58 protein-coding genes (2 of these 58 running past the window's edge) are annotated in these 54444 nt (G+C 66.5%); 34 read left to right on the top strand and 24 right to left on the bottom strand.

Annotated elements, in window-relative coordinates; all coding sequences use genetic code 11:
• The 3 genes in view from C8D95_RS09405 to C8D95_RS09415 are tightly spaced (each overlapping or abutting the next) and all read left to right on the top strand, a layout consistent with a single transcriptional unit that may run on beyond the window.
• Nucleotides 1–205, top strand: partial view of a hypothetical protein gene (locus C8D95_RS09405; protein ID WP_109758911.1) — the 3' portion only. It extends 200 nt beyond the left edge of the window; 205 of the gene's 405 nt are visible here — the last part of the coding sequence; its start codon lies beyond the left edge, outside the window; its stop codon occupies nucleotides 203–205.
• Entirely contained in the window at nucleotides 202–771 is a 570-nt protein-coding gene (locus C8D95_RS09410; protein ID WP_109758912.1) for a cytochrome c oxidase assembly protein, read from the top strand. The genes C8D95_RS09405 and C8D95_RS09410 overlap by 4 nt, the downstream gene beginning before the upstream one ends.
• The gene (locus C8D95_RS09415; RefSeq protein WP_109758913.1) at nucleotides 768–1787 is read left to right on the top strand and encodes a c-type cytochrome; all 1020 of its coding nucleotides are present in this window, start codon (nucleotides 768–770) and stop codon (nucleotides 1785–1787) included. The genes C8D95_RS09410 and C8D95_RS09415 overlap by 4 nt, the downstream gene beginning before the upstream one ends.
• Nucleotides 1788–1798: 11 nt before the next feature.
• Here C8D95_RS09415 and C8D95_RS09420 read toward each other — a convergent pair whose 3' ends face one another.
• Together C8D95_RS09420 and C8D95_RS09425 are read right to left on the bottom strand one after the other, a co-directional pair.
• On the bottom strand, nucleotides 1799–2650 hold the full coding sequence (locus C8D95_RS09420) for an SDR family oxidoreductase (protein ID WP_206508486.1): 852 nt from the start codon (nucleotides 2648–2650) through the stop codon (nucleotides 1799–1801).
• Nucleotides 2647–3054, bottom strand: coding sequence for a glucose dehydrogenase (locus tag C8D95_RS09425; RefSeq protein ID WP_241239865.1), 408 nt, complete (start codon nucleotides 3052–3054; stop codon nucleotides 2647–2649). The genes C8D95_RS09420 and C8D95_RS09425 overlap by 4 nt, the downstream gene beginning before the upstream one ends.
• A 175-nt stretch (nucleotides 3055–3229) precedes the next feature.
• Between C8D95_RS09425 and C8D95_RS09430 the strand changes: the two genes are divergently transcribed.
• Nucleotides 3230–3877, top strand: coding sequence for a redoxin domain-containing protein (locus C8D95_RS09430; protein WP_109758914.1), 648 nt, complete (start codon nucleotides 3230–3232; stop codon nucleotides 3875–3877).
• Here the strand turns inward: C8D95_RS09430 and C8D95_RS09435 are convergent.
• Nucleotides 3874–4482, bottom strand: a complete 609-nt coding sequence (locus C8D95_RS09435; protein ID WP_109758915.1) for a hypothetical protein — start codon at nucleotides 4480–4482, stop codon at nucleotides 3874–3876. The genes C8D95_RS09430 and C8D95_RS09435 overlap by 4 nt on opposite strands.
• A 153-nt stretch (nucleotides 4483–4635) precedes the next feature.
• Here C8D95_RS09435 and C8D95_RS09440 point away from each other — a divergent pair, with 153 nt between their 5' ends.
• Complete coding sequence (locus C8D95_RS09440; protein WP_241239866.1) at nucleotides 4636–5532, top strand: BON domain-containing protein; 897 nt, start codon at nucleotides 4636–4638, stop codon at nucleotides 5530–5532.
• Nucleotides 5533–5697: 165 nt separating this feature from the next.
• On the opposite strand, the gene C8D95_RS09445 is transcribed toward C8D95_RS09440, so the two are convergent.
• A complete protein-coding gene (locus C8D95_RS09445) occupies nucleotides 5698–6237 on the bottom strand; it encodes an EF-hand domain-containing protein (protein WP_109758916.1) in 540 nt (179 codons plus the stop codon).
• A 394-nt stretch (nucleotides 6238–6631) separates the two neighbouring features.
• Here C8D95_RS09445 and C8D95_RS22010 point away from each other — a divergent pair, with 394 nt between their 5' ends.
• The 4 genes from C8D95_RS22010 to C8D95_RS09470 all read left to right on the top strand — a co-directional run bounded on the left by C8D95_RS22010 (nucleotide 6632) and on the right by C8D95_RS09470 (nucleotide 11677).
• Entirely contained in the window at nucleotides 6632–8383 is a 1752-nt protein-coding gene (locus C8D95_RS22010) for a CheR family methyltransferase (protein WP_164721642.1), read from the top strand.
• Between the two features lie 47 nt (nucleotides 8384–8430).
• Entirely contained in the window at nucleotides 8431–10125 is a 1695-nt protein-coding gene (locus C8D95_RS09460) for an HWE histidine kinase domain-containing protein (protein ID WP_126918551.1), read from the top strand.
• Complete coding sequence (locus C8D95_RS09465) at nucleotides 10118–10501, top strand: response regulator (protein ID WP_109758919.1); 384 nt, start codon at nucleotides 10118–10120, stop codon at nucleotides 10499–10501. The genes C8D95_RS09460 and C8D95_RS09465 overlap by 8 nt, the downstream gene beginning before the upstream one ends.
• Before the next feature lie 228 nt (nucleotides 10502–10729).
• A complete protein-coding gene (locus C8D95_RS09470) occupies nucleotides 10730–11677 on the top strand; it encodes a hypothetical protein (RefSeq protein ID WP_170121479.1) in 948 nt (315 codons plus the stop codon).
• Nucleotides 11678–11750: 73 nt separating this feature from the next.
• Here the strand turns inward: C8D95_RS09470 and C8D95_RS09475 are convergent, their stop codons facing one another.
• The gene (locus C8D95_RS09475) at nucleotides 11751–12062 is read right to left on the bottom strand and encodes a MocE family 2Fe-2S type ferredoxin (protein ID WP_109758921.1); all 312 of its coding nucleotides are present in this window, start codon (nucleotides 12060–12062) and stop codon (nucleotides 11751–11753) included.
• Nucleotides 12063–12232: 170 nt separating this feature from the next.
• On the opposite strand from C8D95_RS09475, the gene C8D95_RS09480 reads away from it, so the two are divergent.
• The 5 genes from C8D95_RS09480 to C8D95_RS09500 all read left to right on the top strand — a co-directional run bounded on the left by C8D95_RS09480 (nucleotide 12233) and on the right by C8D95_RS09500 (nucleotide 16841).
• Nucleotides 12233–13045, top strand: a complete 813-nt coding sequence (locus C8D95_RS09480; protein ID WP_109758922.1) for a TIM barrel protein — start codon at nucleotides 12233–12235, stop codon at nucleotides 13043–13045.
• Between the two features lie 226 nt (nucleotides 13046–13271).
• The gene (modA, locus tag C8D95_RS09485) at nucleotides 13272–13994 is read left to right on the top strand and encodes a molybdate ABC transporter substrate-binding protein (RefSeq protein WP_109758923.1); all 723 of its coding nucleotides are present in this window, start codon (nucleotides 13272–13274) and stop codon (nucleotides 13992–13994) included.
• Nucleotides 13991–14662 carry a molybdate ABC transporter permease subunit gene (gene modB, locus C8D95_RS09490; protein ID WP_109758924.1) on the top strand — a complete coding sequence of 224 codons (672 nt, stop codon included), beginning with the start codon at nucleotides 13991–13993 and terminating at the stop codon, nucleotides 14660–14662. Before modA ends, modB begins: the two co-directional genes overlap by 4 nt.
• On the top strand, nucleotides 14655–15644 hold the full coding sequence (locus tag C8D95_RS09495) for an ATP-binding cassette domain-containing protein (RefSeq protein ID WP_164721643.1): 990 nt from the start codon (nucleotides 14655–14657) through the stop codon (nucleotides 15642–15644). The genes modB and C8D95_RS09495 overlap by 8 nt, the downstream gene beginning before the upstream one ends.
• Nucleotides 15645–16253: 609 nt before the next feature.
• Nucleotides 16254–16841: a Hint domain-containing protein gene (locus C8D95_RS09500; RefSeq protein ID WP_109758926.1), complete on the top strand. Its 588-nt coding sequence runs from the start codon at nucleotides 16254–16256 to the stop codon at nucleotides 16839–16841.
• Nucleotides 16842–16861: 20 nt separating this feature from the next.
• Here the strand turns inward: C8D95_RS09500 and C8D95_RS09505 are convergent, their stop codons facing one another.
• The gene (locus C8D95_RS09505; protein ID WP_109758927.1) at nucleotides 16862–17479 is read right to left on the bottom strand and encodes a TetR/AcrR family transcriptional regulator; all 618 of its coding nucleotides are present in this window, start codon (nucleotides 17477–17479) and stop codon (nucleotides 16862–16864) included.
• Nucleotides 17480–17740: 261 nt separating this feature from the next.
• Between C8D95_RS09505 and C8D95_RS09510 the strand changes: the two genes are divergently transcribed.
• The 4 genes from C8D95_RS09510 to tsf all read left to right on the top strand — a co-directional run bounded on the left by C8D95_RS09510 (nucleotide 17741) and on the right by tsf (nucleotide 21324).
• Nucleotides 17741–18709: a homocysteine S-methyltransferase family protein gene (locus C8D95_RS09510; RefSeq protein WP_109758928.1), complete on the top strand. Its 969-nt coding sequence runs from the start codon at nucleotides 17741–17743 to the stop codon at nucleotides 18707–18709.
• Between the two features lie 44 nt (nucleotides 18710–18753).
• Entirely contained in the window at nucleotides 18754–19338 is a 585-nt protein-coding gene (locus C8D95_RS09515; RefSeq protein WP_164721644.1) for a GNAT family N-acetyltransferase, read from the top strand.
• 165 nt (nucleotides 19339–19503) lie between these two features.
• Nucleotides 19504–20367 (top strand): 30S ribosomal protein S2, encoded by an 864-nt coding sequence (rpsB, locus tag C8D95_RS09520; protein WP_109758930.1) that lies wholly within the window; start codon nucleotides 19504–19506, stop codon nucleotides 20365–20367.
• Between the two features lie 78 nt (nucleotides 20368–20445).
• A complete protein-coding gene (gene tsf, locus C8D95_RS09525) occupies nucleotides 20446–21324 on the top strand; it encodes a translation elongation factor Ts (RefSeq protein WP_109758931.1) in 879 nt (292 codons plus the stop codon).
• 439 nt (nucleotides 21325–21763) lie between these two features.
• Here tsf and phoB read toward each other — a convergent pair whose 3' ends face one another.
• The 7 genes from phoB to C8D95_RS09560 all read right to left on the bottom strand — a co-directional run bounded on the left by phoB (nucleotide 21764) and on the right by C8D95_RS09560 (nucleotide 29125).
• Nucleotides 21764–22453: a phosphate regulon transcriptional regulator PhoB gene (gene phoB, locus C8D95_RS09530; protein ID WP_109758932.1), complete on the bottom strand. Its 690-nt coding sequence runs from the start codon at nucleotides 22451–22453 to the stop codon at nucleotides 21764–21766.
• 4 nt (nucleotides 22454–22457) lie between these two features.
• Nucleotides 22458–23165: a phosphate signaling complex protein PhoU gene (phoU, locus tag C8D95_RS09535; RefSeq protein ID WP_109758933.1), complete on the bottom strand. Its 708-nt coding sequence runs from the start codon at nucleotides 23163–23165 to the stop codon at nucleotides 22458–22460.
• A gap of 11 nt (nucleotides 23166–23176) precedes the next feature.
• Nucleotides 23177–23974, bottom strand: a complete 798-nt coding sequence (gene pstB, locus C8D95_RS09540; protein WP_109758934.1) for a phosphate ABC transporter ATP-binding protein PstB — start codon at nucleotides 23972–23974, stop codon at nucleotides 23177–23179.
• A gap of 13 nt (nucleotides 23975–23987) precedes the next feature.
• Entirely contained in the window at nucleotides 23988–25322 is a 1335-nt protein-coding gene (pstA, locus tag C8D95_RS09545; RefSeq protein ID WP_109758935.1) for a phosphate ABC transporter permease PstA, read from the bottom strand.
• Nucleotides 25319–26791, bottom strand: a complete 1473-nt coding sequence (gene pstC / locus C8D95_RS09550; protein WP_109758936.1) for a phosphate ABC transporter permease subunit PstC — start codon at nucleotides 26789–26791, stop codon at nucleotides 25319–25321. The genes pstA and pstC overlap by 4 nt, the downstream gene beginning before the upstream one ends.
• A 73-nt stretch (nucleotides 26792–26864) precedes the next feature.
• Nucleotides 26865–27905, bottom strand: coding sequence for a substrate-binding domain-containing protein (locus tag C8D95_RS09555; RefSeq protein ID WP_109758937.1), 1041 nt, complete (start codon nucleotides 27903–27905; stop codon nucleotides 26865–26867).
• Between the two features lie 188 nt (nucleotides 27906–28093).
• Nucleotides 28094–29125, bottom strand: coding sequence for an ATP-binding protein (locus tag C8D95_RS09560; RefSeq protein WP_109758938.1), 1032 nt, complete (start codon nucleotides 29123–29125; stop codon nucleotides 28094–28096).
• Between the two features lie 202 nt (nucleotides 29126–29327).
• On the opposite strand from C8D95_RS09560, the gene C8D95_RS09565 reads away from it, so the two are divergent.
• Entirely contained in the window at nucleotides 29328–29684 is a 357-nt protein-coding gene (locus tag C8D95_RS09565) for a hypothetical protein (protein WP_109758939.1), read from the top strand.
• On the opposite strand, the gene C8D95_RS09570 is transcribed toward C8D95_RS09565, so the two are convergent.
• From C8D95_RS09570 to C8D95_RS09585, 4 genes are read right to left on the bottom strand one after another with little or no spacing between them, the layout of a single operon-like run.
• Complete coding sequence (locus tag C8D95_RS09570) at nucleotides 29681–30847, bottom strand: trans-sulfuration enzyme family protein (protein ID WP_109758940.1); 1167 nt, start codon at nucleotides 30845–30847, stop codon at nucleotides 29681–29683. The genes C8D95_RS09565 and C8D95_RS09570 overlap by 4 nt on opposite strands.
• Nucleotides 30844–31386 (bottom strand): gamma carbonic anhydrase family protein, encoded by a 543-nt coding sequence (locus C8D95_RS09575; RefSeq protein WP_109758941.1) that lies wholly within the window; start codon nucleotides 31384–31386, stop codon nucleotides 30844–30846. The genes C8D95_RS09570 and C8D95_RS09575 overlap by 4 nt, the downstream gene beginning before the upstream one ends.
• Nucleotides 31383–32021 (bottom strand): guanylate kinase, encoded by a 639-nt coding sequence (gene gmk, locus C8D95_RS09580; protein ID WP_109758942.1) that lies wholly within the window; start codon nucleotides 32019–32021, stop codon nucleotides 31383–31385. Before gmk ends, C8D95_RS09575 begins: the two co-directional genes overlap by 4 nt.
• The gene (locus tag C8D95_RS09585) at nucleotides 32018–32944 is read right to left on the bottom strand and encodes a YicC/YloC family endoribonuclease (protein WP_241239867.1); all 927 of its coding nucleotides are present in this window, start codon (nucleotides 32942–32944) and stop codon (nucleotides 32018–32020) included. The genes gmk and C8D95_RS09585 overlap by 4 nt, the downstream gene beginning before the upstream one ends.
• 126 nt (nucleotides 32945–33070) lie before the next feature.
• Between C8D95_RS09585 and C8D95_RS09590 the strand changes: the two genes are divergently transcribed.
• Both C8D95_RS09590 and C8D95_RS09595 read left to right on the top strand, forming a co-directional pair.
• Entirely contained in the window at nucleotides 33071–33814 is a 744-nt protein-coding gene (locus C8D95_RS09590) for a PAS domain-containing protein (protein ID WP_164721645.1), read from the top strand.
• 84 nt (nucleotides 33815–33898) lie between these two features.
• Complete coding sequence (locus tag C8D95_RS09595) at nucleotides 33899–35002, top strand: sensor histidine kinase (RefSeq protein ID WP_109758944.1); 1104 nt, start codon at nucleotides 33899–33901, stop codon at nucleotides 35000–35002.
• Between the two features lie 51 nt (nucleotides 35003–35053).
• Here C8D95_RS09595 and C8D95_RS09600 read toward each other — a convergent pair whose 3' ends face one another.
• Nucleotides 35054–36424, bottom strand: a complete 1371-nt coding sequence (locus C8D95_RS09600; RefSeq protein ID WP_109758945.1) for a class II 3-deoxy-7-phosphoheptulonate synthase — start codon at nucleotides 36422–36424, stop codon at nucleotides 35054–35056.
• Between the two features lie 179 nt (nucleotides 36425–36603).
• On the opposite strand from C8D95_RS09600, the gene C8D95_RS09605 reads away from it, so the two are divergent.
• The 3 genes from C8D95_RS09605 to C8D95_RS09615 are packed head-to-tail and all read left to right on the top strand — an operon-like array spanning nucleotide 36604 to nucleotide 39504.
• Nucleotides 36604–37608, top strand: coding sequence for a GlxA family transcriptional regulator (locus tag C8D95_RS09605; protein ID WP_109758946.1), 1005 nt, complete (start codon nucleotides 36604–36606; stop codon nucleotides 37606–37608).
• A 50-nt stretch (nucleotides 37609–37658) separates the two neighbouring features.
• The gene (locus tag C8D95_RS09610; protein ID WP_164721646.1) at nucleotides 37659–38279 is read left to right on the top strand and encodes a class I SAM-dependent methyltransferase; all 621 of its coding nucleotides are present in this window, start codon (nucleotides 37659–37661) and stop codon (nucleotides 38277–38279) included.
• Between the two features lie 10 nt (nucleotides 38280–38289).
• Entirely contained in the window at nucleotides 38290–39504 is a 1215-nt protein-coding gene (locus tag C8D95_RS09615) for an MFS transporter (protein WP_109758948.1), read from the top strand.
• An 84-nt stretch (nucleotides 39505–39588) separates the two neighbouring features.
• Here C8D95_RS09615 and ypfJ read toward each other — a convergent pair whose 3' ends face one another.
• Entirely contained in the window at nucleotides 39589–40443 is an 855-nt protein-coding gene (gene ypfJ, locus C8D95_RS09620) for a KPN_02809 family neutral zinc metallopeptidase (RefSeq protein ID WP_109758949.1), read from the bottom strand.
• A 101-nt stretch (nucleotides 40444–40544) separates the two neighbouring features.
• Between ypfJ and C8D95_RS09625 the strand changes: the two genes are divergently transcribed.
• Together C8D95_RS09625 and C8D95_RS09630 are read left to right on the top strand one after the other, a co-directional pair.
• On the top strand, nucleotides 40545–41123 hold the full coding sequence (locus tag C8D95_RS09625) for a YqaA family protein (protein WP_109758950.1): 579 nt from the start codon (nucleotides 40545–40547) through the stop codon (nucleotides 41121–41123).
• A complete protein-coding gene (locus C8D95_RS09630) occupies nucleotides 41120–41587 on the top strand; it encodes a disulfide bond formation protein B (protein ID WP_109758951.1) in 468 nt (155 codons plus the stop codon). Before C8D95_RS09625 ends, C8D95_RS09630 begins: the two co-directional genes overlap by 4 nt.
• Before the next feature lie 63 nt (nucleotides 41588–41650).
• Here the strand turns inward: C8D95_RS09630 and C8D95_RS09635 are convergent, their stop codons facing one another.
• Nucleotides 41651–41920, bottom strand: a complete 270-nt coding sequence (locus tag C8D95_RS09635) for an usg protein (protein ID WP_109758952.1) — start codon at nucleotides 41918–41920, stop codon at nucleotides 41651–41653.
• 192 nt (nucleotides 41921–42112) lie between these two features.
• On the opposite strand from C8D95_RS09635, the gene gyrA reads away from it, so the two are divergent.
• The 7 genes from gyrA to gluQRS all read left to right on the top strand — a co-directional run bounded on the left by gyrA (nucleotide 42113) and on the right by gluQRS (nucleotide 49648).
• Nucleotides 42113–44851, top strand: coding sequence for a DNA gyrase subunit A (gene gyrA, locus C8D95_RS09640; protein ID WP_109758953.1), 2739 nt, complete (start codon nucleotides 42113–42115; stop codon nucleotides 44849–44851).
• Between the two features lie 43 nt (nucleotides 44852–44894).
• A complete protein-coding gene (locus tag C8D95_RS09645) occupies nucleotides 44895–45248 on the top strand; it encodes a DUF6614 family protein (protein WP_109758954.1) in 354 nt (117 codons plus the stop codon).
• A gap of 109 nt (nucleotides 45249–45357) precedes the next feature.
• On the top strand, nucleotides 45358–46110 hold the full coding sequence (locus C8D95_RS09650) for a hypothetical protein (protein ID WP_126918553.1): 753 nt from the start codon (nucleotides 45358–45360) through the stop codon (nucleotides 46108–46110).
• Nucleotides 46111–46337: 227 nt separating this feature from the next.
• Nucleotides 46338–46823: a hypothetical protein gene (locus tag C8D95_RS09655; protein WP_109758956.1), complete on the top strand. Its 486-nt coding sequence runs from the start codon at nucleotides 46338–46340 to the stop codon at nucleotides 46821–46823.
• Between the two features lie 40 nt (nucleotides 46824–46863).
• On the top strand, nucleotides 46864–48219 hold the full coding sequence (gene trmFO, locus C8D95_RS09660; RefSeq protein ID WP_109758957.1) for a methylenetetrahydrofolate--tRNA-(uracil(54)-C(5))-methyltransferase (FADH(2)-oxidizing) TrmFO: 1356 nt from the start codon (nucleotides 46864–46866) through the stop codon (nucleotides 48217–48219).
• On the top strand, nucleotides 48216–48791 hold the full coding sequence (locus C8D95_RS09665) for a class I SAM-dependent DNA methyltransferase (RefSeq protein ID WP_109758958.1): 576 nt from the start codon (nucleotides 48216–48218) through the stop codon (nucleotides 48789–48791). The genes trmFO and C8D95_RS09665 overlap by 4 nt, the downstream gene beginning before the upstream one ends.
• Nucleotides 48788–49648, top strand: a complete 861-nt coding sequence (gene gluQRS, locus C8D95_RS09670; RefSeq protein ID WP_109758959.1) for a tRNA glutamyl-Q(34) synthetase GluQRS — start codon at nucleotides 48788–48790, stop codon at nucleotides 49646–49648. Before C8D95_RS09665 ends, gluQRS begins: the two co-directional genes overlap by 4 nt.
• Nucleotides 49649–49709: 61 nt before the next feature.
• On the opposite strand, the gene hisI is transcribed toward gluQRS, so the two are convergent.
• Nucleotides 49710–50069 carry a phosphoribosyl-AMP cyclohydrolase gene (hisI, locus tag C8D95_RS09675; protein WP_109758960.1) on the bottom strand — a complete coding sequence of 120 codons (360 nt, stop codon included), beginning with the start codon at nucleotides 50067–50069 and terminating at the stop codon, nucleotides 49710–49712.
• A gap of 66 nt (nucleotides 50070–50135) precedes the next feature.
• Between hisI and C8D95_RS09680 the strand changes: the two genes are divergently transcribed.
• Nucleotides 50136–50588 carry an iron-sulfur cluster assembly scaffold protein gene (locus C8D95_RS09680; RefSeq protein ID WP_109758961.1) on the top strand — a complete coding sequence of 151 codons (453 nt, stop codon included), beginning with the start codon at nucleotides 50136–50138 and terminating at the stop codon, nucleotides 50586–50588.
• A gap of 175 nt (nucleotides 50589–50763) precedes the next feature.
• Here the strand turns inward: C8D95_RS09680 and C8D95_RS22750 are convergent, their stop codons facing one another.
• The 3 genes from C8D95_RS22750 to ligA all read right to left on the bottom strand — a co-directional run.
• Complete coding sequence (locus C8D95_RS22750) at nucleotides 50764–50892, bottom strand: hypothetical protein (RefSeq protein WP_277601041.1); 129 nt, start codon at nucleotides 50890–50892, stop codon at nucleotides 50764–50766.
• A 122-nt stretch (nucleotides 50893–51014) separates the two neighbouring features.
• Complete coding sequence (gene recG, locus C8D95_RS09685; protein ID WP_109758962.1) at nucleotides 51015–53105, bottom strand: ATP-dependent DNA helicase RecG; 2091 nt, start codon at nucleotides 53103–53105, stop codon at nucleotides 51015–51017.
• On the bottom strand, nucleotides 53102–54444 hold the 3' portion of the coding sequence (ligA, locus tag C8D95_RS09690; RefSeq protein ID WP_109758963.1) for an NAD-dependent DNA ligase LigA. Its footprint extends 793 nt past the window's final position; 1343 of the gene's 2136 nt are visible here — the last part of the coding sequence; its start codon lies beyond the right edge, outside the window; its stop codon occupies nucleotides 53102–53104. The genes recG and ligA overlap by 4 nt, the downstream gene beginning before the upstream one ends.

Consider the following 54444-nt stretch of genomic DNA (forward strand, 5'->3'; position numbering starts at 1 on the left):
CGTCCTTGTCGTCTTCGTATGGCAGGGCTGGCGGGCCTGGAGACAGTGGGCGCCCGAACGGGGGCACCCCTCCGCGCTGTCGGAAGGGAAGGCCGAGGACCGTCACCGTTTTCTCGGCCACGCCACATTCCTGCTCACGCTCATCTCGGGCATCGCCACCGTCTACACGACCTTGCCGCTCCTCCTGCTCGAGGGTTGCAGATGAGACGGTTGGCCCTTCTCTCTGGTCTCGCCCTGCTCGGGGTCCTCTGGCTCCTGCCGCTCGACGACTGGTGGCCGGCCTTTCCCGTCCACATGCTGCGGCACATGGGCCTTGTCGCGGTCGCCGCCCCCTTGCTGGTGGTCGGAGCCCCGGACCTGTCGCGGAAGCTCGCGGCGCCGCCTCTCGCCGCCGCGGTTGTCGAGTTCGTGGTGGTCTGGGCGTGGCATTTGCCGGCTGCACATGCCCTGGGACGCACGGTGGCCCCGGGATACATCTTCGAGCAGGCGAGCTTCCTTGCCGTCGGCCTCTTCGTCTGGGCCGGGTGCATCCGCGCCGAGAACCCGCTTTCGGGCGCGGCGGACCTTCTGATCACGTCGATGCACATGACCCTTCTGGGCGCTCTCCTGATCCTGGCGCCCCGCGACCTCTACTTCGAGATCTGCGGCACCGCGCCCGACCTCGCGGGGCAACAGTTGGGAGGCATGCTCATGCTGGCGATCGGCACCCCGGCCTATCTCGCGGGCGGGCTGATCCTGACGTCCCGCGGCCTCCAGGAGACCCCGGCATGAAGCGCGCGCTCGTCATCTTCTCGGTGATCGTCGCCCTCGGGCTGGCGGTCGGCATCGGGGTGGTTGGCCTTGGGCTCTACAACGTGTCCGCGACCGCCGGGCATCTTCCCGGCGTCGCCTGGGTTCTCCACACGACGTTCAAGAACTCCGTCAGCTTGCGCGCGCCGCCCGAGAACGAGGTGCCCCTTCTCGATGACCCGGACCTTGTCGCTCTGGGAGCGGGGCACTACGCGACGGGCTGCGTTCCCTGCCACGGCAGTCCCGACGAGCCCGCACTGGCGTTCTCCGACGCGATGCTGCCCGAGCCGCCGCCGATCAAGCTTGCCATCGCCGGATGGAGCCCGAACGAACTGCACTGGGTCGTGGAGAACGGCGTCAAGATGTCCGGGATGCCGGGCTGGCCCGCACCGGAGCGATCGGACGAGGTCTGGGCTGTCGTCGCATACCTTGAGAAGGTGAAGGAGGATGACGCGCCGCCGCTTCCAAAATCGACGTCCGAGAGCATCGCAACGTCCAGCGTGGCCTATTGCGGCTCGTGTCACGGGACCATCGATGGCCTCGTCCCGCGTCTGGACATCCAGGACGCCGAGTATCTGCGGGAAGAACTGCGCGAGTACGTGACCGGTGTGCGTCTGAGCGGCATCATGCAGCAGGCGGCGAGCGTTGTTCCGGTGGAAGACCTTCCGCGGCTGGCAGAACATTTCGCGGCGACGATCAACGAGGCCCCGGACCCGCTGCCTGTTCCCGTCGCCGGCGAGCGTCTTGCGAACCGCGGCACGCGCGAAGTGCCGGCCTGTACCGCGTGCCACGGACCGGGTGCCTCGGCGGATGAGACGCTTGGCCCCCGGCTGTCCGGCCAACACCGTGCTTTTCTCGAGACGCAGTTGCGGCTGTGGAGGGACGGCGTGCGCACGGATTCGGCGAAGATGGTCGCCGCCGCCCGTGCCCTGAGCGACGCCGACATCGCGCTTCTTGCGAAATGGTACGCCAGCCAACCGGCGGATGGCGAACGATAACGGTCGCCGCGTCAGTCCGCGACCATCGCGCCCCCGTCGGGGTGCAGGACGTGACCGGTCATGAAGGACGCATCCTCGCAGGCGAGGAACAGGATGGACGGCGCGACTTCGTTCGGCTGTCCGGGACGGCCGAGCGTGCTGCTCTTGCCGAACTCCTTGACCTTCTCCGGCGGGAACGAGGAGGGGATGAGCGGGGTCCAGATGGGACCGGGCGCCACGCCGTTGACCCTGATCCCCTTGGGCGCGAGCTTGTGGGCGAGGGTGCGAATGAACGACAGGATGGCGCCCTTCGTGGACGCATAGTCGATCAGCATGTCCTGCCCGCGGTAGGCGGTGACCGAGGTGATGCCGACAATGCTCGCACCTTCCTTCAGGTGGGGCAGGGCGGCCTGCACCATGAACATCTGGCCGAAGATATTCGTGCGGAACGTGTCTTCCATCTGCTTTTCGGAGACGTCCTCGAACTCGTCCTGCGCGTGTTGCTCGGCGGCGTTGTTGACGAGAACATCGAGACGCCCGAAGCGCTCGACGACCTTCGATACGGCATCCATGCAGAAGTCGCGCTCGCCGACATCGCCCCTCAGCGACATCGCTTCCGCGCCTTCTTCGCGGATCGCCTCCAGTGTCGCCTCAGCGTCCTCGTCTTCGTTCTTGTAGAGGATGGCGACCGCGGCAGCGCCCTCGCGCGCAAAGAGGACGGCGGCCGCGCGGCCGATGCCGGAATCCCCGCCCGTCACGATCGCGACGCCCCCGTCCAGCCGGCCCGCGCCCGGAAAGCGCGGATGGTACTCCGGCTTGGGCGACATCTCGCTTTCGAGACCGGGCTGCTGGTCCTGCACGCGGTCGTCCGAATACTGCGTCATCGATAATGCTCCGTGTGGGTCCGCCGACTCCGCATCAGGACCGGCACTGTTGCGAGGATGAGGAGAAGGATCACCGTCGGGGCCACCAGGCGTGGCACTTGAGCCCACCAGTCCATGCCCTTCTCCCAAAAGGCCCAGACCACCGTGAAGGCATAGGTGGCAAGGTAGATCCAGAGCGCGTTGATCGACGGCCGTGCGAGGAACCAGGCCGTCAGGCACAGCCCGACGCCTGCTATCGCGTAGTACCAGCTTCCTCCCAGGGCGATGAGCCAGAGACCCCCGCCGAAGATGAGGATGCCGAAGATCGCGACAACGACCGCCAGGACCACTGTAGCGATGTAGCCAGCGGAGTGCCTCGTGCCGCGACGCGTGTCGATGTGCGGGTTCGTGGTTCCATGGGTCATCTGGGGCTCCATTGGCAATAAGTGCTTGGCCTTCGAACAACATACGGACGGAGATGTTCCCGAAGGCTTGGGCCGCCGACGGGGCGTTGGCCATGATCCGGCTCGGACAGCGGCGGTGAGGAACATCGCAGCGTCGGCTCTGTTTCTGCGATCATCGCCATATCGGAGGTAAGCCATGCAGGAACAGTTCGCTCCCGGGACGACATTTCCGGACTTCGTTCTTCCGGACCACACAAAGACGAAACGCAGGCTTTCGGACCTTCAGGGCGATCAGCTTATGGTGCTGTTCCTGACAAGGGGCTTCTTCTGCCCCAAGGACCGGCAGCATGTACTGGAGCTGGTGCGCTTTCATCCGCAGATGGTGGTGGGTTACACGCAAGCCGTGACGATCACGACGGACGACTGGCACACGACCAACAACTATCGGCAGCAGACCGCCGCGCCCTGGCCCTTTCTCTACGACGAGGATCGGGTGGTGCAGAAGCAACTCGACATCAACGAATACACCGACACCCAGCATGACGTCATGATTCCGCACACCGTCGTGCTCGGACGCGACCTGCGGGTCCACAAGGTCTACAACGGGTATTATTACTGGGGCAGGCCCTCGATGTCCGAGTTGCACTCCGACCTGCGCGACCTCGCCCGTCAGACCTACGAGGATTGGGACATCACCAAGCCCGCCCTCCGGAAGAAGTGGGACGAGGGCGACATGTCTCACTTCTATCCCTACGGCGACGACTCGGTCTCGATGCACGAGCTCATGCTCGAAATGGCGGGGGCCATCGACCAGTACGCCGGAAAGGCGAAGCACACGGGCTAGTCGCCCGCGGCATCGTAGGACAGCGAACGGACAACGCTCATCAGGCGCCGGACATTGCGACGGCTACGGATCTGTCGCGTTCTCAACGTCTCGGGGGCGAAGTCCGGTCCGCTTTGTCCGAAGCGGACGCGAAATTGGCGCGATGCCCCAACCGGCGTGTCCGTCGCCGCCGTTTCGGCCAACACGGACAGGGTAACGCGAGCTATCTCGTCAGGCCGGGAAAGGTCCGAGGAAAGCCATTCGGCCAATTCCCTGCGATCGCAAATCTTCGAGAAACCTCCGCTGCTCATGGGTCCGTGCGTGGTGACCATGGCTGCCTCTCCGCTGCTTGGATCGACGTTTTCGCATCGATCCGTCAGCTCCAGAACGCGGGTTTTGGTGCCGGCCTCCACCTCGGCGACGATGTCCGAAATGAAGATCGGTTCGAGGCCGAGGTTCGAGACGAACATGGTGCCATCCGCACTTTGGGAGATGTGGATATCGGACCTCCTCTGGCGTCGCAGGCTCTGAGCGAAGACATGCAGATAGGCGATCCATATCACCGTCATGGCGGCGTCCAGAGCGAGCCTCAGCACCTCGCCGTTCTGCGAAATCCATTCGCTCATTGGCCTTGTTTTTCTGGGTTCATCATTGGCTTCCCAACATCGAACCCGGTCCGTGGTTCCCATCATTTGGGCCGGGACCGATGCAGCGGAACGGTCAGGAACATCGATGCTTGCCTCCTGTTCTGGTGGGACAAAGCCAGAGGAGGCAACGCAATGAGACGTCAATCACGCGAGCCGCAAGACAACGGCAGGGAAAACTGGGATCGCGACGACAACCGTCGCCAGCAGATGCGCGGTGCCGGGTCCGAGTACGACCGGTCCGACGAACAGTATCGCTCCAGGTCCATGAGCGGCCAGGACATGCGGGACGATGACCCGCAACAGGGGTCGTCCGGCGACTATGGCCGGTCCGATGATGGCCAGTACGACGGCCAGCTGCCGGGTCGCTACGGTCAATACGGCGGCCAGGAGCGGGGCGGTTATGGCCAATATGGCGGTCGCGAGCAGTCCGGCAGTTTCAACCAGGGCCGTGGCCGGGACTACTCCGGACGCGTCAGTTCGCCGGGACACTCGGGAGGCTATGAAGTGAGCCGCCGGCAGGATCCGGGCTATCGAGACGACGACGCCGACCGGGGCTACTCCAGCAGCGGCGGGGGCTACTCCGGCGGCGGCGGGGGCACCATGCAGGGTGGGGGCCAAGGCTCCCGCGGGTACGGAAGCGGCGCGGGAGGCGCTTATGGCGGAAGTGGATACGCCTCCGACTTCGCAGGCGGCGGACAGCCCTCGTCCGGAGAACGCCAGAACCACCGGGGCCGCGGTCCAAAGGGCTACAAGAGGTCCGATGACCGCATCAGGGAGGACGTCAACGACCGGATCACGGACGACGGCTCTCTCGACGCCTCAGATATCTCGGTCGAGGTGAGCGACCAGGAGGTCACCCTCAACGGTACGGTTCAAACGCGTTGGGAAAAGCGCCGGGCCGAGGACTGCGCCGAGTCGGTCAGCGGCGTCGGTCACGTCCAGAACAACCTGCGCGTGAAGTCGTCGAGTGACGAGACGACCGCCAGCCAGGCGTCTTCCTCCTCCGACGGGACCAAGAGGTCGCGGTGACCTGTATTCCAAATCAGGGTGAAGCCTGAACCCGAATTGGTGGCGGCCGGAGCAACCCGGCCGCTCCTGCGTTTGCCCAAGTCGTTTCGGCAGCTTCGCGAGACAAGCGAAAGAAGCACGGGCTGCGCCGCCGGTACGACCGATGCGGCGCAGCCCGATGTCGCGTCAGAAGTCCCAGAAGCCCTCTTCCCCGTAATCGTCGCAGTACGCCGAAGCTTCGGTTTCCTCGAGGTTTCCGCTCTGGTCCGCGTCGTACCGGCCATAAACGCCCTCGTTGAACTCTTCCTGCGAAAGGTCGCCGCTCGCATCTGCGTCCCACTCGTCGAACATTCCGTTCTCGTCCATTCCTGCCGAGAACTCATCCTCGCTGAGGTCGCCGCTCTGGTCGGAGTCCCAGGCCGTGTAGTCGTCGCTGACAGAAAAGCCGGCCTGCTGTTCCTCTTCCGAGAAGGTGCCGCTGTCGTCGCGGTCATAGCCCCCGTAGAGACCGGTGCCGACCTCGTCCGAAGACAAGGAGTCACTGGTGTCGACGTCGGCATTCCCGAACCAGCCACGCTCATCGTTGGCCACTCCGAATTCGTTTTGATCCAGCATCGCGTCGCTGTTGGTGTCCCAGTCGCCATGGCAATCAGCCATCGCGGGAGTGACGCCGAGGGCCACCACCAGAACGGACGCGGTCGTCAGGTATTTGGAGATCATCTTCATCTGCTGTTCCTCCTATTGGATTGCAAAGGCCTATCGTGGGCAGCGCGCCCACAGGCACTTCGGGAACGTCGGAGGTGATATCCGACATCTGCACAGAACAGCGGCCCGCTGCTCATGTTCCCGAGCTTCCGACGGTATGGAGCTGCTTTCCGACCGGGCGCTTCGCGATGTGCCGCGCGCCGGGCCTGCAAAAACGGAGGTCTCGCCTTGATGTGAGGTTGGATGAGCGTCGCTCTGCCTAGGCAGGAGAACGGCTGGTTGAGATGAACAGAGAGGAACTTTAAAAGCCTGCTCGGGTTCAATTGATATAGTTCGGCACATTTCCCCGTCATTCCCCGTATAGATAGACGCCAGGCGGGAGCGCAGGCTTCAGCCGCATTGCTTCAGGGTGAACATGCTCGATGTCACTACGAACGAAGGGCGACCCGAAGGGCCGCTGACCCCGGTCTGCGCGATCGGGGCGTCGGCCGGTGGCGTCCGGGCGCTTCAGACCTTCTTCGAAAGCGTCGATCCGGACCTCGGGTTGGCCTACGTCGTCATCGTCCACCTGTCTCCTGACCACGATAGCCAGTTGAGCGAGATCCTGACCGGCCGCACCAGGATGCCGGTCCATCAGGTCGAGGACTCGCCGAAGCTCGAGCCGAACTGCGTCTACGTCATCGCGCCCGACCGGGAGCTTGTCATCGAGGGCAACAACGTCGCATCGCGGCCCTTTACCGAGCCGAGGGGACATCGCGCGCCGATCGACATGTTCTTTCGGTCCGTGGCCAGCGGGCGGGGCGACGGCTTTGCCGTGGTGATGAGCGGTGCCGGATCCGACGGCTCTGTGGGTGTCCGCAAGATCAAGGAGGCCGGCGGCGTCATCTTCGTGCAGGACCCGAGCGAAGCCGAGTTCAGCATGATGCCGCGCAGCGCCATCGCCACGGGTGTCGCCGACTTCGTCGAGCCGATCGAACGCATGACGGGTCTCATTGCCGAGGTGGCGCGCAGCAAGGACGCACTTCGCCGGTTGAAGGACGACGAGGCCAGGGACGCCGTGCGAGAGATCCTGGCGTTTCTTTATGCGCGGACGGGCCACGACTTCTCGAACTACAAGCGGGCCACGGTGATGCGCCGGATCGCCCGTCGCATGCAGGTGACGCGCCGGACCAGTCTCGCAGACTATGTGGATTACCTGCGCGAGAACCCGGAGGAGGCGCAGGATCTGTTCGGAGATCTCCTGATCTCGGTCACCGCGTTCTTTCGCGATCCCGCCGCCTTCGAGTCACTGGCCGAACATTCCCTTGGGCCGCTCACCCGGAAGCTCGACGGAGAGTCGAAGATCCGCGTCTGGTCGGCCGGATGCGCCACCGGAGAGGAAGCCTATTCCATCGCCATGCTTGCGGTCGAGGAAGCCGAGCGACAGCAAGTCGTCCCTGCAATCCAGATCTTCGCCACCGACCTTGACGAGGGCGCGCTGGCCACCGCGAGGGAAGGTCGATACCCGAAGGCGATCGAGGCCGACGTTTCGCACGACCGGCTGAAACGCTTCTTCATCGAAGAAGGCACACACTATCTGATCCGGAAGGAAATCCGGGAAATGGTCCTCTTCGCGCATCACAGCGCACTCAAGGACCCGCCCTTCATCCATCTCGACCTCGTTGCCTGCCGGAACCTGCTGATCTACCTCGAGCGCGAAGTGCAACATCAGCTTCTCGCCCTGTTTCATTATTCGTTGGAGCCGGGCGGCTATCTTTTCCTTGGATCGGCCGAAAGCGCCGATACCGATCCCAAACTGTTTGCGCCCTGCGACCGAGAGGCGCGGGTCTATTCCGCGAAATCCAAAAGTAGACGCAGCCTCGACCTTCTGATGCAGCTCCCCCCCGAACACCGCTCGCCGTTTTCGCCGGCGCGCGATCTCGAAGCAGGTGTTCATGCGAAGCCATCCCCGGTGGTCCATGCGGCGGCGCTGGAACAATTCGCGCCACCGAGCATCCTGGTGGACGACGAGCACCGCATCCTCAACCTCTCCAAGTCCGCCGGCCAATTCATCCGGCCGCCCGAGGGGCCCTTCACGTCGGACCTGCCCTCGGTCCTTCGCGCCGAGTTGCGTTCCGAAATCGTCCCGGCACTGAACCGCGCGTTCGAGGCCGGAGAGCCACGCTGACGCTGCCCGTCTCCGTCGCTTTGAACGGCGACGCGAGACGGGTCGTGATGCACGTCCAGCCCGTCGCCGCCGAGGGGCAGGGGGGGAAACAGGCGCTGGTCCTCCTCATCGATACCGGCCCCGCTTCGGGCGACCGGGCGCCAGAGGTCTCGGGCGGGGATGTGGCAAGTTCCGAGCGCATCCGGCAACTCGAGGCTGAACTCAGGACCACGCAGGACCGTCTGGGCTCAAGCCGGCGCGAGCACGAGAGGTCGCACCAGGAGCTTCGCGTCGCGAACGAGGAGCTTCAGTCGATCAACGAGGAATACCGGTCGACCGCCGAGGAGCTCGAGACCAGCAAGGAAGAGCTTCACTCGATCAACGAGGAGCTCTCGGCCGTCAACAGCGAACTCAAGGACAAGCTCGACGACGTCGCCTCCGCTCACAGCGACCTTCAGAACCTCATCAACGCGACCGACATCGGCACTCTCTTCCTCGATGCAAAGCTTCGCATCAAGATGCTGACGCCGGCGGTCGAGCAACTGTTCAGTGTGACGGACAGCGATGTCGGCCGACCCATCACCGACTTCACCCACAAGCTCGCGCACGACGGAATGGAGCGGGAGGCGGCAAAGGTCCTGCGTGACCTCGTGCCGGTCGAGTCCGAGGTCGAGACCCGCGACGGACGCTGGCTGATGATGCGGCTGCGGCCATACCGGACGGTCGATGACAAGATCGAGGGCGTCGTTGTCAGTTTCGTGGACATTACCTCACGCCGCGAAACCGAGAAGCGGCTGCGCGAGAGCGAAGCGCGCTATCGCCGTCTCTTCGAGTCGATGGACGAGGGATACATCCTGGCCGAGGTGATCCGTGACCACACCGGAAAGGCAGTCGACGTTCTTTACGCCGACGCCAATCCCGCTGCCGTCCGGCTGGTGCACATCGATTTCAAGGGCAAGCGTCTCTCGGACGTCGGCGGCGATTTCGAGCCTCACTGGTGGATGCTGCCGACCCGCGTTCTCGACTCCGGCAGGCCCGAGCACGCCGAGCTTTTCGCCAAGCCGCTGGATCGCTGGTTCGGCGTCAGCTTCAGCAAGTTGGACGACAGCCGCGTCGCGATCCTGTTCCAGGACATCAGCGAGCGTAAACGCCATGAGGCGGAACGCGAGATGATGATGGGCGAGTTGAACCACCGCGTGAAGAACATGCTGGCGGTGGTCCAGTCGATCGCGAGCCAGACCCTTCGCTCGTCGCCCGATCCTGCCGACTTCGTTCCGGCCTTTCAGGAACGCGTGCAGGCCCTGGGACAGGCGCACGGTCTCCTGACCAAGGACCGCTGGCGCCGGACCGACCTGCGTGAGCTTGCCGACGCCGTCCTCGGCAGCTTCGTCGACGGCCAGCACAGGCTGGTGCTCGAGGGGCCGGAGGTCCGGCTGTCACCGAATGCCGCCATCACGATATCGATGGCGCTCCACGAGCTGTCCACCAACGCGCTGAATTACGGGGCGCTCGCAAGTTCCGACGGGACGGTGCGCCTGTCCTGGGAGTTGCGCGAGGACCAGGAGGGGCAGCGCCTGGAAGTGTCCTGGAGCGAACACGACGGCCCGAGGGTCGAGGCGCCGGAGCGCGAGGGGTTCGGTAGCCGGATGCTGGAGCGGGGCATTGCTTATGAACTCGACGGCAAGGTGACACTCGATTACGCGCCGACGGGACTCACCTGCCGCATGTCGTTTCCTGCCGAAAGGACTCTAAGCCATGACTGAGAAGCCCCTCACCATACTCGCCGTCGAGGACGAGGCTCTGATCGCGATGGAGCTGGAGGATCTGCTTCAGGATTTCGGCTATCGCGTCGCCGGCCCCGCTTCCACGGTCAGCGCGGCTCTGGCGCTGCTTCAGGGGTGTCATCCCGACGCCGCGGTCGTGGATGCGAATCTTGCCGGCGAGTCGGCGTGGCCCATCGTCGAAGCGCTGGAAAAGGCCGGAATACCTATGGTCGTGGCATCCGGATACGAACTCTCCGAGTTGCCCTTCGCCTTCAACGGTCCCTTGGTCAGCAAGCCCTACCGAGCGAGAAACGTGGGCGACGCGCTGAGCGTGGCCCTTGATGCCTCCAGCCGGGACAGACCGCCTTCAGAGTGATGTCTGGCTAGCCGCAGGACTTTCGCACGTCGCTGACGGGACTGGCCCCTGGGTGGTGGCAAGACCTCGCTGCATTCGCTGCAGACCAGGACCCCTGACCTACCGATTGCGGCTGGAACATATTCCGAAACCTTCTGTTCAGGAGGTTCACCGCGCTCCACGCACCGGCGGACCACCACCCGCCGTCGATGCGGAGCGGTAATGAAAGGAATCGACATGAACATGAACATGACATCCAAACTGGCAATGATATGTGCCCTCGGCCTGGCGGCTCCGGCAGTCGCCCAGACGTCCGGGACCACGACCGAAGGTACGTCGACCGGCAGCGGCGCGGACTCGTCGTGCCTGATCTCCTTCGACGTCTCCGACGACGACGGCAACGGCACCGTCTCGCGGGACGAATGGGCCGGCTGGCGCGAGCAGAACTTCTCGGCAATGGACGCTGACGGCAACGGCGAGATCAGCCAGGAAGAATACGCGGAATGCACCTCGGGCCTGACGCCGACGATGCAGCAGGCCAGCAGCGGCAGCGATGCCTCGGGGTCGTCCAGCGACAGCGGCAGCATGGATCCCCAGTCGATGCGCACCGCCGACAACATGGGTGAGGCCGACACCGACCAGAGCGGCACGGTCAGCGCGGACGAGTACCGCCAGGCGACGCAGGACGCGCAGGCGGGCGGCAGCGACGGCGTCCTGGTGCTGCGGCGCTACATCCTGTTGCCGAGCACGATGTCCGACAGCGACCTCGGCAGCATGAGCCAGACCGAGACCGAAGCGCGGTCGGGGCAGATGTTCCGCACGCTCGACACCGATCAGAGCGGCGACCTGAGCCAGAAGGAGTGGAGCGTCGAGGGCTCCATGACGGCGGACATGTCCGAAAGCTATGGCCAGCAATTCAACCAGATCGACGCTGACGCCTCGGGCAGCCTCAGCCGCGACGAATTCATGACGTCCGGCGACGCGCAGTACGACGACGCCGTGAACGCGATGGGCGGCATGTCGGGGACGACGGGTTCCGATGCCTCGGCCAGCGGCACGACGTCCGGATCCACCACCGCCGGCAGCAGCGACACCGCGTCGGATAGCTCCGCGAGCAGCACGGACATGGATACCTCGGCTTCGAATGAGCCGGGCGTGTTCCACCTGTTCCTCGTGCCGAGCGGCAGCCAGTCCTGACGGCCGCTTCAGTCGCTTGAACAGGCCGCCCGGTTTTCCGGGCGGCCGATTCCGTTGAAATCGCCCTAGGGCGTCAGACCTCGACCAGGACGCGCCCGCCCTCGACCCGGACCGCATAGGTCCTGAGGTCGACGCAGGCCGGAGCGCGCAGAGCCTCGCCCGTGCGATAGTCGAAGGTCGCGTTGTGCTTCGGGCACTCGACCTCGTAGTCCATCACGAGGCCGTCCTCGAGATGAACCTTCTCATGCGTGCAAAGCCCGTCGGTGCAGAAATAGTCGTCGGCCGGTCCGCGATAGATCACGAAGGTGCGGCCCTCGTGGTCGAACCGTGCCAGGTCCTCGGCTTGGATGTCGTCCGCCGCGCAGGCGTCCACCCAGCTTGCCATGTCGCCTCCTCCTCTGGATCCTCTTGGTCCCGGACCATATCCGCCTCTCGCGCTCAGGGAACCTCGTTCGCAGAACGTGTCACGAATGCGCAGAGAGAGCCCACGCCGCATTGACTGCGCCCCCTTCGGCGCGACAGGGTCGCCACGAAACACGCATCAGGAGGATCGGCGTGGACTTCGCGATCAATCACATGACCGCGCCCCGTCTGGGATGGCGCGCGCTACTGGAGCAGGCGTCGGGCCTCGGCTGCGTCGGCGTCGAGTTCCGCAACGATCTTCCGACCCCGCTCTTCGGGGGCGAGGCGCCCGCGAGCGTCGGCGAGACGGCGCGCGGCATGGGCCTGCGCATCGTGGGCCTGAGCCAGGTCTACCCGTTCAACAGCTGGTCCGACGCGATCCGGGACGAGGTGACGGCGCTCGTCGCCACCGCGAAGGCCTGCGGGGCCGAGACGATCAGCCTGATCCCGCGGAACGACGGCACGGGCACCGGCACCAGCGAGCGGCAGGCGAACCTGCGCGTCGCGCTGAAGGAGATCCGCCCGATCCTGGCCGAGGCGGGCATGGTCGCACTGGTCGAGCCCCTGGGCTTCCGGCGGTCGTCGCTGCGCTCGAAGGCCGAGACGGTCGACGCGATCGAGGCGGTGGGCGGCGGCGACGTCTTTCGGATCGTCCACGACACCTTCCACCATTTCCTCGCGGGCGAGACGGAGTTTTTCCCCGAGCACACCGGCATCGTCCACGTCTCGGGCGTCACGGACCCGACGCTCGCGCCCGAGGAGATGGAGGACGAGCACCGCGTTCTGGTCGGCGCGGACGACAGGCTTGGCAACCTGGCGCAACTGCGGGCGCTGGTGGCGGCGGGCTATGCGGGCCCCGTGTCGTTCGAGGCCTTCTCGCCCGTGACGCACGCGCTGGACGATCCGCAGGGCGCGCTCGCCGCGTCCATCGATTTCATCCGGTCGAGGATGGCCGACAAGGACTGACGCGCACGACCGTCGGCCCTTGGGGTCTCCGGCACGAACCATTGGGGCGCGCCTGCCCGGACCGACGGCGAGGACGCGGCGGCCGATATCGCCGGAGCTAAGACCCAGGGGCAATTCGCGACAAAGGCGGCTTGAGTCGCGGGCAAGAGCAGCGATTGCGCTGGCCGGGGCCACCGCGACCCCGGCGACCCTTGCAAAATCCTCGCGGGCATGGCCTGAAAGGCGCATGACACGCTGGGTTCTCGCACTTTCCGCAACGCTTTGGGGATCGCTCGCCGCCGCGGGCGAGGCCACTGTCGCTGTCGCCGCCAACTTCCTCACCACAGCCGAGACGCTGGCCGAAGCCTTCGAGGCCGAGACGGGGCACCAGATCGTCATCACCCACGGCTCGACCGGCCAGCTTTATGCCCAGATCGTGCAGGGCGCCCCCTTCGACATCTTCCTGTCGGCCGACGAGGAACGCCCGGCGCGTCTGAAGGAAGAGGGCCGCGCGACAGAGGTGCGCACCTATGCGCTCGGCCGTCTCGTCCTTGTCTCGCGCGCGCCCGTCGATGCCGCGACCGTCGGCGAGGCCGTCGCGGGTCGGACCGTGGCGCTGGCCGACCCGACCGTCGCGCCCTACGGCAAGGCCGCAACGACGGCGATGGAGAAGCTGAGGCTCGACACCGCCACCTTCCGTCCCGTCCTCGTCGCGAACGTGGGGCAGGTGGCGACGGTCTTCGTCACCGGGAACGCCGACTTCGCCTTCGTGTCGGCCTCGCAGCTTCCCGCGATGGCGGCTCCCTCCACGATGGACCTCGCCGATTTCGTCGCGCCGATCCGGCAGGACGCGGCCCTTCTGGACCGCGCTCAGGGCAACGACGCCGCGCGCGCCTTCTGGGACTGGCTTGCCTCGGACGCCGCCGCCGGCACGATCCGAGATGCGGGCTACGGCGCCCCCGGCGCATGAGCGTCTGGCCCGCAGTCTTCCTGACGCTTCAGCTTGCCGCAGTCACGACGGTAATCCTCCTGATCATCGCCTTGCCCTTCGCCTGGTGGCTGGCGACGACGCGGGCGCGCTCACGGCCCCTCTTCGAGGCGATCACTGCCCTGCCGCTGGTCCTGCCGCCGACCGTGCTGGGCTTCTATCTCCTGATCCTGATGGCGCCCTCGGCGCCGCTCGGCGGGCTCTGGGTTCGTCTGACCGGCGACACGCTCGCCTTCAGCTTTCCGGGCCTCGTCCTCGCCAGCGTCATCTATTCCTTCCCCTTTGCGGTGCAGCCCCTCCAGACCGCCTTCGCGTCGGTTCCGCGCCCCGTTCTGGACGCGGCGCGGACGCTTGGCGCCTCGCCGCGCGACGCCTTCTTCTCGGTTTCGATGCCGCTGGCGCGTCGGGGCCTCATCACGGCCGCGGTCCTGTCCTTCGCCCATACCGTGGGCGAGTTCGGCGTCATTCTGATGGTCGGCGGCAACATCCCCGGCAAGACGCGCGTCATCTCGATCGAGGTCTTCAGCGCGGTCGAGACGCTGGACTACCGCACCGCGCATATCCTGTCGTTCTGGCTCCTGGCGCTGTCGCTGATCGTGCTGGTGCTGGTCTATGCCTTCAACCGGCGGGGAGGCGCGGGGCTTGGCTGAGACGCTCGAATTCCGGATCCGGCTGAGACGGGGGGCGCTGTTCTCGCTCGACGTCGCCGAAGGCGTGCCGCTGAGCGGGATCACGGCGCTGATCGGTCCGTCGGGCGGGGGCAAGACGACGCTTCTGCGGGCACTGGCGGGCTTGGAACGCGCCGACGAAGCCACCGTACGCTTCCGCGAGCAGACCTGGGACGCGCCGGGGATACGGCTGGCGCCCGAGGACCGGCATGTGGGCTTCGTGTTCCAGAACCCGGCGTTGTTCCCGCATCTGTCGGTCGCCGAGAACCTGCGCTACGGCGCACGGCGGCGCGAGGTCAAAAGCTATGACGCCATCGTCGACGCGCTGGATCTCGGCGCGCTGATGACGCGCGGCGTGGCGGATCTCTCGGGCGGCGAGGCGCGGCGGGTGGCTCTGGGGCGGGCGCTGGCGTCGAACCCCTCCGTCCTTTTCCTCGACGAGCCGCTGAACGGCCTCGACACCGCCCGCAAGGCCGAGCTTCTGCCCTACATCGGGCGCGCCGTGGGCGAGGCCAAGGTGCCCGCCCTTTACGTCACCCATTCCGCGACCGAAGTGGCGACGCTGGCCGACCGAGTGCTCGGGATCGCGGGTGGACGGCTGACAGGCTGGCGGTCGCCGCCCGCGCGGCTTCGCGCCGTCGTCACCTCGGTCACCGGCGGGCTGATGCGGGTGCGTATCCTCGGGGCCGATCCGGGGCAGGGGGCCGACATGACGCTGCCGCTCGTCGCGCGCATGGGCGAGACGGTCGGGCTTGGCCTGCCTCTCGACAGCGTGCTCGTCTCGACCTCGGATCCCGGCCGCAGCGACGCCAGCCTCTGCCTGCCCGCGACGGTCATGGGAACCTCGGGCGGGCTGGAACTGGACGTCTTCGGCCAGCGGGTGACGCTGGCGCGCGGAGGGCCTCACGCGGTCGGCGCGAGGCTGTGGCTCTCGGTTCTGCGCGTGTTGCCCCGGCCTGACTGAGGTCGCGATTCGGCAGGATTCCGCCGACGCGTCGCCAATGGGCTCTCTTCGAACCGATTGATCCACCGCTGCGAACGACTTTGGCTCAAATTTTCAGCGCCACAATTTCGCCTTCTTTCGGCCAGGTGAGATCGGCGTTTGGTTCTCCTTGCGAAACAAACCGCAGGTTGCCCCAAAGTCAGGTTGATGAGAGCCACGCCTCCAACCTCCGGGGATCGCGCCGCAAACAGCCGATGCACAAAAGTGCGGGGTGTTTCCCCAATCGCCACAATCCCGCAACCTGACCGAGAGTGCCTTGCCACAATTGGTTGTCGCGAGGCTGCCTGACCCCGGATTTGCGCCACCTTTCCGCCCTTTTTCCTTGGGCGGAGCCACGCCATTGGTTAAGTTTCCGTTACCTCGCTGGGGGGTAAGTTGTGCGGCGCTTGGGGGAGCCGCGCAGGCTCCGTAGGGCGACCTGCGGAGATGGGTATCGAGTGCTGCCATTCGGCAGCGGGGACCGGCGCCGAACCATGCATCAAGACCCTGGGTGGAGGGTCGCATCGGACTAGGCATCGGTCCCCGCGTTTACCCAGCCAGATCGCCCCCCGTTGACGGGGGCTTTTTCTTTTGCGGACGGCATCACCTTGCTTCACACCCGGAACGCTGATCGCCACGGAGTGCGGCGCGCGGCCTGTTGAGGAGCTGTCGCGCGGCGACCGCGTCGTCACCCGTGACAACGGCCTGAAGCGGATCGCCTGGGTCGGCCGCCGCGACGTGGGATACCGCGACATCCGCGAGCAGCCCGATCTGCGGCCCGTCCTCGTGCGGAAGGACGCCTTCGGCGAGGGCTGCCCGAACCGCGACATGCTGGTCAGCCCGCACCACCGCTTTCTGGCCGGGCCCGACCTTGGGCCCGCGATGGCGTCGCCCGACGAGGTGCTGATCGCCGCATCGGACCTGGTCTGGCGCGCCGGGGTAGGGGAGGCGAACGTGCTCGGCGTCAGCTATCTCCACATCCTCTGCTCGCGCCACGAGGTCATCCTTGCCGATGGCGTCTGGACCGAGACCTTTCATCCCGATGACCAGATCTTCGGGGTCATGGCCGAACAGCAGCGTCAGGAAATCCTGGAGCTGTTCCCCGAGGTCGCGACCATCGGCGCCGCCCGCCGGTTCACCTCGGCGCGGCCTGTCTCGAGGTCGCGGTTCGAGGCGTGATATACTAGGATCCTTGTGCCTCAGCTTCGGCGCGGCGTGAACAAGAGCTTGACGTAGGACCGAAGCAGCATGACCTGCGCCGATGTCGCACGCGGCTCGCCAAGCGCTTTCGACATGATGATACCGCCTTCGACCACCACGCTGACGAGATCGGCCAGCGCATCGAAATCGACGGGATCGTTCGGCGGATAGATCGCCGCGATCTCTTCGAACATAACCCGGAACCGCGCACGCCAACCCAGGACCGCACGCTGGTTCGCCTCGCGCACGTCGCGGTTGAAGAGACGGTCCTGATAGGCCGCGGTCGCCACGATGCAGCCGGGATGCCCGTTCGGCATGTCGTCGAGAAGCTCGGCCAGAAGCTTGAGCGCGATCAGCGTCGCGTGCAGCGGGTCCTCGTTCAACTCGCGCGCACGGGCGAGGAGGTCGTCGAAGATCGCGTCCTCGACCCCGATGTGGCGCTCGATCAGCGCCAGCGCCAGCGCGTTCTTGTCGGGGAAGTGATAGAAGAAGCCGCCCTTGGTGATCTCGGCGCCTGCGACGATCTCTTCGATCGAGGTCGCGTCGAACCCCTTCGCCAGGATCGAGTCCTGCGCGACATCCATGATCCGCGTACGTGTGTCGGGGCCCGCCGCCATCGCCTCCGCTCCTTGTCCTGGCCTGCCGCGAGGGAGAGTAGCGCAGGCTGCGCCGTAGCGAAACCTCGGGCGCACAGAGGGGCAATGCTGTACCGTCAGTACAGTTGAGACGGGCCCGCGTCTGCGCTTTGCGTCAGGCCGGCGAGTAAGCCACTGAATCGAATACACGATTCCTTCCGGCACCTTCTGGACCACGGGACGACTGCCCGAAGTCGCCCCGACATGGCATCTCCATCGCACATCATAGAACGGAGACACATCATGACGAACGCACGCATTGAACGGCTGATGACCGCGGACAGGCCCTGGGTGGCCGATGGCGGGCTCGAGACCACCCTGATCTTCCACGACGGCATCGACCTGCCGCATTTCGCCTCCTGCCTGCTGTTCGACGGCGAAAGCGAAAGCGGCGTGAAGGCGCTGGAGCGGTACTTCCAGAGCTACATCGATCTGGCGCGGACGGCGGGAACCGGGTTCGTTCTCGACACCGCCACCTGGCGCTCGGGCGCGTTCTGGGCCGATACGCTCGGCCGAACCGAAGCCGGGATGGAGCGCCTGACGCGTGCCTCGACCGCCTTTGCCGTCGGATTGCGCGACGCCCACGAGACGGCGACCCTGCCGATCCTCGTCAACGGGGTGGTCGGACCGGCGGGCGACGGCTACGCGCCCGACCGCATGCATAAGCCCGAGGCAGCGGCGGCGATCCACGCGCCGCAGATGCGCTGGATGGCGGAGGAGGGGGCGGACCTGGTGTCGGCCATGACCATGACCCACACCGGCGAGGCGATCGGCATCGCCGAGGCCGCGCGCGAAGCAGGCCTTCCCGTCGTCATCAGCTTCACCGTCGAGACCGACGGACGGCTCGTATCCGGCCCGACCCTGGCCGAGGCCATCGCGGCCACCGAGGATGCGACGGGCGGATACCCCTTGTTCTACATGGTCAACTGCGCCCATCCCGACCACTTCGCCGACGCTCTCTCGGGCGACTGGACGGCGCGCATCGGCGGAGTCAGGGCGAACGCGTCCCGCATGAGCCACGCCGAACTCGACGCGGCGACCGAACTGGACGACGGCAATCCCGAGGAATTCGGCGCGCTCTACGCCGGGTTCCGCGACAGCCTGCCGGACCTGCGCGTCATCGGCGGCTGCTGCGGCTCGGACGAACGGCATATCGGATGCGCGGCGCGCCATCTCGTGCCTCGACACAGGGATCACGCGCCCGCGTCGTGATCGCCCCCCCGGACCGCCGGGGACACAAGACAGGAGACAGAAAGATGACTTACCAGACCAAGATCACCACCTCGCGCCTCGCCATCCGCTCGGGGACCGCCGCCGACGCCCCCGTGCTGCGCCGGATCTTCGAGGAGGCCAGCTACGGCCTCTCGCAGCACCTCTGGGCCAAATCCTTTGCAGGCGAGGCCGACAGGGACAGCGCGATCCTCGAAAGGATGAGGCTCAAGATCGCCGACCCCGCCATGCGCTTCCGCATTGGCGAGATCGACGGTGTGCCTGCGGGCGGCCTTCTGAGCTATGAGAAGGACGCGACACTTGAGGACGCTGGCGACGCCGGGTCGCTAATCGGCGCCCTCATCGCGGCCGAGAACGAGCTCTGCGGCACGCACTACATCAATGCGCTGGCAGTCTTCCCCGAATTCCGGCGCCGGGGCGTTGCGCGGGCGCTGATCGAGGATGCGGCGGCCGGAGCGTGGCAGCCCCTGTCGCTGATCGCGGTTGACGTCAACGCGGCGGCGCTCGACTTCTACGCCTCCGTCGGATTCCGGCCCGTCGCACGCCACGCGATGGTCAAGGAGGACTGGGACGGGGAAGGGGAGGCCTGGCTCTGCCTGCGCCGGCCATGAGGCCTGCGTTTTCCGCTTGATAACCGCGCGGGATGGGACTATCTCGCGCGGACTTCACAGGCAGGGCTTGGGCCTTTCGGGGAGACATCCCGCAAGGTCCGCCGGTTGTCCCGGTTTCGGGATGAAACGCTCTGCCGAGGCGCAAACCGGAAAGGAACCTTGGACATGGCGCTCCCTGAATTCACTTTGCGTCAGCTTCTGGAAGCTGGCGTCCACTTCGGCCACCAGACGCAACGCTGGAACCCCCGCATGGGTCAGTTCATCTATGGCGAGCGGAACGGCATCCACATCCTCGACCTGACGCAGACCGTCCCGATGCTGGACCAGGCGCTGCACGTGATCCGCGAGACCGTCGCGCGCGGCGGCCGCATCCTGTTCGTGGGCACCAAGCGGCAGGCGCAGAAGCCCGTCGCCGACGCGGCCGAGCGCTGCGCCCAGTATTACGTCAACCACCGCTGGCTTGGCGGAATGCTGACCAACTGGAAGACCATCAGCCAGCGCATCGGTCACCTCAAGCAGGTCGACGAGCGGATGGACCAGGGCGCCGAGGGCCTGACCAAGAAAGAGCGTCTTGGCATGGAACGCGACCAGGCGAAGCTTCAGGCCTCGCTCGGCGGCATCCGCGAGATGGGCGGCCTTCCTGATCTTCTCTTCATCATCGACGTGAGCAAGGAAGACCTGGCCATCGCCGAAGCCAAGAAGCTGGGCATCCCGGTCGTGGCGATTGTCGACACCAACTGCTCGCCCGACGGCGTGGACTACATCATTCCGGGCAACGACGACGCGGCGCGTGCGATCGCACTTTACTGCGACCTCGTCAGCCGTGCAGCCCTTGACGGCATGACGGCGCAGCTTGGCGCCGCCGGTGTCGATGTGGGCGCTCTCGAGGAAACGACGGAAGAAGACCTTGGTGACGACGCGGCGACCGAAGCCGATGCCGGCGTCGAGGTCGGCAAGGCCTCGACAGAGACCGTGTCGGACGACGCCATCGCCAAGGACGCGCCTTACGAGCTGGAAAACAAGGAGTAATCCTTGTCGCATTTCTGAGACCGGACGCGACCATTCTCGCGTCCGGACCCTTATTCCATAGATCGAGGAGAGCCGAAGATGGCGATCACCGCACAACAGGTGAAAGAGCTGCGCGAATTGAGCGGCGCCGGCATGATGGATGCCAAGAAGGCGCTGACCGAGACCGACGGCGACATGAACGCCGCGGTCGACTGGCTGCGGACCAAGGGCCTGTCGAAGGCCGACAAGAAGGCCGGGCGCACCGCCGCCGAGGGCCTCGTGGCCGTCAAGACCTCGGGCAACACCGGCGTTGCCGTCGAGATCAACTCGGAAACCGACTTCGTCGCCAAGAACGACGAATTCCAGGGCATGGTCTCGAAGTTCGCCACCGCCGCGCTGAAAGCCGATGATGTCGAGGCGCTGAAGGCTGCCGACATCGACGGGAAATCCGCTTCCGAGCGGCTGACCGATGCCATCGCCAAGATCGGCGAGAACATGACGATCCGCCGGATGACCAAGATCTCGGGCGACGCCGTGGCATCCTATGTCCACAACGCCGCCGGTGACGGCATGGGCAAGATCGGCGTGCTGGTCGCGTATTCGGGTGGTGACGACGCCACCGCGCGTCAGATCGCAATGCACATCGCCGCCGTGAACCCGGCCGCGCTGAACGAGGCCGACATGGACCAGGCCGTGGTCGAGAAGGAACGCTCGATCCAGATCGACATCGCGCGCGAAAGCGGCAAGCCCGAGGCTGTCATCGAGAAGATGATCGTGGGCCGGATGAAGAAGTTCGTCGCCGAAGCGACGCTTCTGAACCAGGCCTTCGTCGTCAACCCGGACCTGACCGTCGGCAAGGCGGCCGAGGCCGCGGGCATGACCGTGACGGGTTTCGTCCGCATGGAAGTCGGCGAAGGCATCGAGAAGAAGACCGAGGATTTCGCGGCCGAAGTCGCCAAGACGGCGCGCGGCGCCTGATCGCCCAAAAAAAGGCGGTGCCGCCGGGACGCGGCACCGCCTGACCACCATAACGCTCCCGGCACGCCGCCATTGGGGATGAGGTAAGGGGCGCACCTCGTACTCGTTCTCTGGAATGCCAGCCTCACGACGTGAATGCGCCGATCCGCCAGCTTCGGTTTCACCCGATTCCTCCCGTCAATTGACCCGGCGCACACCGGGGTTCGGGAAGGCTGCGTTCCTTGGCTAGAATGCCATCACTCACGGAACGGCCGAATTATCTCCTAAAAGTTTCCCTATGGGAAGCCGGCACGAGATGGGGCGGGCGTAAACATTGCGTTCGCACATAAGTGTAGCCGGCACGCCACGGACTTTCATCGGCGTCGCAGTGCAAGGCACTGGGCTGACTGCCAAATCGCAATATTACATAATACCGATTATGCGCTTTAAAGCTAGACCATCAACCAAGCGCATATCCCGCACCCCTGACCGTCCGCACCGGGTCTTCCCCGCCGTGGACGCAGAGCGCCTTCCGCAGCCGTCCGATGTGAACGTCGACCGTACGCGTGTCGACATAGATGTCCCGCCCCCAGACGCGGTCGAGAAGCTGTTCGCGCGACCAGACCCGTCCAGGCTTCTCCATGAAGGTCGACAGAAGCCGGAACTCGGTCGGCCCCAGCTTCACCGGCGCACCGGAACGCGTCACACGATGCGTCTCGGCGTCGAGAGCGATGTCCTCGAACTCCAACCGCTCGCCCACGGTCGCGGGCCGCGTGCGGCGCAACTGCGTGCGGACGCGCGCCATCAGCTCGATGACCGAGTACGGCTTCACGACGTAATCGTCCGCCCCGGTCTCGAGCCCCCTCACGCGGTCGGCCTCCTCGGCCCGCGCAGTTAACATAATCACGGGAATGGCCCGCGTGTCGTTTCGCGCCTTCAGCCGCCGGCAGACCTCGATGCCGGACACGCCCGGCAGCATCCAGTCCAGGATGATGACGTCGGGCTGCGCCTCCTCGACGGCGATAAGGGCCTCGTCGCCGGTTTCGGCATGGGTGACGCCATAGCCCTCGGCCTGAAGGTTGTAGGCCAGCACCTCTCGCTGCGCGGGTTCGTCCTCGATCACCAGGACCATGGGCTGTTGCGCGGACATGGGTCTATTCCTCGGACACGTAGGCCGTCACGTCCTGCTTCTGACGGGACTCGTCGGGAAGCGCGCCGGTCACCAGATAGACCACCTGCTCGGCCATGTTGGTGACGTGGTCGCCCATCCGTTCGATGTTCTTGGCGATGAAATGCAGGTGCATGCAGGGCGTGATGTTGCGCGGGTCTTCCATCATGAAGGTCAGAAGCTCGCGGAACAGCGCGTTGTAAAGCTGGTCCACGTCCTCGTCGCGCTGGATCACGTCGGCGGCGAGCGCCGCGTCGCGCTGGACATAGGCGTCAAGCGCATCCTTCAGCATCAGCTGCACCTCGCGCGCCATCTTGCGGATCGACACCGACGCACTTCCCACGGGCGGCGTTTCGGCCAGAACCGTCGTCCGCTTGGCCATGTTCTTGGCATAGTCGCCGCAGCGCTCGAGGTTGGCGCTGATCTTGATGACCGTCATCACCGTGCGCAGGTCGCGCGCGGTCGGCGCGCGCAGCGCGATCACCCGCGTCGCCTCGGCGTTGACCTGCTCTTCCAGGGCGTCGATGGCGCGGTCGCCCTTCCGCACGCTGTCCGCCAGTTCGAGGTCGCGGGCCTCGAGCGACTTGGCGCCATCGAGGATCGCGGTCTCGACGAGACCGCCCATCTTCATCAGCATGGCCTGCACCCGTTCCAGGTCACGGTCGAAGGCCGAGGCGATATGCGCGTTGTTCATCTGTCTCTCTCCTACCCGATCCGGCCCGTGATGTAGCTTTCGGTCCGCGTGTCGCGCGGGTTCTGGAAGATGGTGTCGGTGTCGTCGTATTCGACGAGGTGTCCGAGGTGGAAGAAGGCCGTCTTCTGGCTGACCCGCGCCGCCTGCTGCATCGAGTGCGTGACGATCACGACCGAGAAGTTCTGGCGCAGCTCGTCGATCAGCTCCTCGACCTGCGCCGTGGCGATGGGGTCGAGCGCGGAACAGGGCTCGTCCATCAGAAGCACCTCGGGCGCAGTGGCGACGGCGCGCGCGATGCAGAGCCGCTGCTGCTGGCCGCCCGACAGACCGGTCCCCGGCTCGGCCAGCCGGTCTTTAGCTTCGTCCCACAAGGCCGCGCGGCGCAACGAATTTTCCACGATTTCGTCCAGCTCGGCCTTGTTGCGGGACAGGCCGTGGATGCGGGGTCCGTAGGCCACGTTGTCGTAGATCGACTTCGGGAACGGGTTCGGCTTCTGGAACACCATGCCCACCTTGGCGCGCAACTGCACCGGGTCCACCGAGGGCGCATAGATGTCCTCGCCGTCGAGCGTGATCCTGCCCGTGACGCGCGCCGTGGGGATCGTGTCGTTCATCCGGTTGAGGCACCGCAGGAAGGTCGACTTGCCACAGCCCGACGGTCCGATGAAGGCCGTCACCGTGCGCTCTTCGATGTCGACCGAGACGTCCTTCAGCGCATGGCTCTCGCCATAGAAGACGTCCACGCCCTCGGCCGCGATCTTGATCTCGTTCATGGTGGTCTTCCGGTCTATCAAACGCATGTCGTTCATGGCTCGGTCTCCTTTACCAGCGACGCTCGAAGCGGCGGCGCAGGACGACGGCGATCGCGTTCATGATGAAGAGGAACACCAGAAGCACGATGATGGCGCCCGAGGCCCTTTCGATGAAAGCGGGATCGGCGCGCTGTGTCCAGTTGAAGACCTGGACCGGCAGCGCTGTGGCGGGTTCGAAGAAGCCTTCCGGCGGCGCCGAGGGATACTCGCGCACGAAGGCGACCATCCCGATGAGAAGAAGCGGCGCGGTCTCGCCCAGGGCCTGCGCGAGCCCTATGATGGTGCCGGTCATGATCCCGGGGCCCGCCAGCGGCAGGACATGGTGGAACACCGTCTGCATCTTCGAGGCCCCTACCCCGAGTGCTGCCTCGCGGATCGACGGCGGCACGGCCGTCAGCGAGGCGCGCGTCGTGATGATGATGGTCGGCAGCGTCATCAGCGTCAGCACCAGCCCGCCCACTATCGGCGCCGACTGCGGCAGGCCGACGAAGTTGATGAAGATGGCGAGGCCGAGGATGCCGAAGACGATCGAGGGCACGGCGGCCAGGTTCGAGATGTTCACCTCGATCAGGTCGGTCAGCCGGTTTCTCGGAGCGAATTCCTCGAGGTAGATCGACGCCGCGACCCCGATCGGCAGGGCGAGGCCCAGGACGATCAGCATCATGTAGAAGGATCCCAGGATCGCGACGCCAAGGCCCGAGACCTCGGGCCGGTTCTCGGACGCGTCGGGCCAGGTGATGAAGTTCCAGTTGAACCGCGTCTCGAGAAGCCCCGCCTCCTTCAGCGCGTCGGCGAAGCGAAGCTGCGCGGGCGTGACGTTCGAGTCGCGCTCGGCCGACTGCATCGTGACGCGGCCCTTGTAGTAGCCGTCGATGCGCCCGTCGGCGACGAATTCGAACCGCCGCGTCTCTCCGACCAACTCGGGATTGGCGAGCACGACGTCGCGCATCTGCGCGGACGCCTCCTTCGAGATCAGATCCTCGGGCTTGTCGAGGCCTTCGATCTCGATGCCGTTGGCCGCAATCGTCGAGGCCATTGCGTCCTTGATAAGCGGCGCATAGCCGAAGGTCGTGACCTTTGCCATTTCCACCGGATTGCGGTTGCCCGACTTGTCCAGCTTCGCCGCGTCGAGCGTGACGTCGAGCGAGATGTAGGTCTGCATGAAGGCCCCGGCCCCGTTGCGGACGATCGAGGTCAGAAGGAACACGAGCGCTATGACCGCCAGCGAGACGGCGATGGCGCCATAAAGCCGGAAGCGCTTCTCGGAGGCATTGCGCTTCCGCGTGTGCGCGTCGGCGACAAGCGTGCCCCGAACGGGCGCTGCCCCTGCGGTCATGTCGGTCATTCGTACTGCTCCCGGTAGCGGCGCACGATCCAGAGGGCCAGGACGTTCAGCCCCAGCGTGATGACGAAAAGCGTGAGGCCGAGCGCGAAGGCCACCAGCGTCTCGGGCGACGAGAAGTCGGTGTCGCCGGTCAGCTGGCTGACGATCTTGACGGTGATCGTCGTCATCGCCTGGAACGGGTTCACCACCTCGCCCAGACCCTGGTTGAACTGCGCCGCCGCCGCACCTGCGCCCAGGACGACGATCATCGTCTCGCCGATGGCGCGGCTCGCGGCCAGAAGGATCGCGCCGACGATGCCCGGAAGGGCCGCGGGCACGATCACCTGCTTGATCGTCTCGGACTGCGTCGCCCCCAGACCGTAGGAGCCGTCCCGCAGCGACTGCGGCACCGCGTTGATGATGTCGTCGGACAGCGAGGACACGAAGGGAATGAGCATGATCCCCATGACGAGACCCGCCGTCATCACGCTCGACGAACTGTTGCCGAAGCCGAGCGGCTGCGCCAGCCAGTCGCGCAGCATCGGCCCCACGGTAATCAGCGCGAACAGGCCGTAGACGATGGTGGGGATGCCGGCGAGGATCTCGATGGCGGGCTTGGCCAGGGTGCGGACGCGTTTCGTTGCGTATTCCGACAGGTAGATGGCGGCAAAGAGCCCGATCGGGACCGCGACCAGAAGCGCGATCAGCGAAATGTAAAGCGTGCCCCAGAGCAAGGGCAGGATCGCCAGCTCGGAGTTGCCGCGGAAATCAGGCGCCCAGTTGGTGCCGAGGAAGAACTTCTGCCAGGGATAGGCCTCGAAGAAGTTGGCCGTCTCGAAGAGCATCGACAGGACGATCCCGAGCGTCGTCAGGATCGCGACCAGCGCGGCGCCGAGGAGCATGAAGAGGATGCCGCGCTCGACGGTGTTCCGCGCGCGAAAGTCCTTGTCCGTCATGCGCCACGACAGGGCCAGACCGCCCAGGGCCGCGGCGAGGACGGCGACCCCCATCCAGGTCCGCCAGCCGTCGGTCTCGGCGCGATAGGCCTCGGCCGCGGCCTTCACCGCGGGCGTCATCGGCGTGCCGAGGGCGACGCCGACGGCCGCCATCTCGTCCTGAAGCGCCTCGGGCGTCATCGCGGCGATGTCGTCCGCATCCGCGCCCCGCGCTTCGAGCACCGACAGCCCCTCCGCCACCCGGCGCACGTCGCTCATCACCAGCCCGCGCGAGGACCCCTGGCCTATGGCGCTGTCGGGGATCAGGCCGGTGACATGGCGGTCGACAAGGAACGGCTGGACCAGCATCCACAGCACGAAAAGGCCGAGGGCGGGGGTCAGCACCGTCAGCGCGACGTTCCAGCCGTAATAGGCCGGCAGCGAATGAAGCCGCCGCGCATCGCCTCCGGCCGAGGTCATCGCCCTCGCCCGTCCCGCGACGAAGCCGAGGGCGGCCAGTGCGGCGATGGCCAGGATCAGCCAGGTTGTCGGCATCGCTCGGTCCCCTTCGGCAGGCAGAGGGAGGGAGCCATGACGCCCCCTCCCCCGGTTTCGTGACGTCCCGTTCTTACGAGCCCGACGCCATCGTCTCTTCGTTCTCGATTATGGCTTGCGTGCCCGACAGCTCGGGATCGCTGACGAGGCCGTACTCGGCGAGCGGACCGTCGGGACCCGCGATCTCGTCGGCGACGAAGAACTGGGCGTATTCCTTCAGGCCCGGGATGACGCCCAGGTGAGCGGCCTTGATGTAGAAGTACAGCGGACGCGACACCGGATAGTTGCCGGTCGAGATCGTCTCGACGGTCGGTTCGATGCCGCCCATGGTCGCGACCTTCAGCTTGTCCTGGTTGTTCTCGTAGAACGCGAGGCCGAAGACGCCGACGCCGTTCGGGTTGGCGTCGATGCGGGCGAGCGTCTCGGTGTAGTCGCCGTCGATGTCGACCGACCGGCCGTCGGTGCGGACCGACATGCACTTGTCTTCGGCGTCGTCTTCGGTGACGCCCGAGGCGACCATGGCTTCCATCGCGCCCGAGGCTTCGCAGCCGGCGAGAAGGACCTTCTCCTCGAACACTTCACGCGTGCCGTGCTTCGTGCCGGGGATGAAGGCCATGATCTCGGCGTCGGGGAGCGACGCGTCGATCTCGGACCATTTGGTGTAGGGGTTCGCGGTCAGCGCGCCGTCGACCATGACCTCGCCTGCCATCGCCTTGTACCACTGGTCGGGCGTGAAGGCGGTGAACTCGGGACCGTCGATCTGGCTGGCGAAGACGATGCCGTCATAGCCGATGCGGACCTCGATGATGTCGGTCACGCCGGCGGCGGCGCAGGCCTCGACCTCGCCCTCGCGGATTTTCCGCGACGAGTTGGCGATGTCGATGGTGTTCTCGCCGACGCCCTCGCAGAAGCGCTTGAGACCGGCAGACGACCCGCCCGATTCAACGACCGGCGTCGGGAAGTCGAAATTCTCGCCGAAGGCTTCGGCCACGATCGAGGCATAGGGCAGCACGGTGGACGACCCGGCGACCTGCACCTGATCGCGGGCCACGGCGACGGTCGCGGAGGCGGCGAGGATCGCCAGGGTCGAGGCGGTCAGCTTCGCGTTCATCATGGGACAGTACTCCTGAATATCACGGGACCGCCCGTCGCGGCCCTTGCTGCCGGTTCCTAAGGACCCGCGCCCAAGCTTTTGTGACAGAAGCGTAACAGTTATATGACGCTCGGCGGGGCGAGTGTTAACAAGAGGTTACACAGCGATCCCGGCCCTGGAGCAGGCGCCGTCCGCGCGAATCCCCTGGATCAGCCGACCGGCCCCGCCGGCAGAACCACCGAGAATCGGCTCCCCTGCCCCGGCGTGCTCTCGATGACGAGGCGGCCTCGGTGCCTGTTGACGATGTGCTTCACGATGGCGAGGCCAAGGCCCGTCCCGCCCCTCTCGCGTGAGCGGTGGCTGTCGATTCGGTAGAATCGCTCGGTCAGCCTCGGGATGTGCAGCGAATCGATGCCGGGTCCGGTGTCCGTTACCGAAAGCACCACAGCCGGCCCCCTGAGCCGCGGATTGTCGTCTTCGCGCGCCAGCGACAAAACGACCGAGGCGCCCCGGCCGGAGTACTTGATCGCGTTCTCCAGAAGGTTCGTCGCGACCTGCGAAAGCTGGTCCGCATCGCCCGCGATCTCGGCTGGCTCGTCCATCCCCTCGCGCACCAGCGTCACACCATTGTCGGCCGCGAGAGGATCGAGCGTCACCGCGGTCGCCCGCGCCAGGGCCGCGAGGTCGACCCGGCGCGTCGGCCGGACACGTTCATCAGCCTCGACGCGACTGAGCGACAGCAGATCCGAGACCAGCCGGTTCATTCGTCGCGCCTCGCGTTCCATGACGTCGAGAAACCGCGCCCGGGCCGCCGCGTCGTCCTTGGCGGCTCCCCGCAGGGTCTCGATGAAGCCGATCAGCGCGGTCAGCGGAGTCTTCAGTTCGTGGCTCACGTTCGCCACGAAATCCCGCCGCATCTGCCCCGCTTCCTCCATTGCGGTCCGGTCCTCGAAAGTGACCAGAACGCCCGCCTCCCCCGGCACCGGCCTGCACCTGGCCTGCCAGGTCGTCTCGCGCCGGGCCTCTGTCGTCAGGTAGCGACAGTCGGTCGGCTCGCGCGTCTCCAGCGACCGCTCCACCGCGTCGAGAAGTCCAGGCTGACGCAGGACGGTGATGTAGTGCCGGTCGACCAGCGCCGCCCCGAAGAGCGTCCGCGCGCCCCCGTTCGCGGCCGTCACGCGCCCGTCTCCGGCCACCAGAATGGCCGGCACGGCGATGGCCTCGATGATCCCTGCGCTCATCGCCTCGTCCTTTCGTCCTGCATGACTTACCCGCCGCCCGCGCATCGCGGAAGTGCCCTCCGGATGATAGGGTTCAAGCGAGGTTGTTCACCTTTAGGTTGCGCTGCGCGTTGGAATCCTTCTAGATTATTCGAAAACTGACAATTCAACCTGGGACAGAGTGGAGAAGGACTTAATGGGAAGAGTAAGCTCCTTGGGCGGCATGCGTGCCGTTGCCGCCCTTGATATGCGGCGCGTGATGCGCGTCGTGGCGATCGCAGTCGGAGAGCCGGTCGAATGGTCGCAGGCCGGCAACGCCCTGCCGGGCGCCGGAGTGGCTTTCGTGTCGATCGAGGAGGTGACGGAGGCGCTGATCGCGCTCCATGCGCCGACGGTCGTATTCTCGCCCGTCGTCGCCCGCCGGTTCGATTGCATCGACCTGGCCATGCGCCTCAGCCAGATCGGCTACCTGGGCCCCTATCGCGCGATCGCGAAGGATCTGCCGCGGCCCGACCTGATCGAACGCGAGGTGCGCCAGGCCTTTCCCAACATCGACTTCGCCATCGTGCTGGACGACTAGTTCACGCCGTCCAGCGCCGCGTCGAAGGCCTGAAGCAGCGCCGTCTCGGGCTCGCAACCGACCGACACGCGGAAGAAGCCCTCGCTGATGCCAAGGGCCGCCCGGCCCTCTGGCGTCAGCGCGCGGTGCGACGACGACGCAGGATGGCTGAGCGTCGTCCCCACGTCTCCGAGCGTCGGAGCGAAAGCGACCTGATCCAGGGCGCGCACGAAGCGGTTCGCTGCCTCGCGACCCCCGTCTAGCTCGAAGCTCACCATGTTCCCCGGACGTCCGTTCAGAAGCCCCGCGACCCGGTTGTGGTCGGGATGGTCCCGCCGTCCGGGATAGAGCACCCGCCGCACGCCCCCGACCTCGGCCAGCCGGTCGGCCAGCGCCGCCGCCGTCGCCTCGGCCCGCGCGAAACGCATGTCGAAGGTATAGAGCCCCCGCTCGGCCAGCCAGCAATCGAAGGGCGACGGCGTCAGGCCAAGCGTCACCGCGAAGACCCGCATCCGCTGCGTCAGGTCGGGCGTGCGTCCGACCACATAGCCGAGCGTCGCATCCGAATGTCCCGCGAGGAGTTTCGTCACCGAGTGGATCACGATGTCCGCGCCAAAATCGAAGGGCTTGACGGCGGCGGGCGTGGTGAAGGTGTTGTCGACCGCGACGAGGATCCCCCGCGCGCGCGCCATCGCGATGATCGCGTGCAGATCCGCGACCCGCACCGTCGGGTTCGACACAACCTCGACAAGGATCATCTTCGTCTCGGGCCGGATCGCCGCCTCGAAGGCCGCCGCATCGGTCGGATCGGCCAGCGACGTCGCGATGCCGAGGCGCGGCAGATCCTCCTTCATCATCCGCAGCGACCGCCCGTAAAGCTGGTCGGCGCCAAGCGCATGGTCGCCCGCCGTGAGCAGGCCGAACAGCGCCGCACCCACCGCCGCCATGCCGGACCCGGTGACGATCCCGCCGTCTGCCCCCTCCATCCGGTCGATCAGGCCCGCCAGCACCTCGGCGTTCGGATGCCCCTCGCGCGCATAGGTGAAGCCTTTCGCGCCCCCCTCGTACTGCGCATCCAGCTCGTCGGGGTCGGCGCTGGCATAGACCACGGACGGCTGGATCGGCGTGACGACGGGGCGGCTGACCGAAGACGGCCAGCCCGCGCGCAGCAGGCGGTCGGTCAAAGCTCGGTCTCCGGGATCTCGCGCAACCCCTCGCGGTACTGCGCGATCCGCTTCTGGTAATGCTCGGCCGCGAAGCGCGCGCCTTTCAGATGCGCCTCCGTCACCTCGCCCTTCACCCGGCCGGGGATCCCGAGGACGAAACTGTTGTCCGGGATGTCCTTGCCTTCCGTCACGATGGCCCCTGCCCCGATCAGGCAATTCTTCCCGATCCGCGCGCCGTTCAGGATCGTGGCCCCCATGCCGATCAGGCTGCCGTCGCCGATGGTGCAGCCGTGGAGCATCACCTTGTGGCCAACGGTCACGTTGCGGCCGAGCGTGCAGGGAAAGCCCATGTCGGTGTGGATGACCACGTTCTCCTGCACGTTCGAGCCTTCGCCCAGAATGATCGGCTCGTTGTCGCCGCGCAGCGTCGAGCCGAACCAGACCGAGCAGCCCGAGTTCAGGATCACCGTGCCGATCACGTTGGCGTCGGGCGCGATCCACCAGTTGCCGTCGTCGGGCACCACCGGACGGCGGTCGCCGAGTGCGTAGAGCGTCATGCGCCCTCCTCGAATTCGGTTTGAAGGGTGCGGACGTGATCCACCAGCCAGGGCTGCTGGCTCGCACGAAGCCTCTCGGCGGTGACGATGGTCCGCAACTGCCCCTCGGTCCGGTCGAGGTCGTCGTTGACGAGGACGTAGGAATAGCCGTCCCAGTGGCTGATTTCGTCCCAAGACCGCTGCATCCGCCGCGCGATCACCTCGGGGCCGTCCTGCCCCCGGCTTTCCAGCCTTGCGCGAAGCTCGGGGATCGAGGGCGGAAGCAGGAAGATCGACAGGACGTGACTGGCCAGCGCGCTCTTCTGGATCTGCTGCGCGCCCTGCCAATCGATGTCGAAAAGGACGTCGGCTCCCTCCTCGATGGCCTCGCGCACGGGCGCGGCCGGCGAGCCGTAGAAGTTGCCGAAGACATGGGCGTGCTCCAGCATCTCCTTGTCCTTGACCATCCGCTTGAAGCGCACGTCGTCGACGAAGTGATAATCCGTCCCGTCCACCTCGCCCTCGCGCGCCGGGCGCGTCGTGGCGCTGACCGAAAACCGGATGCCCGGATCCCAGTCCCGCAGCCGCCGCGCCAGCGTCGACTTGCCTGCCCCCGAGGGCGACGACAGGATGATGAGGAGACCTCGGCGTTTCATTCGATGTTCTGAACCTGCTCGCGCATCTGGTCGATGACGGCCTTCAGGTCAAGCCCGATGGAGGTCAGCGGCGTGGACTGGCTTTTCGAGCAGAGCGTGTTGGCCTCGCGGTTGAACTCCTGCATCAGGAAGTCGAACTTGCGGCCCACGGGACCGGCCTCGGCCAGAAGCGCGCGCGCCGCCGCGACATGCGCGGCCAGACGGTCCAACTCCTCGGTCACGTCGGTCTTCAGCGCGATCAGCGCCATCTCCTGCATCATCCGCGCCTCGTCGGGCACCTCGGTCTGCTCCAGCAGCCGCGACAGCGCCTTTTCCAGACCCGAGCGCAGCAGCGCCTCGCGCTCGCCCGCCATCCCGCGCGCGTCGGCGGCCAGCGCCTCGACCCGGCCGACCTGGATGGACAGCACCTCTGCCGTCGCGGCGCCCTCGCGCGCGCGGTCGCCCTCGAAGGCGTCGAGGCATTGCGCGACGCTCGCCACCAGAACCGACTTCAGCGCCTCGATGTCGTCCTCCGCCTCGCCCTCCGAGGTCTCGACGACGCCGCGCATTTGCGCGATATCAGCCGCCGACATGGGGGCAAGCTCGACGCCGACCCGTTCGGCCGCCTGCCTGACATCGGCCAGCATCGCGAGGGCCGCCGTCAGCCCCTCGGGACTGAGCCGGGTCCGCGCCACCGTCTCCTCGCGCGCCAGCCGCAGGTTCACCGTGACGTTGCCGCGCGCCAGCCTGGCCTGAAGCAACTTGCGGATCTCGGGCTCCAGACCGTCGACCCAGTCGGGCACCCGGATCCGAAGTTCGAGGCCCCGCCCGTTCACCGACCGGATGTCCGCCGTCCAGGTCCAGCCGCGCTCGCGGCCGCGCACCGAGGCGAAGCCGGTCATCGACATGAGGCTCCTGCCGTGCGGCCCCGTCGTCTTGCCCATGTCGTTAACCTTCCATTCAGAATTCAGCAGCCTTTGCGGCGCGTTTGTGGCAGAATTTGGATGGTGGTGAAAGAGAGGCGACGGCGACTCCGCAAGGGGACAGGCCGCTGCGGTGGAGGATCGACGATGACAACGGACATGGACCGTGGACCGAACGTGGTGACGCTGGAAGCTGCGCGCCCGCGCCCGCTCCTGCCCGCCCTGGCGAAGATCGAAGGCTATTGGGAGCAGGTCCGCGCCCGCCGTCTCGTCCCGTCGCGCTGCGAGATCGACCCGAGGGGGCTCGAGGGCGTCCTCGCGCACGCCTTCATCCTCGAACGCATCGCCGGCGGTCTTGCCCGCTTCCGCATCGCAGGCTCGCACCTTGCCGACCTCGCCGGCCTCGAACTGCGCCAGATGCCGGTCTCGGCGCTGTTCCTCCCTGCCTCGCGCGAGATCCTGTCCGAAGCCTTGACGGCGGTCTTCGAGGAGCCCGCGGCGATCCGCATGACCCTCACCTCTCCCGCAGGCTTCGGTCGCGAGGCGCTCGAGGGCGAGATGACGCTCCTCCCGCTCCGTTCCGACCTCGGCGACATCGACCGCGTCCTGGGTGGCCTCGTACTCACGGGCCGCACCGGCCGCACACCACGCCGGCTCGAGATCACCGGCCAGACGCGCCGGTCCCTCGTCGGCTACGCCGGCCCGGCGCACCTGGGCGAGGCTCTCTTCGGGAGCCCACAGCCTGCCCCTAAACCGACGGAAATCAAGCGAAATAAGCCGTCTGAACCGGTCACGCGCATGACTCGAAAGGTCGCGCCAGCCAACGCCGCCTCCGGTCCCGCCGGCCGCACCGTGCGGCCTTGGTTACGTCTCGTCGTGGATAACGTCTAAGTCTCGCAATCCGATGGCGTCTGTGCCAGAATCACTTATAACGACGAACGCGCAACCGGATGGCCCAGACACGTTCCGCGACTGATGCTCGACGAAAACCTGACTTTTCTGCGCGGCGGCGGAGCTTCCGCGGACCGCATCGCTGAGATCGATTGGGCTGCGACGCCGCTCGGTCCGATTTCCGCGTGGCCGGCCGTCCTGCGGATCTCGATCTCCAACATGCTGAACTCCGCCTTCCCGAAGTGCCTCTGCTGGGGTGACGAGAAGACGATGATCTACAACGACGCCTTCGTGCCGATCCTCGGAAACAAGCACCCCTGCATGGGCCAGCCGTTCCTCGACGCCTGGACCGAGGCGGCCGACATGCTGAAGCCGATCGTCGACAAGGCCTACTCCGGCGAGTCGGTCTATATCGAGGACTTCCACATCGTCACCACGCGCTCGGGCGCGGCCGAGGATGCGTATTTCACCTTCTGCTACAGCCCTCTGCGCGACGAGCACGGGACGGTCCGCGGCATGCTCGACACCGTGATAGAGACGACCTCCACCGTCCATGCGCGCGAACTCTCGACGCTCCGCAACCGCGAGCTTGTCCACCGCGCGCGCAACGTCTACGCGCTGGTCTCCTCGCTGATCTCCCAGACCTTCCGCAGTGCCGCCTCGGTCGAGGACGCGCAGGACCGCATCCAGAAGCGCATCCGCGCGCTCGTGGCCGCGCAGGACGTCCTGGTCGAAGCCAAGTCAGTCAACGGGTCCATCGCCGACATCGCGCGCCGCGCGCTGTCGCCCTTCCTGCTCGAGGATGGGCCCGCCATCCGCATCGACGGGCCGGACATCGGCCTTGGCCGCGAACAGCTGACGGCCCTCAGCCTTGCCTTGCACGAGCTTGCGACGAATTCGGTCAAGTACGGCGCCCTTGGCGACCGCAAGGGATACGTCGAGCTTCAGTGGCAGTTGCAGGGCAACGACTTTCGGCTGACCTGGCGCGAATCGGACGGTCCCCTCGTCGCGAAGCCCGGAAGCCGGGGCTTCGGCAGCGCGATCATCCAGTACGCGCTCCCCGAAGCCTTCAGCGGCACGGTCGAGGTCGACTACGCCCCGACCGGCTTCACCCTCGCCCTCACGGCTCCCGCCGACCGTCTTCGGGCGGACGAACGGACGGCCGAGGAACTGCTCCTTCCCTTCTGAGCCTGACGCGACCGTCCCCGCGACATATCGCAGAGACGATCCCCAGCAAAATCAGCCGACCGCGACCTGGGCCGAGCCGGAGCGCCGCGCCGACAGCTCCTCGGCCACCAGGAACGCAAGCTCCAGTGCCTGGCTGGCGTTCAGACGCGGGTCGCAGGCGGTGTGATAGCGGTCCGACAGATCCTCGTCCGTCACCGCGCGCACGCCGCCGGTGCACTCCGTCACGTCCTGACCCGTCATCTCGAAATGGACGCCGCCCGGGATCGTGCCTTCCGCGCCGTGGACCTGGAAGAACTCGCGCACTTCGCGCAGCACGCTCTCGAACGGCCGGGTCTTGTAGCCGGACGAGGACTTGATCGTATTGCCGTGCATCGGGTCGCAGGACCACACGACGTTGGCGCCTTCCTCGCGCACGGCCTTGACCAGCCGAGGCAGATGCTCGCCCACCTTGCCCGCGCCGAACCGCGCGATCAGCGTCAGCCGCCCGGCCTCGTTCTCGGGGTTCAGCTTCGCCATCAGCACCTTCAGGTCGTCCGCCGTCGTGGTCGGCCCGCACTTCAGCCCGATCGGATTGAGGACGCCCCGGCAGAACTCGACATGCGCGCCGTCCGGCTGCCGCGTGCGGTCGCCGATCCAGATCATGTGACCCGAACCCGCCAGCCACTTGCCTGAGGTGGAATCGACCCGCGTCAGGGCCTCCTCGTACTCCAGCAGCAGGGCCTCGTGGCTCGTGTAGAAATCCACGGTGTGCAGCTCGTGGTTGGTCTCGCCCGTCATGCCGGCCGCCGTCATGAAGTCCAGCGTGTCCTGCAGCCGGTTCGCCATGTCGCGATACTTCTCGGCCTCATCCGTGTCGGTGAAGCCAAGCGTCCACGAGTGGACCCGGTGAACATCCGCGAAACCGCCCGTCGAGAAGGCGCGCAGAAGGTTCAGCGTCGCCGCCGCCTGAAGATAAGCCTGCAGCATCTTCGTGGGGTTCGGCGCCCGAGCGGCTTCGGTGAAGTCCAGCTCGTTGACGATGTCGCCCCGGTAGGACGGCAGCTCGATCCCGTTCACCGTCTCGGTCGCGGCGGACCGCGGCTTGGCGAACTGGCCCGCCATCCGGCCGACCTTCACCACAGGCACCTTGGCGCCATAGGTCAGGACCATCGCCATCTGAAGCATGACCTTGAATGTGTCGCGGATGTTGTCCGCGGCGAACTCGGCGAAGCTCTCGGCGCAGTCTCCGCCCTGCAATAGAAACGCCTCGCCCCGCGACGCGGCGCCCAGCTTTTTCTTCAGCGACCGCGCCTCGCCCGCAAAGACAAGCGGCGGATACTTGGCAAGCTGCGCCTCGACCGTCCCCAGCGCCTGCGCGTCGGGATAATCGGGCATCTGCACCCTGGGCTTGGATCTCCACCCGGATTTCTGCCAATCGCTCATCGTCCTGTCCTCTTCGGGCCTTGAATGCGAGGCCGCGTTATATCCCCCTGCGGAAGGCTTGAAAACCGCAGAAGCGTCACGGTGCGCGACAGGGGTCTTTCCCCGCACCTTGCCCCGGGCCCTGCTTTCGTGTTGTGTCGACACGGTTCGACGACAGGGTTGGAGGAACGGGACGCGACATGGCCGAGACTGCGGTGCAGACGATCAAGGTCAAGGTACCCGAGACCCCGCGAAGCTTCGTCTTCGTGCTTCTCGACCGCTTCACGCTCCTGTCCTACGCCTGCGCCATCGAGGCGCTGAGGATCGCCAACCGAATGGCCGGGGCCGATCTCTATGAATGGCGTTCGGTCGGCGAGGGCGGCGGCGTCATCGCCTGCTCGGCTGGCACGGCCTTCCAGCTCGACGGTCCCCTGGGCGAGACCGTCCGCGACGAGGTCATCGTGATCTGCGGCGGCATCGACGTGGCGGCCGCGACGACCAAACCGCTTCTCAACTGGCTCCGGCGCGAGGCACGGCGCGGCAACACCATCGGCGGTCTTTGCACGGCGGCCTTCACGCTGGCCCGCGCGGGGCTTCTCGACGGGCGGAAGGCCACGATCCACTGGGAGAATCAGGACAGCTTCCTCGAGGAATTCGAGGAGGTGAAGCTGACGAAGTCCGTCTTCACCGTCGACGGCAAGACCTTCACCACGGCGGGCGGCACCTCGTCCATCGACCTGATGTTGAAGATCATCGCCGACGACCACGGCGAGGAACTGGCGGGCGCCGTCGCCGACCAGCTCATCTACACGACCATCCGCACCGACCAGGACACGCAGCGCCTGTCGGTGCCCACGCGCATCGGCGTGCGGCACCCTAAGCTCGCGCAAGTCATCCACATGATGGAATCGGCCATCGAGGAACCGCGCTCGCCCGCGCTTCTGGCCCGCGACGTCGGCATGTCCACGCGTCAACTCGAGCGCCTGTTCCGCCGCTACCTGAATCGCAGCCCCAAGCGCTATTACATGGAACTGAGGCTTCAGAAGGCCCGCAACCTGCTCATGCAGACCGACATGAGCGTCATCAACGTGGCGCTCGCCTGCGGCTTCTCCTCGCCCTCGCACTTCTCCAAGTGTTACCGCGCCCAATACAACACCACGCCCTACCGCGAGCGCGGCACGCAGTCCGCAAGGCTCGCGATCTGATCGAGGCCCGCCTTCGCGCGACGATCGCGGCGCGCCTGCCGCTCGCGCACGTGGCAGAACGGCCCGACCTCCTGCGCCATACACCCCATCCCGGCAGCGGCCTCGCCGCCATCGCCCGCGCCGCCCGCTCCGACGCCGCCCCCTACTGGGCGCACCTCTGGCCCGGTGGTGCCGCGCTGATCCTCCACCTCCAGCGCCACCCCGAGACGGTCGCGGGCCAAAGCGTCCTCGACCTCGGCGCGGGCGCGGGGCTCGTGGGCATCGCCGCCGCCCGCGCCGGCGCCTCCCACGTCACCGCCTCCGACATCGACCCCCTCGCCCGCCTCGTCGCCGCCATGAACGCCGAGGCGAACGGCACGCCCCTCGCCCTCGCCGGCGACCTCCTCGACGGCCCCGCCCCCGACGCGCAGGTGATCCTCGCCGGCGACGTCTTCTACAGCGCCGCCCTCGCTACCCGCGTCCTCCCCTTCCTCCACCGCTGCCACGCCCGGGGCGCCCGCATCCTCGTCGGAGACCTCGGCCGCGCCCACCTCCCGCGCGCCGGCTTCGACGCCCTCGCGACCTATCCCGTCCGCGACCTGGGCGACCCGCCGGGGGCGACCCGCGACGGTGTCGTCCTCGTCCCTTCCCGCGACGGTTTCGGCATGGAACTTCCCCGCGACCGGCCCTAGCGTCGCCGGCATGGAACTCTCCGAGCACGACAGCCGCTATTCCTGGACCCGCCTCGCCATCAGCCTCGGCCTCTCGGTCGTGGGCAACGTCGGCATGTGGGCCGTCATCGTCATCCTGCCCGCGCTCCAGGCCGAGTTCGACATCAGCCGCGCCGGAGCCTCCCTGCCTTACACCGCCACAATGGCGGGCTTCGCGGCGGGCAACTTCTTTCTCGGCCGCGCCGTCGACCGCTTCGGCATCTCGACCGTCCTCGCCGCGGCGGGCGCAGCCCTCTCGGCAGGCTTCGCGCTCTCCGCCCTCGCCCCCTCGCTCCTCGGCGTCACGCTGATCCACGCGCTTCTCGGCTTTGGCGCCTCGGCCAGCTTCGCGCCGCTCATGGCCGACATCTCGCACTGGTTCCTCAAGCGCCGCGGCCTCGCCCTCGCCATCGCGGCCAGCGGCAACTACGCCAGCGGCGCTGCCTGGTCGCCCGTCATCGCCTGGATCATGATCGACCACGGCTGGCGCGGCGCCTACCTCGCCATCGCGCTGACCGTCGCCGTCGTGATGATCCCCGGCGCGCTTCTCCTCCGCCGCCGCATCGACGCCGCGACGACGGCCCGCGCCGCGACCGACGCCGCCTCCCGCGCCCGTTCCGTCGCCCTCTCGCCCCGCGCGCTCCAGGCGCTTCTGATGCTTGCGGGCGTCGGCTGCTGCGTCGCGATGTCGATGCCCCAGGTCCACATCGTGGCGCTGTGCATCGACCGCGGCTTCGGCGCGGCGGCCGGGGCCGAGATGCTGTCCCTCATGCTTCTGGGCGGCGTCGTCTCGCGCCTGACCTTCGGCGCGCTCGCCGACCGTCTCGGAGGCCTCCGCACCCTCCTCCTCGGCGGCACTCTCCAGATGCTGGCGCTTGCGCTGTTCCTGATCGAAGGCAACCGGACAAGCCTTTCGCTCGTCTCGCTTATCTTCGGCCTGTCGCAGGGCGGGATCGTGCCCTCGTATGCCATCATCATCCGCGAGTACCTGCCGCCCGCCGAGGCCGGACGCCGCGTCGGCGCGGTCATCGCCGCCACCATCGTCGGCATGGCGCTCGGCGGCTGGATGACGGGCTGGCTCTACGACCAGACCGGCAGCTACGCGCTCTCGATCTGGAACGGCATCGGCTGGAACCTCCTCAACGTGGGCATCGTGGCCGCACTCCTTCTCAGGATGGGCTCAGGCCCGAGGCTTCGCGCCGCCTGACCTTCATCTTGCCTGAAGTACGCAAAAGGGCCGCCGCGTCAGCGGCGGCCCGCCCCGCGACCCGCGCCAGCCGGGCGTAAGGCCTCAGATATCGTTCGTCCCGAAGGTGTCGCAGGCCTCGAGGTCGCCCGTCTCGAAGCCGGTCTGGAACCACCGCTGCCGCTGTTCGGACGTGCCGTGCGTGAAGCTCTCGGGCATCGGACGCTGGCCCGCGTTGCGCTGAAGCGTGTCGTCGCCGATCTGGGCGGCGGCGTTCATCGCCTCCTCGATGTCGCCGCGTTCGAGGCTGCCGAACTTCTCCTGCGCCTGCTGCGCCCAGATCCCCGAGTAGCAGTCGGCCTGAAGCTCGATCCGGACCGAGATCGCGTTCGCCTCCTCCTGGCTCACTTGCCCCCGGATCCGGTTCGCCTCGCCCAGGATGCCAAGCTGGTCCTGCACCGAATGCGCCACCTCGTGCGCCACGACATAGGCCGCGGCGAAATCGCCGCCCGCCCCCAGCCGGTCGCGCATCGTGGTGAAGAACTGCGTATCGAGATAGACCTTCCTGTCGCCCGGACAGTAGAACGGCCCCGTCGCGCCGCTGGCGTTGCCGCAGGGCGACTGCGTGACCTCCTTGAACAGGACCAGGGTCGCGGGCGTGTAGGGCTCGTTGATCTGCTCCTCGAAGATGCCGGCCCAGACCTCCTCGGTGTCGGCCAGCGTCACGCTGACGAACTCGCCCTCGCGCCGGTCGGCCTCGGTCAGGGGCGCGTCGGTCTGGACGACCTCGCCGCCACCGCCGCCAGTGCCGGTGAGAAGCGGCGTCACGTCGATCCCGAAGAACCAGCCCATGCCAAGAATGAAGAGGATGCCGACAAGCCCGATGCCGCCGCCTCCCGACATGCGCATCCCGCGCCGATCCTCGATGTTCCGGCTGCCGCGCCGACCCTGCCACCTCATGCCACCCTCCGACGTTCACCTGGCTGGCCGCGAGATTGCACCCTGCGAGGCTTGACGGCAACGTCGCAAACTGGCCTTTGATCCGCGAGGACGGGCAGAAAATGATCCGACGGCTCTACGACTGGACAATTTCGCTGGCCGCGCATCCGCGCGCGCTCTGGGCGCTTGCATTGGTCGCCTTCGTGGAAAGCTCGTTCTTCCCCATCCCGCCGCACATCATGATCGTTCCGATGGTGCTCGCGGCGCCGCACCGGGCCTGGCTCATCGCGGGGGTCGCCACGGTGGCCTCGGTCCTCGGCGGGGTGCTCGGATACGGGATCGGAGCCTTTGCCTTCGACGCCATCGGCCAGCCGATCCTCGAGTCGCTCGGCAAGGCGGACAGGATGCTCGAGTTCAACGAACGCTTCAACGACTTCGGGTTCTGGCCGGTGCTGATCGGCGGGCTTACCCCCTTCCCCTACAAGGTCATCACCATCATGTCGGGCTGGACGGGCCTGCCATTCATGACCTTTCTCGTGACCTCGATCGTTGCCCGTGCGACGATCTTCTTCATCCTCGCGGGGCTCCTGTGGAAATTCGGCCCTCCGATCCGCATTTTCGTCGAGAAGTACCTCGGCCTCGTCTTCACGGCCTTCGTGATCCTGCTTCTCGGCGGCTTCTACGCGATAAGGTTCATATGACCCGCAAGAACCTCATGCTCCTCGCCGCTGCCGGCTCTCTCGCCCTCCTCCTCGGCGCCTTCGCCTTCCAGGCCGCGGGTTACGCGCCCTGCAAGCTCTGCATCTGGCAGCGCTGGCCGCATGGCGCCGCCATTGCCGCGGGCGGTCTGGTCCTCGTCCTCGGCCCGCTCACTCTTCTTGGTCTTGCGGGTGCGCTCGGCGCGGCGCTTTCGGGCGTGTTCGGCGTCTATCACACCGGCGTCGAGCGCGGCTGGTGGGAAGGTCCGACCTCCTGCACCGGGTCGGGTGACGGGCTTTCGGGGATGTCGGGCGGCGATCTCCTGTCGCTCGACCTGCCCTCGGACGTGGTCATGTGCGACGAGGTCGCCTGGGCCTTCGCGGGCCTTTCGATGGCATCCTGGAACGCGATCCTGTCCTTCGCGCTGGCCGCGGTCTGGGTGCGCGCGCTGTCGAGGCGCGGCTGATCCTGACGGACAGCCTGCCATACACCTTGCCGACACAAAGCCGACGCCTTGCCGACGCCCTCTTCAGTGGATGGTGAACTCACCCACCACGTTCGTCCATTCCGTCGGAGACAGCCTCTTGCGATGCACGAAGCGGACCGAATGCAGCGGCCCCTCGATCTCTTCTTGCCAGAACTCGATGAACTTGAAGAGCTTCGGATGGTCAGGCGCCACATCATAGTCCTGCCACACGAAGGTATTGAGAACGTTGCGATAATCCGGCATCCGGTAGAAGAATTCGGCCGTCGTCAGGCCGTATCCCTTCAGCAGAAGCTCGGTTTCCGAGAGACTCATGACAACCTCATATTGCCTGCCCGCCGCAGGAATTGAGCCATGAGTCGGATTGAAGATCAATGAATTCAGCATGTTGGCACTCGCCCCCTGCGGCTGCCAGACAATTGAGCAACAGGCATTGCACCTATCTGTAGGGGTCTGATACAGTGTCGCCACCCAGATCTTGCGGTGCGATGAAAAAGCGAGCAGCCTGTGAACGACACGCCAGAACCGCCTGAAAACACGGAAGAAACGCCACCGGCGGGTCCGCGTCACCTCGGTCCCACAGTGTCGATCGAGCAGGAGATGAAGACCTCCTACCTCGATTACGCCATGTCGGTCATAGTTTCGCGTGCGATACCCGACCTGCGCGACGGCCTGAAGCCCGTCCACCGCCGCATCCTCTACGCCATGCACGAAAGCGGCAACACCTTCGACAAGCCCTACCGCAAGTCGGCGAGGCCCGTCGGCGACACCATGGGCAAGTACCATCCCCACGGCGACAGCGCGATCTACGACGCCCTCGTGCGCATGGCGCAGCCGTTTTCCATGTCTCTTCCGCTACTTGACGGCCAGGGCAACTTCGGCTCGATGGACGGCGATAACGCCGCCGCCATGCGATATACCGAGGTCCGCATGGCCAAGTCGGCGAGCTATCTTCTCGCCGATATCGACAAGGACACGGTCGATTTCGCCGACAACTATGACGGCAAGGATCAGGAACCCACGGTCCTGCCCGCCCGCTTCCCGAACATGCTGGTCAACGGCGCGGGCGGCATCGCGGTCGGCATGGCCACGAACATCCCGCCCCACAACCTGGGTGAAGTGATCGACGCGACCCTCGCCCTGATCGAGGATCCTGACATCTCGACCGAACGGCTGATCGAGATCGTGCCCGCCCCCGACTTTCCCACGGGCGGCATCATTCTCGGCCGCTCCGGCGCGCGGAAGGCCTATCTCGAAGGCCGCGGCAGCGTCATCATCCGCGCCAAGACCCGGATCGAGGAGGTGCGCAAGGACCGCTTCGCCATCGTCCTCGACGAGATCCCCTACCAAGTGAACAAGGCCGCGATGATCGAGAAGATCGCCGACCTCGTGCGCGAGAAGAAACTCGAGGGCATCTCGGCCATCCAGGACGAGTCCGACCGCGTCGGCGTCCGCGTCGTGATCGAGTTGAAGCGCGACGCCACCCCCGACGTCGTCCTGAACCAGCTCTGGCGCTTCACGCCGATGCAGACGTCCTTCGGCTGCAACATGCTGGCGCTCAACGGCGGCCGTCCCGAGCAACTGATGCTTCGCGATTTCCTGTCGTATTTCATCACCTTCCGCGAGGAAGTTGTCGCCCGCCGTACCGCTTTCGAACTGGGCAAGGCGCGCGACCGCAGCCATATCCTCTGCGGTCTGGCCGTGGCCGTGGCGAACGTGGACGAGGTCGTCGCCACCATCCGCGCCAGCGCCACGCCCGCCGATGCCCGCGAAAAGCTGATGACCAGACGCTGGCCCGCGCACGAAATCGCCCCCTACATCCGGCTGATCGACGACCCGAGCCACCGGATGAACGACGACGGGACCTACAACCTGTCCGATCGCCAGGCCCGCGCCATCCTCGACCTCCAGCTTCAGCGCCTGACCCAGCTTGGCGTCAAGACCATCACCGACGAGCTCGAGGAGCTGGCGGCGAAGATCAAGGACTACCTCGACATCCTGTCCTCCCGCGCCCGCATCATGTCGATCATCTCGGACGAGCTGCGCGAGGTGCGCGAGCTTTTCGCCGTCCCCCGCCGCTCCGAGATCGTTGACTGGGCCGGCGACATGGAGGACGAGGACCTCATCGAGCGTGAGGACATGGTCGTCACCATCACCCAGGGCGGCTACATCAAGCGTACGGCCCTCGCCGAGTTCCGCAGCCAGAAGCGTGGCGGCAAAGGCCTGTCCGGCGGCGCGCTGAAGGAAGACGACGTCGTCACCACGCTCTTCGTGGCGAACACGCATACCCAGCTTCTGTTCTTCACCACCGACGGGATGGTCTACAAGCTGAAGACCTGGCGCCTGCCGCTTGGCGGCCGCACTTCGCGCGGGAAGGCCATCGTCAACATCCTGCCCATTCCCACGGGCGTCTCGATCGCGGCGATCATGCCCGTGGACGCGCCCGAGGAGGATTGGGAATCGCTCCACATCTTCTTCGCCACCTCCGAAGGCGGCGTCCGGCGCAACGCGCTGTCGGACTTCACCAACGTCATGCGTAACGGCAAGATCGCGATGCGTCTGCCGGATGAGGTATCGCTCGTAAACGCCCGGATTTGCACCGAAGAAGACGACATCATGCTCGTGACCGCACTGGGACGCGCGATCCGCTTCCCGACGACCGAGGTCCGCGTCTTCAAGGGCCGCGACTCGAGCGGGGTGCGGGGCATCCGGCTGGCCGACGGCGACCGCGTCGTGTCGATGTCCGTCATCCGCCACTTCGAGGCCGACCCCGCCGAACGCGCCGCATACCTCAAGCAGCGCCGTCTCATGGCAGGCGTGGTCGAGGAGGAATCCGAGGCCGATGAGGACGAGGAGGCCGTCGCCGAGGGCCAGCTTTCGCCCTCGCGCTATGCCGAGATGTCCGAGGCCGAGAACCTTGTCCTGACGATCACCGCGAAAGGCGCGGGCAAGATCTCCTCCAGCCACGACTACCCCGTGCGGGGCCGTGGCGGCCAAGGCGTCATGGCGATGGACCGCGCGATGCGGGGCGGCCCGCTCGTCGCCTCGTTCCCAGTCGAAATGGGCGACCAGATCATGCTCGCCACCTCGACGGGCCAGTCCATCCGCGTGCCGGTCGAGGGCATTTCGTTCCGGTCGCGCACCGCGGGCGGCGTGAAGGTCTTCGACACCGCGAAGGGCGAAGAGGTCGTCTCGGTCGCCTGGATCGCCGAGGCGGACGACGCGGGCGACATCGAGGAAGCCTAGGCGTTTACCTCCCGGAAACGCCTGTCGTGCTAGTCGCAGGTGCATGAACCTGTACCACTGCATGATCGAGCTGAAGCGCGACGCTCAGGCCCTCGCTTTCGCCTCCGCCACCGAACACTGGCTTTCCGGCCTCGCCTCGCGCGGCCTGATCGGCGAATGGAAGCTCTTTCGCCGCAAGTTCGGCCTCGCCTCGGCGCAGCACAGCGACATGATCCTCACGATCGAGGTTGAGGATATGGCGCAGCTCGAATCCGCCTTCCGATCCCTCGCCGATGCCGGTTCGCCGGCCGACCAGAAATACTACGATCTCATGCACGACATGATCGGGCAGCTTGCGGTGGGCCTCTACCGCCCATATCCCGACCCGACACAAAGGGAGTCCGTCGCGCTCGTCTGACAGTGCATCAAGACACTCCGTTAACCATCTGTTCGGATTTACACTTACCGGACTCATTCAGATTTGAGATAAATCTCCACGGGTTGGGGCCTGGACGTGGAGAGAGTGGATGCGCACGTATCTAGTTGCCTTGTTGATCGGTTTGTCTTGCCCCGCTGCGCAGGCGCAAAGCTCCCTCGGGATCACCGGCGCCGAATTCAGCCTTGGCATGGTCCAGGACGAAAGCGGGTCGGCGCGTTCCCGGGCTTCGGCGACCGTCGATGTGGCGGTCACGGGGGTCCACGGCTTCCAGGGCGACCTGTCCTTCGACGACACGGCGTCGGGCGGGATCGGCGGTGTTGCCGCCCACCTCTACATGGCGCCGCGCAATGGCCAGAAGTATGGCCTATTCGCCGCGCTGTCGGATGTGGACGGCCGGTCCATGATGTGGGGCTCTCTGGGCGCCGAAGGGATGCTCGCCCTGTCTCAGGACACCTCGCTCGAAGTCCGGGCCGGCTTCGGCGTAGCGGACGCCGATGACCTCGACTTCATCTTCGGCGGTGTCGGATTGGCGCACGAGCTGACGCCCGAAATCACGCTCGCGGGCCGTCTCGACGTCGCCGACTTCGACGAAGCCGCCTTTCGAGCGACGGCCTGGGACGCGGGCTTGACGGCCACTTGGTCGCCCAGCAACGGCCCCTGGGGTCTTCAGGCCGGCGTCACCCGCTCCGGTCTCGCTGGCCGCGACGGGGTCGCAGGCGAGACGCGTATATCCTTCGGCGTCACGCTCTCGCTCGGCACGGCAGGCGGCGCATCACCCGCGACGCGCCCCTTCGGCCGCACCGATCCGGTGGCGCCCCTTCTCCGCCGCAAGCTTTGGTGACATCCGGGCCTCGTGCCCGGCACCAGACAGCGGCTGCGCCCTCCCGAACGGAGGGCATTGCCGCATTTGTGCCTAATTGATGCAACAAAGATAATCTGTTTCCGCCGGAGAAACGCCGTCATTAACCACTTCTCTCTAGCCTGGGATGGCCTTTGTATTTTGGCCTCCGTTCGATTTTCGCCCACTCGTCGGGCGACGCCATCTGGGACAGACGCGGGGATATCGGAATGAGGGACCTGACCGGCAACGGCACGGCTGCGGCGCATGTGACGCGCATCCTGATCGTCTCGTACTTCGTCGCGCTGGCCATCGGACTTGTCGAAGGCGCCGATCTGACACGACTTGTCACCCCTTTCCTCGACGAAATCCCGGCACGTCACGTCAGCCGACTGATCGTCCTGACGCTCTGCGCGCTGGTCGTCTTCGGTCTCTACCGCCGGGCCGCGGCACTGGTCCTGGCCATCATCCTGTTCTGGACCAGCTATCTCAGCCTTTTCTCGCATGGCGAAGTGGGAGGCTTCTGGCGCGACCTGGCCCTTATCGGCGGCCTTCTGATGTCGGCCCGCGTCGGTGTCCACGACCGCGCCGCCGACGTGATCGACACACCGTCGGAAGCTGCATCGAACCACAGCAACTCTGAATGGGTGGCGATCAAGCCGCGTGCCACCGTGACGCGCTTCCGCGAAGACCTGAACCTCGCCAGGATCGACTGACGCCCTTTCCAAACCGGGCGCCGGGGTCTAAATCGCCCTCATGTCCGAACCTCTTCATATCGTCGGCGGTGGCCTTGCCGGGTCGGAAGCCGCCTGGCAAGCGGCCGAGCGCGGCGTTCGCGTGATCCTGCACGAGATGCGCCCCAAGGTCGGCACCTTTGCGCACCGCACGGGCGACTTCGCCGAAATGGTCTGCTCGAACTCATTTCGCTCGGACGACGACGAGCAGAACGCAGTGGGCCTCCTCCATTGGGAGATGCGGCAGGCCGGCGGCCTGATCATGCGGATGGGCGACCGGCACAGCCTGCCCGCAGGCGGCGCGCTGGCCGTGGATCGCGATGCCTTCTCGGCCGGTGTGACCGAGGCGATCCGCTCGCACCCTAATATATCAGTGGTGGACGAAGAGGTGACGGACCTTCCGCGCGTCGGCCACTGGATCTTCGCCACCGGTCCCCTGACCTCGCCCGCCCTCGCCAGCTCGATCCAGGCCGAGACCGGCGAAGGAAGCCTCGCCTTCTTCGACGCCATCGCCCCCATCGTCCATGCCGAAACCATCGACATGGACGTGGCCTGGGCCCAGTCCCGCTACGACAAGGGCGAAACCGAAGACGACCGCACCGCCTATCTGAACTGTCCGATGACACGGGATCAGTACGAGGCCTTCATCGACGCGCTGCTGTCGGCAGAGAAGACCGAATTCCACGAGGGCGAGACCGCAGGTTACTTCGACGGCTGCCTTCCGATCGAGGTCATGGCCGAACGCGGTCGCGAGACGCTGCGCCACGGCCCCATGAAGCCGGTCGGCCTGACCGACGCGCACAACCGCGACGTCAAGCCCTACGCCGTGGTGCAGCTTCGCCGAGACAACAAGCTCGGCACGCTGTGGAACATCGTCGGCTTTCAGACCAAGATGAAATACGGCGCGCAAACCGATGTTTTTCGGATGATTCCCGGCCTTGAGAACGCATCGTTCGCACGCCTTGGCGGCATCCATCGCAACACGTTTCTGAACGCGCCTAGGCTTCTGGATGCAAACCTGCGCCTCCGCTCGCTACCGTCGGTTCGCTTCGCGGGACAGGTCACGGGCGTCGAAGGCTATATCGAGAGCGCGGCCATGGGCCTTTTGGCCGGTCGGCTTGCGACGGCCGAGATGACGGGAAAGGCGCTTCCGACCCTGCCGCCGACGACGGCCATGGGCGCGCTTCTTCACCACATCACAGGCGGCGCGGATGCCAAGACGTTCCAGCCGATGAACGTCAACTTCGGGCTGTTTCCCCCGATCGACGCGAAGGGAGGGAGACGCGGGCGGCGCGAGCGCTACAAGGCCTACACGGATCGCGCCAAGGCGGATTGGCTGGCCTGGCTGGACGCTCCCGTCCTGCGAGCTGCGGAATGATCGAAGACACACGCGCGACCTATGCGGCATGGGCCGACACCTACGACGCCGACGTCAGCGCCCTGGGCTATGCCGCGCCCGCCCGGGTCGCCCTGGCGTTGAGACGAGCGGGCGCGAATCCGGACAAGCCGCTTCTGGACTTCGGATGTGGGACGGGGCTTTCCGGCCTGGCCTTCAAGGCGGCGGGCTTCGCACAGATCGATGGTACGGATCTGTCGTCCGAGATGCTGGCTCAGGCCCGGCAAAAAGGTATCTACCAGCATCTCTGGGAAGCAGAGCCGAACACCCTGGGTCACGTCAAGCGTGGCGCCTATCCCCTTATCTCGGCTGTCTCTTCTATCGGACAAGGCGAGGCACCGCCGAGGACGTTAGACCTCCTCCTCGACATCCTCGCGCCGGGCGGTCTCCTTGCCTTCACCCTCGACGAGGACGCGCTGGCCGACCGGGCCTACTCCGACCGTCTCGATATCGCGGTCCTCGCCCCCGACATCGAGGTCGTCCTCGACGAAGACGGGCCGCACCTGTCGGCGAAAGGCGTTCGCTCCACGGTTTTCGTCCTGCGCCGGACATGAGGCTGCGCACTCGTTTCGCGCCGTCGCCCACAGGGCCCCTTCATCTCGGCCACGCCTATTCGGCGATCCTTGCGCATGACATGGCGCGGGCGGCGGGCGGAGACTTCGTTCTGCGCATCGAGGATATCGACCGGAGCCGGTCGCGGGCCGAGTGGGAAGACCTGATATACAAGGATCTCAGCTGGCTCGGGCTGTCGTGGGAGACCCCGGTGGTGCGACAGTCAGAGCGTCTACACCTTTACCGTCAGACTCTTCAATCGCTCTGGAATGAAGACCTGCTCTTCGCCTGCACCTGCAACCGGCGCGACATCCTCGAGGCAGCATCGGCCCCGAACGAGAGCGAGCCTGCCGTCGGCCCGGACGGCATCGTCTATCCCGGCACCTGCCGCGACCGGAAGAGCTTCGGCGATCCAGTCATGCCCACGAACACGGCCCTTCGCCTGGACATGGCGAAAGCAATAGATGACCGCCCCGCCACTTTCGAGGAAACCGGGCGCGGCCCCGAAGGAGAGTCAGGCCGGATCGACATCCACCCGATTGCCCTGCCGGGCGAGATCGGCGACGTGGTCCTCGCCCGCCGCGACATGGGAACGAGCTATCACCTGTCGGTGGTGGTCGACGACGCCGACCAGGGCATCACGCATGTGGTCCGCGGTCAGGACCTGTTCGAGGCGACGAAGATCCACGTCGTCCTGCAAGACATCCTCAGCCTGCCCCGACCCGAGTACCACCACCACCGGCTGATCCGCGACGAGGCCGGCAAGCGCCTGGCGAAGCGCGACGACGCGCGCTCGATCCAAAGCTACCGCGACGCCGGCGCCACGCCTGACGACATCCGCCGAATGGTCGGGCTCTGACTTTCCTCTGTCCTGAAATGCTCTGGGGGTGAGGCCGCAGGGCGCAAGGGGGCAGAGCCCCCTATGCCACCGGCCTCATCAATTCGACCTCGGATCCGTCGCGCACCGCTGTATAGAAACAGCTTTGCCGGTTCGTGTGACAGGCGGGTCCCTCCTGCCGCACGATCAGCAGCAGGCAATCCCGGTCGCAATCGACACGGAGGTCGACCAGCGTCTGGACGTGGCCCGAGGTTTCGCCCTTCACCCAGAATGCCTGCCGCGACCGCGACCAGTAGGTGACGCGCCCCGTCTCAAGCGTGCGCGCCACCGCCTCGGCATTCATCCAGGCCATCATCAGGACAAGGCCCGTTCCCTCCTCCTGCGCGATGGCGGGCATCAGGCCACGGTCGTCGAAACAAAGCGTGGAGGGATCGAAGGCCATCGGCAGAACCTTTCCTTGGAAGCCGGCTGCGCCTATTTATGGGGTGAACTGTGCGAAGGAAAGCCGATGGCCGACACCGATCTCGTCAAGCTCTACTCGGGGCGGATCCTCGAACTGGCGGCGGACATCCCGCACAGCGACCGGCTGAACGCGCCCGACGCGACGGTCAAGCGGCGCTCGCCACTCTGCGGATCGACGGTGACGGTGGACGTGGAGCTCGAGGACGGGCAGATCGCGCGTTTCGGCCAGGACGTGAAGGCCTGCGCGCTAGGCCAAGCCTCGGCCTCTGTCCTGGGCCGCGTGGTCATCGGCCGCACGAAGGCCGAGATCGAGCGCGCCCGCGACCAATTGCGCGCGATGCTGTCCGATGGGGGACCGGTGCCGGACGCACCCTTCGAGGGCTATGAGGTGCTGGAGCCCGCGCGCGATTTCCGCAATCGCCACGCGTCGATCCTGCTCGCCCTCGAAGCGACTGCCGAAGCGGTGTCCGAGGCCGAGACGCGCGCCGACTGCGCCTGATCCGTCCGACAAAAAACCGCCGCACATCCGGGCGGATGGCGGCGGTCAGTGGCGTATCTGGTGTTCGGGCCGGTCGGGTCCGGGACAGGGACCACGATCGAGGGACAGTTCGCAAACCGTTTGGGACAGGATGCGGGACCGGCCGTCCAGACCGCAGGCAGTCAGAGGCGTGAGGTCAGAAAAGGCCCGGCGCGGACAGGCCGACGAAGGCGATGACGGCAAGGGCTGCCACACCAGCGAAATCGCGCGGCAGGGTGGCAGCATTGCGTGAGAAGGTCGCTCTCAATTCATTCATCTCGGTCATTCCCTGTGTCAGGCAAAACGGCGGGCGGGCCGTCGGTGTTGCCATCTTGTTCTCAAATTTTGAGAAACATGTAAAGAACTTTTTAAGAACATTCGCGAACGAGTGGTTAACGCGAGCACCTGCTACCCGACCGAGATCATGCCGATCGCCTTGTCTTGCTCCATCAGCCAGAGAAGCACGCGCACCGCACGCCCCCGCTCGGACGTCAGGTCGGGATCGACGGAAATGAGCCGCCGCGCATCGCCGTTCGCGACCGCCATCAGCGCCGCCTGACGCTCCAGGTCCGCGATTCGGAACCGCGGCAGGCCCGACTGCGCCGTGCCGAGGACATCGCCTGCGCCGCGCATGACGAGATCCTCCTCGGCGATGCGAAAGCCGTCCTCGGTCTCGCGCAGGATCTCGAGACGGCGACGTGCGCTTTCGGTCAGGGGCGTCTGGTACAACAGAAGGCAGGTCGATTTCTCGGAGCCGCGCCCGACCCTTCCGCGAAGCTGATGCAACTGGGCCAGACCGAAACCCTCGGCGCCTTCGATGACCATGATCGAGGCGTTCGGCACGTCGACCCCGACCTCGATGACGGTGGTCGCCACCAGCACACGCGTTCTGCCCGCCACGAAGTCCGCCATCGCCGCGTCCTTGTCGCGAGGCGGCATCTGCCCGTGGACAAGGCCCACGACATCCTCCCCAAGTGCCGCGCGCAGGCGTTTGAAGCGCTCCTCGGCCGCGGTCTTCTCCAGCGTCTCGCTTTCGTCGACAAGCGGACAGACCCAATAGGCCTGCCGTCCTTCGGCCACGGCGGCGCGAAGGTGGCCCACGACCTCGTCCATCCGTCCCGAAGAGATCAGGGCGGTCGCAACCGGCGTTCGGCCCGGAGGTTTCTCGTCGAGGATCGAGACGTCCATGTCGCCGTAGTTCGCGAGGCTGAGCGAGCGCGGAATCGGCGTCGCCGTCATCACGAGGACATCGACGCGCTCGCCCTTGCGGCCAAGCTCCATCCGCTGCGCCACGCCAAAGCGGTGCTGTTCATCGACGACGGCAAGGCGCAGGTCGCGGAACTCCACGTCCGCCTGGAACACGGCGTGGGTGCCGACGAGGATGTGGATGTCGCCCTTCGCCAGCGCCGAAAGCTTGGCCGCACGCTCACTTCCCTTGTCGCGGCCGGTCAGAAGCTCGACCACCACGCCGGCAGCCTCGGCCAGCGGCTTGAGGCCCGAAAGATGCTGGCGGGCGAGGATTTCGGTCGGGGCCATCATAACGCCCTGCCCGCCTGCCTCGACCGCGACCAGAAGCGCCATCAGCGCCACCAGCGTCTTGCCCGCGCCGACATCGCCCTGAAGCAGCCGGTTCATCCGGCGGTCCGATCCCATGTCGTCCGCCACCTCGCGGATAGCCCGCTCCTGCGCCGAGGTGGGGCTGTAGGGCAAGGCGGCCAGGACGCGGGATTGCAGACGTCCGGTCGCGACCGAGGGTCGACCGGCGCGGGTGCGGCGCCGCGCCCGGACAAGCGCCAGCGTCACCTGGTGCGCGAAAAGCTCGTCGTAGGCCAGGCGCTGCCTCGCGGGTGCCGAGGCGGCGATGTCGGCGGACCCCTGCGGCGCATGCGCGGCCGCCACTGCCTCACGCCAGGATGGCCAGCCCTCGCGCCGGACAAGCTCGGGGTCGATCCACTCGGCCAGGTCCGGCGCGCGCGTCACGGCTGCCTGCGCGGCCTTCGCCATCACCTTGAGCGTGACGCCCTGTGTCAGAGGATAGACCGGCTCGAACGCCGGCAGGTCGCCCGCCTCGGAGGGCAGAAGGACGTGATCGGGATGGACGATCTGTGCGACCCCGTCGAACACCTCGGCCCGGCCCGACACGAGGCGGCGCGACCCGACAGGCAAGGTGCGCTGCAGCCAGTCGCCCTTGGCATGGAAGAAGACGAGCTGGAACGACGTCTGCGCATCGGCCACGTCGATGCGGGTGGGCTTGCCGCGCGCGCGCGCCGGATGGTGCCGTTCGACGGTGACCTCGGTCGTGACCGTCGCGGGCAAGGGCACGCCCATGATGGTGTCGCGGAACGACCGATCGACGCCCGAGACAGGCAGCGTGAAGAGAAGATCGCGCGGCGTCGCGACCTGAAGCGCCGACATGGCCTTGGCGGTCTTGGCGCCGACGCCCGGCAGCGTCTCGAGCTCGGCGAAGAGCGGGAACAGGACTTCGGGGCGGCGGCTCATGCGTCGGCGATGAGGGCGAGCCAGCCATCCTCGTCGATGGTCTCGATCCCAAGCTCGACCGCCTTCTTTGCCTTCGACCCCGCCCCCGGTCCTGCGACGAGGAGATCGGTCTTGGCCGAGACGCTGCCCGCGACCTTGGCGCCCAGGGATTCGGCCCGCGCCTTGGCCTCGGCCCGCGTCATCTTTTCGAGCGTGCCGGTGAAGACGACGGTCTTGCCGGCAACGGGGCTGTCGGTCGCCCGGGCGGCGGGGGCCTCGATGGTCAGATGAGCGGCCAGCCGGTCGATCAAGGCGCGTTCCTCGGCCTGCGCCAGCGTCGTCACCAGCGACCGCGTCAGGGTCTGGCCGACCCCGTCGATCGACAGGAACTCCGACCAGGCAGGGCTCTTCGCCAGAGCGTCTCGCCCCTCGGCCTCGGCCGCAGGCTCGGACGCCGCGGTGTCGGCCGTCTGGGCGAGCGTCGGCCAGTCATGGAAGTGTCGGGCCAGGTCCTTGGCCGCGACCTCGCCCAGGTGCCTTATGCCAAGGCTGAAGAGGAAGCGCTCGAAGGCCACGGTGCGGCGCGCGTCGATGGCGTCGAGAAGGTTCTCGGCGGACTTCTCGCCCCAGCCTTCCCGCTCGCGCAACTCGACGCCCTTCCGGTCGCGCAGGGTGAATATGTCGGCGGGCTCGGCAATCCAGCCGTCCTCGAAAAACTGTTCGACCTGCTTGGCGCCCAGCCCCTCGATGTCGAAGGCCGAGCGGCCGACCATGTGGCGCAGCCTTTCGACCGCCTGCGCGGGGCAGATCAGCCCGCCCGTGCAGCGGCGCACGGCGTCGCCGTCCTCGCGGATTGCATCCGACCCGCAGCGGGGGCAGACCGTGGGAAATTCGTAGGGGGTCGCGTCCTTCGGCCGCTTCGCCACGTCGACGTCGGCGACCTTCGGAATCACGTCGCCGGCGCGATAGACCTGCACCCAGTCGCCTTCGCGGATGTCCTTGCCGTCACGAATAGGCGTGCCGTCGGCGCTCCGCCCGGCGATGTAATCCTCGTTGTGAAGCGTCGCGTTCGACACCACGACGCCACCCACGGTCACCGGCGTCAGGCGCGCCACCGGAGACAGGGCGCCCGTCCGCCCGACCTGGATCTCGATCTTCTCGAGCCGGGTCCAGGCCAGCTCGGCCGGGAATTTGTGCGCGATGGCCCACCTTGGTGTGGTCGAACGGAAGCCGAGGCGAGACTGGAGGGCGAGGTCGTTGACCTTGTAGACAACCCCGTCGATGTCGTAGCCGAGCGTCGCGCGCTTTTCCTCGATCAGGCGATACTGCTCCAGCATCTCGTCCGGCCCGTCGCAGAGAC

Origin of the sequence: Silicimonas algicola (genome assembly GCF_003148765.1) — a bacterium.
GTDB classification, from domain to species: domain Bacteria; phylum Pseudomonadota; class Alphaproteobacteria; order Rhodobacterales; family Rhodobacteraceae; genus Silicimonas; species Silicimonas algicola.

Bases quoted from the DNA above. Each gene is read 5' to 3' on its own strand.
- C8D95_RS09410 (WP_109758912.1), top strand. From the start codon at position 202: ATGAGACGGTTGGCCCTTCTCTCTGGTCTCGCCCTGCTCGGGGTCCTC.
- C8D95_RS09415 (WP_109758913.1), top strand. From the start codon at position 768: ATGAAGCGCGCGCTCGTCATCTTCTCGGTGATCGTCGCCCTCGGGCTG.
- C8D95_RS09420 (WP_206508486.1), bottom strand. From the start codon at position 2,650: ATGACGCAGTATTCGGACGACCGCGTGCAGGACCAGCAGCCCGGTCTC.
- C8D95_RS09425 (WP_241239865.1), bottom strand. From the start codon at position 3,054: ATGACCCATGGAACCACGAACCCGCACATCGACACGCGTCGCGGCACG.
- C8D95_RS09430 (WP_109758914.1), top strand. From the start codon at position 3,230: ATGCAGGAACAGTTCGCTCCCGGGACGACATTTCCGGACTTCGTTCTT.
- C8D95_RS09435 (WP_109758915.1), bottom strand. From the start codon at position 4,482: ATGAGCGAATGGATTTCGCAGAACGGCGAGGTGCTGAGGCTCGCTCTG.
- C8D95_RS09440 (WP_241239866.1), top strand. From the start codon at position 4,636: ATGAGACGTCAATCACGCGAGCCGCAAGACAACGGCAGGGAAAACTGG.
- C8D95_RS09445 (WP_109758916.1), bottom strand. From the start codon at position 6,237: ATGAAGATGATCTCCAAATACCTGACGACCGCGTCCGTTCTGGTGGTG.
- C8D95_RS22010 (WP_164721642.1), top strand. From the start codon at position 6,632: ATGCTCGATGTCACTACGAACGAAGGGCGACCCGAAGGGCCGCTGACC.
- C8D95_RS09460 (WP_126918551.1), top strand. From the start codon at position 8,431: ATGCACGTCCAGCCCGTCGCCGCCGAGGGGCAGGGGGGGAAACAGGCG.
- C8D95_RS09465 (WP_109758919.1), top strand. From the start codon at position 10,118: ATGACTGAGAAGCCCCTCACCATACTCGCCGTCGAGGACGAGGCTCTG.
- C8D95_RS09470 (WP_170121479.1), top strand. From the start codon at position 10,730: ATGACATCCAAACTGGCAATGATATGTGCCCTCGGCCTGGCGGCTCCG.
- C8D95_RS09475 (WP_109758921.1), bottom strand. From the start codon at position 12,062: ATGGCAAGCTGGGTGGACGCCTGCGCGGCGGACGACATCCAAGCCGAG.
- modA (WP_109758923.1), top strand. From the start codon at position 13,272: ATGACACGCTGGGTTCTCGCACTTTCCGCAACGCTTTGGGGATCGCTC.
- modB (WP_109758924.1), top strand. From the start codon at position 13,991: ATGAGCGTCTGGCCCGCAGTCTTCCTGACGCTTCAGCTTGCCGCAGTC.
- C8D95_RS09505 (WP_109758927.1), bottom strand. From the start codon at position 17,479: ATGGCGGCGGGCCCCGACACACGTACGCGGATCATGGATGTCGCGCAG.
- C8D95_RS09510 (WP_109758928.1), top strand. From the start codon at position 17,741: ATGACGAACGCACGCATTGAACGGCTGATGACCGCGGACAGGCCCTGG.
- C8D95_RS09515 (WP_164721644.1), top strand. From the start codon at position 18,754: ATGACTTACCAGACCAAGATCACCACCTCGCGCCTCGCCATCCGCTCG.
- rpsB (WP_109758930.1), top strand. From the start codon at position 19,504: ATGGCGCTCCCTGAATTCACTTTGCGTCAGCTTCTGGAAGCTGGCGTC.
- tsf (WP_109758931.1), top strand. From the start codon at position 20,446: ATGGCGATCACCGCACAACAGGTGAAAGAGCTGCGCGAATTGAGCGGC.
- phoB (WP_109758932.1), bottom strand. From the start codon at position 22,453: ATGTCCGCGCAACAGCCCATGGTCCTGGTGATCGAGGACGAACCCGCG.
- phoU (WP_109758933.1), bottom strand. From the start codon at position 23,165: ATGAACAACGCGCATATCGCCTCGGCCTTCGACCGTGACCTGGAACGG.
- pstB (WP_109758934.1), bottom strand. From the start codon at position 23,974: ATGAACGACATGCGTTTGATAGACCGGAAGACCACCATGAACGAGATC.
- pstA (WP_109758935.1), bottom strand. From the start codon at position 25,322: ATGACCGACATGACCGCAGGGGCAGCGCCCGTTCGGGGCACGCTTGTC.
- pstC (WP_109758936.1), bottom strand. From the start codon at position 26,791: ATGCCGACAACCTGGCTGATCCTGGCCATCGCCGCACTGGCCGCCCTC.
- C8D95_RS09555 (WP_109758937.1), bottom strand. From the start codon at position 27,905: ATGATGAACGCGAAGCTGACCGCCTCGACCCTGGCGATCCTCGCCGCC.
- C8D95_RS09560 (WP_109758938.1), bottom strand. From the start codon at position 29,125: ATGAGCGCAGGGATCATCGAGGCCATCGCCGTGCCGGCCATTCTGGTG.
- C8D95_RS09565 (WP_109758939.1), top strand. From the start codon at position 29,328: ATGCGTGCCGTTGCCGCCCTTGATATGCGGCGCGTGATGCGCGTCGTG.
- C8D95_RS09575 (WP_109758941.1), bottom strand. From the start codon at position 31,386: ATGACGCTCTACGCACTCGGCGACCGCCGTCCGGTGGTGCCCGACGAC.
- gmk (WP_109758942.1), bottom strand. From the start codon at position 32,021: ATGAAACGCCGAGGTCTCCTCATCATCCTGTCGTCGCCCTCGGGGGCA.
- C8D95_RS09585 (WP_241239867.1), bottom strand. From the start codon at position 32,944: ATGGGCAAGACGACGGGGCCGCACGGCAGGAGCCTCATGTCGATGACC.
- C8D95_RS09590 (WP_164721645.1), top strand. From the start codon at position 33,071: ATGACAACGGACATGGACCGTGGACCGAACGTGGTGACGCTGGAAGCT.
- C8D95_RS09595 (WP_109758944.1), top strand. From the start codon at position 33,899: ATGCTCGACGAAAACCTGACTTTTCTGCGCGGCGGCGGAGCTTCCGCG.
- C8D95_RS09600 (WP_109758945.1), bottom strand. From the start codon at position 36,424: ATGAGCGATTGGCAGAAATCCGGGTGGAGATCCAAGCCCAGGGTGCAG.
- C8D95_RS09605 (WP_109758946.1), top strand. From the start codon at position 36,604: ATGGCCGAGACTGCGGTGCAGACGATCAAGGTCAAGGTACCCGAGACC.
- C8D95_RS09615 (WP_109758948.1), top strand. From the start codon at position 38,290: ATGGAACTCTCCGAGCACGACAGCCGCTATTCCTGGACCCGCCTCGCC.
- ypfJ (WP_109758949.1), bottom strand. From the start codon at position 40,443: ATGAGGTGGCAGGGTCGGCGCGGCAGCCGGAACATCGAGGATCGGCGC.
- C8D95_RS09625 (WP_109758950.1), top strand. From the start codon at position 40,545: ATGATCCGACGGCTCTACGACTGGACAATTTCGCTGGCCGCGCATCCG.
- C8D95_RS09630 (WP_109758951.1), top strand. From the start codon at position 41,120: ATGACCCGCAAGAACCTCATGCTCCTCGCCGCTGCCGGCTCTCTCGCC.
- C8D95_RS09635 (WP_109758952.1), bottom strand. From the start codon at position 41,920: ATGAGTCTCTCGGAAACCGAGCTTCTGCTGAAGGGATACGGCCTGACG.
- C8D95_RS09645 (WP_109758954.1), top strand. From the start codon at position 44,895: ATGAACCTGTACCACTGCATGATCGAGCTGAAGCGCGACGCTCAGGCC.
- C8D95_RS09650 (WP_126918553.1), top strand. From the start codon at position 45,358: ATGCGCACGTATCTAGTTGCCTTGTTGATCGGTTTGTCTTGCCCCGCT.
- C8D95_RS09655 (WP_109758956.1), top strand. From the start codon at position 46,338: ATGAGGGACCTGACCGGCAACGGCACGGCTGCGGCGCATGTGACGCGC.
- trmFO (WP_109758957.1), top strand. From the start codon at position 46,864: ATGTCCGAACCTCTTCATATCGTCGGCGGTGGCCTTGCCGGGTCGGAA.
- C8D95_RS09665 (WP_109758958.1), top strand. From the start codon at position 48,216: ATGATCGAAGACACACGCGCGACCTATGCGGCATGGGCCGACACCTAC.
- gluQRS (WP_109758959.1), top strand. From the start codon at position 48,788: ATGAGGCTGCGCACTCGTTTCGCGCCGTCGCCCACAGGGCCCCTTCAT.
- hisI (WP_109758960.1), bottom strand. From the start codon at position 50,069: ATGGCCTTCGATCCCTCCACGCTTTGTTTCGACGACCGTGGCCTGATG.
- C8D95_RS09680 (WP_109758961.1), top strand. From the start codon at position 50,136: ATGGCCGACACCGATCTCGTCAAGCTCTACTCGGGGCGGATCCTCGAA.
- C8D95_RS22750 (WP_277601041.1), bottom strand. From the start codon at position 50,892: ATGACCGAGATGAATGAATTGAGAGCGACCTTCTCACGCAATGCTGCC.
- recG (WP_109758962.1), bottom strand. From the start codon at position 53,105: ATGAGCCGCCGCCCCGAAGTCCTGTTCCCGCTCTTCGCCGAGCTCGAG.